Genomic DNA, 56,137 nt, shown 5'->3' on the forward strand with positions numbered 1-56,137 from the left:
CGCACGGCGAGCCGGAAATCTGCCGCACCAATCGCGCACGGCCCTGCAGCGGGCATTGCTGGGTACGGTTCTTGATCGACTCACAGCGCACCGGACCACTGCCGCCGCCATCGTCGTAGCGGCGGTCATACTGCTGCGCCTGCGCGGTGGCGCCCAGCACCAGCATCGACGGCAACAGCGCCCACAGCCACTTCTGCCTTCCGTGCCTCATCCCGTTGCTCCTCATGCCTGCCTCGAACCTGTGTGGTGGTGGCGCACAGGATGTGGCAAAGCAACCGAACGCGACATAGGCCGAAAGTCGCTGATTTCATGCCCTATTTAGGTTCCCGACGGGCACCTGACTGAGGTGCTGGCCTGCAGGTCACAAGCGCTCCGAAGTGGATCGCCGCACACCATCGACTCAGCCGTAATGCGCTGCATCGACGTAGGCACCGGGCGACTCCACCCGCACCGCGCTGGCGTCACCGGTCCGGGCATGGTGTTCGCGCGCGCGCGTGTCGGCGTAATCGAAGGCCACCGCGCCGCTCGCAAAGGCGATCGGCTCCGGGCGGGTGGGATCGATGACGCGCCAACGGCGGTCCTGGCATTGCACCTTGATCATCATGCTGTTCGCTCCTGCGGGGAACCGGTCCCTCGGCCAGCACGATACGACCCGCGTTGACGCAGCGATATCGGATTAGTCTGAAATTGGCCTGCAACTGACCGTCCATTGAGGCAATTCCTGATGGCGCCAAGCGATCAGCCGCAGCGCCGGTCTTAGCCGCGCCGTCCCCGCTGCCCACTGCCAGCCTCACCCGTTCTTGCCGCCCGGCCCGGGTAGGCTGGCCCCACTTTCAGCGGAGTACTGGCGATGACCCGATGGATTCCTGCGACGATACTGATCAGCGCGCTGGCCGCCTGCAGCAGCCCGGTGGCGACCCCCGGCCCGATGCCGGGGAGTGATCGCGACGTGCATGGCTGCATCGGCTCGGCCGGCTACAGCTGGTGCGCCCGTACCCAGCAGTGCGAGCGTCCGTGGGAACTGGCGGCCGCACAGAAATTCGACAACACCGGCGCCGCTTACGATGCCTGGTGCAAGGTGCCGCCCGCCGCACCGGCACCGGCGGCTACCTCCCCGCGCTGACCGGCTCAGTTGTCCTTGTTCTTGCCGCCAAAATCCAACGGCTTGCTGTCCTTGTCACGCCCTTCGCTGTTCCAGACTTCTACTTTGTCCTTGTCACGCCCTTCGCTGTTCCAGACTTCTACTTTGTCCTGGCAACGGCTCTCGCGCCTGGCCGCTTCCGGCGGCAGGTCCTTGACCCAGGCCGGCTCCTCGCAGCGCGCATGGGTGGCGCGGTCGTCGTAGGTGGCGCAGCCGGAAAGCGGCAACAGGACCAGCCCGGACAGGGCGAGAACCGGCAATAGACGACGGATGTTCATGAGCACCTGCAGGGCTGAGGGGGACTGCAGCGTTGTCCCATGACCGCCGGCCGGCTTCACCTGCCAGAGGTCATGGTCAAAGGTCAATCGCGGTCCACCGGCACCATCACCACGAACCGCGCCCCGCCCCCCACTGCGCTTTCCGCGGCGATGCTGCCGCCGTGGCGCAGCATGATCTCGCGCGCCAGATATAGGCCCAGGCCACTACCGCTGCCACTGGGCCGCAGCCGATGGAACGGTTCAAAAATCGCCTGTCGTTCCTGTTCCGGTACGCCCGAGCCCTCGTCGGTGACGGCCAGTAGCCCGTCCGGCTGCAACGCCACCGCGATCGTGCCGCGGTCACCGCCGTGGGCGATCGCGTTCTGCAGCAGACTGGCCACCACCCGGTGCAGTGCATGCGGATCGCCTCGCACCCATACCGGCGCCTCCGGTGCATCGACGGAAAATTCATAGCCCGCATCCAGCACCAGCGGCGCCACGTCGGCGGCCACCTCGCGGGTGAGTGCGGCCAGGTCGATGCGCTGCGACTGGCTGCGGTGGTGATCCAGCCGCTGCAGGTCCAGCAGCTGCTCGGCGATGTTGCCGAGCCGGCTCAGGTCACGCCGCAGTCGCGAGCGCGTCGGCCCGGCCGGCAGGTCGTCGATGCGGGTGGCCAGGATCGCGATCGGCATGCGCAGTTCGTGCGCCGCACCGACCAGGAAGCGGTCCTGTGCATCGTAGCTCTCACCGATGCGGCGGACCGCCGCGTTGAAGGCATCCACCAGCGGGAATATCTCCTGCGGCACCGCATGGGTATCCAGGCCGCCGCCGCGCTCGTTGATCTGGATCGCCGCGGCCTGCGCGGCCACGCGCTTCACCCCGCGCAACGAACGATGGATCGCCCATGGCGCCACCACCAGGGTGATCACGATCAGCGGCAGCGTGATCCAACCACCGAGGTAGCCCATGATCACCAGTATCTGCCGCCACAGTCCACGCGAGGGAATCCCGCCCACCATCACGTGGACGCGCCCCTCGGGCAGGTCGCTGACCCACACCCGCAGCGCCAGCTCCACGCCACGGGTCCGGGTGCGCACATCGGTCGATTCGATGTGCTGCAGTTGGGTTACCAGTGGCCGGTAGGTCTCCGGCACCGTCCCGTGGCTGACCCGGTGGCCCTGTTCGTCGACCGCCACGAACCAGAACGTGGCCGGCCGGTCCGGCGCGGCGGCATCGATCGCCGCCCAGTCCACCGTGAGGCCGTCGACATCGATGCTGATCGCCTTGGCGATCGACTCGCTGGTTCGCCAGTCGATGTAGGCCGCGCCACGGTCGCCGTACATGAGCACCATGCCGATCAGGCCAACGGCGACCATGGTGATCTGGATCAGCGAGATCTTCCACACCAGGCTGAACGACAGCGACCCCGGTTTGAGGAACCTCATGCGACCTCCTTCAACAGGTAGCCGATCCCACGCATGACATGGATTTCCACCCGCGCATCGGCTTCGGCCAGCGCCTTGCGCAGTTTGGACACATGCGCATCCAGCGCATTGGACTGGATCGCATCGTCGAATCCATACACCGCCTCCAGCAACGCGGTGCGGGCCACGGTGCGTCCCTGGCGCACCGCCAGCGCCTCCAGCACCAGCAGCTGGCGCCGCGGCAAGGCCAGCAGTAGCCCTTCCACGCTGGCTTGACGGGCGACGAAATCGAACTGCAGCCGGCCCAGTTGCAGCACCGGCAGCGCGATCTGCGAGGGCCGCCGCGAAATCGCGCGGATCCGCGCCAGCAGTTCTTCCACCGCGAACGGCTTGGTCAGGTAGTCGTCGGCGCCCACGTCCAATCCCACCACCCGATCGGCCACCGAGTCACGCGCGGTGAGCATGATCACCGGCAGGTTGGGCACCAGGCTGCGCGCGGTGCGTACGAAATCGGCACCGTCGCCATCGGGCAACTGCCGGTCCAGCAGCAGGATCTGGTGGACGCCGGCTTTGAGCGCCTCGGCCGCCTGGCCCATGCTCGCCACCATGTCCACCACCATGCCATGCCGGCCCAGGCTGGCCTGGATGGCACTGGCCAGTTCCGGATCATCTTCGAGCAACAGCAGGCGCATGGGCGTGGGCACGGGGGCGACGGCTGCCGATGGTACCGCGCGGCCCGACGCAACGTTCCGACAATGTAGGCCGGGCACGATGCGTTACTGGCTTTTCTTGTGTGGTAGGTAAATGCGCGTCCGTTCCAGTTCCAGCCCCCTCTTTTTTGCCCCGCAGCGCCTGCGGGCGACCCCGGCCGCATTCGGCCTGGCCATCGCCGCGCTGCTTGCCACCGGCAACGCACTGGCCGCCGACAGCGCTGAAAGCGCCGCGACCAAGCCGCGCAGCAGCCTCGGGCTGGCCGTGGTTGCGCTCAAATCGCCCTATGCCGGCTACGACACCGACACGCTCGGCGCGCCGATCATCAGCTATGAGGGCAAGTCGTTCTACTTCCGTGGCGGCAACGTCGGCTACAAGCTGATCAATACCGGCAGCACCGAACTGTCGGTCATGGCATCGCCCTACATGATGCGGTTCAAGCACAACGACAGCGATGACCTGCGCCTGCGCCAGCTGTCCAACCGCAACTTCTCGGCGATGGCCGGCGTGGCCGTGCGCCACAACGCGCCGTGGGGCCTGCTGCAGGCCAACGTGCAGGCCGAAGTGAGCGGGCACGGCAACGGCATCGCCGCCGATGCCAAGTACGCCTACCCGCTGCCGACCGGCCGGGTCACCCTGGTGCCCGGGGTGGGCGTGAGCTATGCCAGCAGCGCGCTCAACGACTATTACTTTGGCGTCAGCGACAGCGAAGCCGGCCGCAGCGGCCTGGCCGGCTACCGCGCCGGCAGTGGCGTGGCGCCCTACATCGACCTGGCGGTAGTGATGCCGCTCGGCCCACGCTGGACCGCCGCCGCCTCGCTGCGCCGCACCCTGCTGTCCGACGCGGTCAAGGACAGCCCGATGACCGTCGGAGACCACATGGACTCCGCTGCCTTGTCCCTCAGCTACGGATTCTAAGCATGCGCCAGGGAATCGTACGGCGTGTCGCGACGTTGGCCCTGAAGATCGAGCCGGACCGACATCTCGTACTGGAATGGATTCTGCACACCCCGCTGGCCGCCTTGGGCGGCCAGACCCCCTTCGAGCTGGCCTGCAATGGCGAAGGGGAGCAGGTGATCGCGTTGTTGAACACGCTCCTGGCGCAGCACGGCGACCCGCCATCGCAGCTGCCCCGGGCCAGCGCCCTGCATTGAGAGCCCGCATGAGCCGACCCTTTCCACTGACCAGCATGGCCGAACAGGCCGATGATCCACGCGCAGACACCCTGGCCGACTTCGATCACGCCGTGCAGGTATTGATCGCACAGGACCCGATGGGCCATGGCCGCTTTTTCGCGTGCCTACGTCACCGCCCTCTTCCAGGCCTGCCTGGCACCGCATGACCCCGCCGACGGTGCAGCGCGCGGCCGTCCCGATCCCGAGATCGCGCAAGCGCTCAAAACCTGGATCCAGGCACAGCTGCTCCTGCATCCCGGCGAAGGCAAGGACCCCTGCCTGACCGCCGCCCGCCGCGCCGCGCACGGCTTCTGGCTGCAGTCGCTGGCCGACCCGATCGACACCGATGGCCGACCGCGCGCCAACCGCCTTCTCGACGGCCTGCTGGCCCTGACCCGGCCCGCATCGTAACGGGACGGGACGGGACGGCGCAGGCGCTTCACCGCACGGGTTCCTCACGGCACGTTGCCGCGCCCTCCACGAAGCTGCTCATCGTTTCCGTGGAGACTGCGATGCGTCTGCCTGCCACCCTTGTCCTGCTGCTGTCTGCCGCGCCCGCCCTCGCCGAGGAGGCCAGCGGCGAGGTGCCTGCTTTTGATCGCCCCGGTATCGGCTTCTCAGCGTCCACGCTGCCGCGTGGCAGCGTCGCGCTGGAGCTGGGCCTGCCCAGCCTGGAACGCGACCGCGATGGCGATGGCACGCTCGCCACCCAGTACAGCACCGACCTCAACCTGCGCATCGGGCTGGGCCGCTACGTCGAGCTGCAGGCCTTCAGCACGCCCTGGAACCGCCTGCGCATCACTCCCCGCGACGGCAGCCCGCGCCGCACGCAGCAGGGCGCAGGCGACAGCGGCCTGGCGCTGAAGGTGGCATTGCCGATTGCCTCGGACAAGCACGCCGTGGCACTGCTGGCCAGCAGCAGCTTCGACACCGGTTCAAGCGACTTCAGCGCGGGCGGCACCCAGTACGCGCTGGGCGCCAGCTACGAGTACAGCTTCAACGACCGCTGGAGCGGCGCGCTGTACGCCAACGCCACCGGCGGTGCAGGCGCCAACGCGTTCGAGTGGTCACCCAGTGTCAGCGTGGCCCTGACCGACACCGTTGCCGCCTTCATCGAAGCCGGCTTCACCCGCACCGATGGCGAGCCATCGACCGCGATTGCCGGCGCAGGCCTTACCTGGATGGCGGCACGCACCGTGCAGCTGGATGCGTCATTCGATATCGGCCTGGATGACGACAGCCCTGACCTGCAGGCCGGGCTGGGCGTGTCGTTCTTCTTCCAGTAGCGGCGGCAGCACGGCGTGCGCCGCGCGCCTCCAGTAGGTTGACGTGCCTGCAACGCGACGGGCCCGTGCATCGCTGCACAGGCCCGTGGGTGGCGCGGCGAACAGGTCGCTGCGCTCAGGTCACTTTCTTGGCAACGGTCATGCCCAGCAGGAACAACACCACCGCGATGATGATGCCGGCCCAGAACAGGAACTTCGCCACGCCGATCGCCGCGCCGCCGATGCCGGCAAAGCCGAGCGCACCGGCAATCAGGCCGATGACCGCGAAAATGATGGCCCACTTGATCATGTTTATCCTTTCCCCTACCGGGTTGATTGACAGGGCTTCAAGCTAGCGACGTGCGCGTGCTGCACTCGTGAACGCCCTGCGGGAACCGCGTGAAACCCCACGTCCTGATCATGCCCACCCCGCTGCGGGGTGGACACGCACCTCATTGTTGGCGATGCCCAGGCGACACGCGCCCGCGCATCTGTTGAGATGGATGCCCTCCACGCACCACGCCTACATGCCCGCTCCGTCCACGCCGGCCTCTTCGCCGGCGACATCGCATCCCCTGCTGCAGGCGGCCATCGACCTGGTCCTGCTTTGCCTTGCAGCCTTCGCTGCCGGCGGCTTGATCACCGCGCGCATCGTCAGCGATCAGCTGGGGTGGACCTGGCCGTGGATTGCCTACGACTACGAGCGTGGCGACATGCTGGTGCATGCATTGTTGGCCGGTATCGCGGTGATGCCGGTCTGGTGGCTGCTGCGCAGGTTGAGCGCGGTGCGCCACGCGTCGGGACGGCAGGACCTGCTGTTCGCCGTCGCGGCCCTCGTCGCGATCCGGCTGGGGCCGCCGGATCCCCAGGTATTCGGCAACACCTGGACCGCGGCCGAGGTCACCGGCGCGCTGTTCCTGCGGCAATGGCCCATCGTGCTCCCGCTGGCGCTGCTGGCCGTGCTGCTGCGCCGCCTGGGGCGCTGGACCTTGCCGCAGTAGGCCTGTTGCCCGTCCTTGGCTTGATGTTCGCAAGAGCAGTATCGCCTTGGGCGATCGCCGCGCGATCGCCCAAGGCGGCCAAATCGACTGTCCCACAAAGGTTTCCAGGGCAAGTCGGCGACCTACGGTCCGCTCTTGATCTCCCTGAGCGCATTTAATTTGTGACGATTGCCTCAAATTCACACGTCCGTCACAATCAGGACGTCCCTCCAGCCAGCCCACGCCCATGCGCGCGCTTCTCACCAAGCAACATCCGTCCCTGCTGAAGGTCTATTTCGTCGCCTGCTACGTGGTGCTGATCGAAGAAGTAGTGCGCGCGCTCGGCTAGGACGGCCGGCAACGCGCAGCACTACCCCGCGTCATCCCTCACGACGGGAACGCATGTTCCGCTGCGGGGAAGACACCGGCCTCGACATCGGCGGCAAACGCGCGCGCGGCGCCGTGCAGCAGCCCGTGCATGTCTGCGTACTGCTTGACGAAGCGCGGCAACGGCCCCGTGCGCAAACCCGCCATGTCCTGCCAGACCAGCACCTGTGCATCGCAGTCGCTGCCCGCACCGATACCCACGGTAGGCACCGACACCGCTGCGGTGATCTGCGCGGCGACATCGGCCGGCACCATTTCAATCAACACCGCGAAGGCACCGGCCGCTTCCAGCGCACGGGCCGCCTCGACCAGGCGTGCGCCACCCTCGCCCCGCCCCTGCACGCGGTAGCCCCCCAGCTGATGCTCCGATTGCGGGGTGAATCCGATATGCGCCATCACCGGTATGCCGGAACTGACCAGCTTGCGCACCTGCGGCACCATTTCGATACCGCCTTCCAGTTTCACCGCATGCGCGCCACCTTCCTTCATGAAACGCACCGCGGTGTGGAAGCACTGCTCCGGTGACCCCTGGTAGGAACCAAACGGCAGGTCGGCGATCACCAAGGGACGTCGCGTGCAGCGGCTCACCGCGCGCACCAGCGGCATCAGCTCATCCACGGTCACCGGCAGCAGGCTGTCGTTGCCGAACACGTTGTTGGACGCCGAATCGCCGATCAGCAGCACCGGAATGCCGGCATCTTCAAAGATCGCGGCGGTATACATGTCGTAGGCGGTCAGCATCGCCCATTTTTCGCCGCGTTCCTTCATCTGCTGCAGGTGCGGGATGCGGACTCGCCTGGCCTGCGCAAGCGCGCTGGTCGGGTTGGCGTAAGGAGGCGGTTGTTCGTACATGGGAAAAACTCTTGGGGTGGGTAAGCACTGAAGCGCGGCAGCATTGTCGGATCCAATCGCGCGCAGCGGACCTTACGAAGTACCGCGGTGCAAGGCAATGGACAGGGACGTATCCCACACCCGGCCAGCGATGAATGATTCACACGTGCAGGCCGATATCCAGAATCGCCCGGAGCCGGTCGCATACCCCTCCGATATACTCGGTGATGGGACACTTCCCGGCAGGTTGGCTGCATACCCGCGATGCTCTCCAGAACCAATTTCCGCCCTTCGCTGGACCTGGCCTGCGCCCTCACCGGCATGTCGGTTGCACTGATCAGCGAGGTCAGCCAATCCCGCTGGTGGGCGATCCAGGCCATCGACCGTGCCGGTCTGGGCATCACCACCGGCCTGGAACTGGATATCAACCTCACCTTCTGCCGCGATGTGCGTACCACCCGCGCGCCGGTGTGGTTCGGCGACTGCGAACAGCACCTTGCCTTCAAGAACAGCCCGATCCCGCCACGCTACGGTTTCCGCAGCTACATTTCGGTGCCGCTGGTGCTGGCCGACGGCGCGGTGTACGGAACCCTGTGCACGCTGGACCCGGCACCGCGCGATGTGACACTGGACATGGTGCAGTCGGTGGAGACGCTGGCGCGCCTGGTGGCCGCGCAGATCGACGCCGCGCGGGTCCACACCCAGGATCTCGATGCCAGCGCCGCTGCGCGGAAAAGCAACGATGCCACGCAGGGACAACTGGCCGACTCCGAACAGGCGCTGGTCGACCTGCGGCTGGTGGGCAAGCAGCGCGAAGAATTCATTGCCGTGCTCGCCCACGACCTGCGAAACCCGCTGCAGGCCATCGCTGTATCGGCCGACCTGTTGTCATTGGGCTCGCTGACCGCAGTACAGAAAAATCTGGTCGGGCACGTGGAAAGCAGCGTGGCGCGCATCGCCGAGCTGATTGATGTGACCCTGGACTTCGCGCGCGGGCGGCTCGGGTCCGGCATCGCACTGCGCCTGGAACCGTGGGCTGACCTGGGCAGCACCCTGGCGGCGGCCTGCCGCGAGGCGGTGGCGCCCTATCCCGGTCGCCCGTTGGAGATCGAACGTCACGCTGCCGCAGGTGTATCGCTGCGACGGCGCCCGGCTCTGCCAGTTGGTGGGCAACCTGGTGATCAACGCGGCCATCCACGGCACGCCGGACAAAGCGATCCAGGTCACCGGTCACGCGACCGCCGACGGCATTGAATTGTCGGTATCCAACGAAGGAATCATCCCGCCCGAGTCGATGACCGGCTTGTTCGAGCCGTTCGTCCGCGCGCCCGAGCGGCACCTCGACTCCGGGCTGGGTCTGGGGCTGTACATCGCCTCGCAGATTGCCAAGGCCCACGGCGGCACGCTGGTGGCGAGCAGTGATGCGCGGCGCGGGACGGTGTTCACGCTGCGTCTTTGAATCATGCGGCCACGACGGCGTACACATCGTGTGCGTTACCTGGCCCACATCAGTGACGCCGGAAAATGAAAAAGGGCCTGCGCATCGCTGCACAAGCCCTTGATCGATTTACCAACAATGGTCGGGACGGCCGGATTTGAACCGACGACCCTCTGCCCCCCAGGCAGATGCGCTACCAGGCTGCGCTACGCCCCGATGTTGCTGGCAATGTCCCCGCCTCTCAGCGGGCCGACGAGTATAACGGTTTTATACGCACAATGGTTCAGCGACGGAGCAATTGCAGCACTTCTTCCAGTTCCATCCGCGTCTGCTTGATGATCTGGTTGCTCAACGCCGACTCATCGCGTGCACCGGCACCTTCCAGGCGCAGGCGCGCGCCGCCGATGGTGTAGCCCTGCTCATACAGTAGGCCGCGGATCTGCCGCACCATCAGCACGTCGTGGCGCTGGTAGTAACGGCGATTGCCGCGGCGCTTGGCCGGTTCCAGGCTGGGAAACTCGGTTTCCCAATAGCGCAGCACGTGCGGCTTGACGTCGCACAGTTCGCTGACCTCACCGATGGTGAAGTAGCGCTTGGCCGGTATCGGCGGAAGTTCGCGGTTACTGCCCGGATCCAGCATATGCCTCCACCCTTTCCTTGAGCTTCTGGCCCGGACGGAAGGTGACCACCGTACGGGCGGAAATCGGAATTTCCTCGCCGGTCTTGGGATTGCGGCCCGGGCGCTGGTTCTTGCGCCGCAGGTCGAAATTGCCAAAGCCCGACAGCTTCACCTGACGTCCCTGTTCCAATGCCTCTCGCAACACATCGAAGAACGCGTCGACAAATTCCTTGGCTTCGCGCTTGTTCAGACCAACTTCGTCGAACAGCTTTTCGGCCATCTCAGCCTTGGTCAATGCCATCGCCTGCTATCCCCCATGCTTCCCGCTCAACCGCGGATCCGAGCGTGGTGTTCACGCTCCATGGCAGAGACCGCCTCGGCCACTACCGTATCCACGTCGCGGTCCGTCAGAGTGCGCGACTTGTCCTGCAAAATCAAGCCCATAGCGAGACTCTTGAAGCCCGGCTCGACCCCCTGGCCCACATACCGGTCGAACAGGGTGACCTGGCGCAGCAGCGGGCCGACCGCGCGCCGCAGGGTCGCCTCCAGGTCGGCCCAGGCAGCGGCCTGCGGGACCAGGAAGGCCAGATCGCGGCGCACCGACGGGAAACGCGACAGCTCGTGGGCACGCGGCAACGGGCGGGCCGCCAGCGGGGCGAGGTCCAGCTCGAAGGCGAACACGTCCACATCGATGTCCATGGCCTTGGCCAGGCGCGGGTGGATCTGGCCGATCCAGCCCACGCCGACGCCGTCGCGCAGCACCTCGGCCGAGCGCACCGGATGCCCGTGCGGACGCTGCGACGGCTGGAACTCCAGCACCGCGCCAGCGGCGGCGGCCAGCGACTCCAGGTCGCCCTTGAGATCGTGGAAATCGACCTTGCGGGTGGCCAGGCCCCACTGCTGCGGGTCGGCATCCCCACACACGGCGGCGGCCACGCGCTGGGTTTCCAGCGGCGCGGGTTGGCCATCACCGGCCTGCGGATGGAACACCCGGCCCAGTTCAAACAGGCGCACCCGGCCCAGCTGGCGCGCGGCATTGCGGCCCAACGTAGCCACCAGCCCCGGCAGCAGCGACGGGCGCATCACCGCCAGTTCGGCCGACAGCGGGTTGGCCAGCGCCACCACGTCCTCGTGCAGCTGCCACTGGCCCAGCAGGCCGGCATCGACGAAGGCGTAGTTGATGGTTTCCTGCAGGTCGCGGGCGACCAGCTGGCGGCGCACGCTGAGGTCGTCCAGGCGGGTTTCGCTGGGCATGGCGATGCGCGAGGCACCGCCCGGCAGCGTGGTCGGAATCCGCTCGTAACCGTGGATACGGGCCAGTTCTTCGATCAGGTCTTCTTCGATGGCGATGTCGAAGCGGCGGCTCGGCGCGGTCACCTGCCAGCCCTCGGCGGTGGCGGCCACGTCCATGCCCAGCGCGCGCAGGATGCGCTCGACGTCGGCATCGGCAATCTGCACGCCGAGCACGCGGCGGATGCGCGCGCGGCGCAGCGTGATGGTGGCCGTCGCCGGCAGGTCGGTCTCGCGCACGGCCTCGGTGACCGGCGCGGGGGTGCCGCCGGCCAGGTCCAGCACCAGCCGGGTGGCATACTCGATCGCGGTGCGCGGCAATGCCGGGTCGACGCCGCGCTCGAAGCGGTGGCCGGCATCGGTATGCAGGCCCAGCTTGCGCCCGCGCCCCATGATCGCGGCGGGCGCGAAGTGCGCCGCTTCCAGGAACACCGCCGTGGTGGCGTCGGTGACGCGGCTGTCGAACCCGCCCATCAGGCCGGCCAGGCCGACCGGACGGTCGGCGTCGGTGACCACCAGGAAGCTGTCATCCAGCGCGGCGTCGCGGCCGTCGAGCAGCTTGAGCGATTCCCCGGCGCGCGAACGACGCACACCGATGCTGCCCTGCAGGCTGCCCAGGTCGTAGGCGTGCATCGGCTGGCCCAGCTCCAGCATCACGTACTGGGTGATGTCCACCAGCAGCGACACCGGGCGCACGCCGCTGCGGCGCAGGCGCTCGGCCATCCACAACGGGGTGGCGGCACGCGGGTTGACGCCGTCGATGACGCGGCCGAGGTAACGCGGCGCCTCGGCACCGGCGGCCAGTGCGATGGTCAGCTCGCGGGTGCCTACGGCGGCAACCGGTGCGGCATTGAACGGCACCACTTCGCTGGCGCACGCGGCGGCCACGTCGAAGGCGATGCCGCGCAGGCTGAAACAATCGGCGCGGTTGGGGGTGAGCTTGATCTCGATGCTGGCATCGGGCAGCCCCAGGTACTCGACCAGCGACTGGCCGACCGGCGCGTCATCGGGCAGCTCGAACAGGCCCGACGCATCGCTGTCCAGGCCCAGTTCCCTGGCCGAGCACAGCATGCCGTTGGACTCCACGCCGCGCAGCTTGGCCGGCTTGATCTTCAGCTCGCCGATCTGCGCGCCGACCAGTGCCAGCGGTGCGACCAGGCCCGGGCGGGCATTGGGCGCGCCACAGACGATCTGCAGATGCTCGCCCTGCCCGGCATCGACCTGGCAGATCTGCAGGCGGTCGGCTTCGGGATGGCGCTGCGCCGAGACGATCCGCGCCACCACCACGTGGTCGAGCCCACCGCCCAGCGCGGTGACCTCTTCGACCTCCAGGCCGATCGCGGTCAGCACCGCACTGAGTTCATCGCGGGAAACCGCGGTCGGGACGTGGCTGCGCAGCCAGTTTTCAGAGAATTTCATCGTGTCACCCTGGAGTGGGCCGCGGCCCACCATTGCCTTCTGTCGTTGTCGTCCGCCGTGCAGCGCTGCGCGCCGGGCACCGGAGGACGGTACCGTGTCGTGATTACGCGAACTGCTTCAGGAACCGCACGTCGTTCTCGAAGAACGCGCGCAGATCGTTCACGCCATAGCGCAGCATCGCAAAGCGCTCCACGCCCAGTCCGAAGGCGAAGCCGGTGTAGCGCTCCGGGTCGATGCCCACGCTGCGCAGCACGTTCGGATGGACCATGCCGCAGCCGAGCACTTCCAGCCAGCGGGTGCTGCCATCGGGCTGCTGCCAGGCGATATCCACTTCGGCACCGGGCTCGACGAAGGGGAAGTAGCTGGGGCGGAAGCGCATCTCGAAATCGCGCTCGAAGAAGGCGCGCACGAACTCGGACAGCGTGCCCTTGAGGTCGGCGAAGGTCGAATGCTCGTCCACCAGCAGGCCTTCGACCTGATGGAACATCGGCGAATGGGTCTGGTCGCTGTCGCTGCGGTAGACCTTGCCGGCGGCGATCATGCGCAGCGGCGGTGCGTGCTCGCCCATGTAGCGCACCTGCACCCCGGAGGTATGCGTGCGCAGCAGGCGGCCATCGCCGAAATAGAAGGTGTCGTGCATGGCACGCGCCGGATGGTGCGGCGGGAAGTTCAGCGCCTCGAAGTTGTGCCAGTCGTCTTCGATTTCCGGGCCTTCGGACAACTCGTAACCGAGGCGGCCGAAGATCTCGGTGATGCGCTCCAACGTGCGGGTGACCGGGTGCAGCCCCGCGCGATCGGCGCGGCGGCCCGGCAGGGTGATGTCGATCGCTTCAGCGGCCAGGCGCGCATCCAGTGCGGCGTCTTCCAGCACGGCCTTGCGTTCGCCCAGCGCCGTGGTCAGCGCGTCGCGGGCAAGGTTGATGGCTTCGCCGGCGGCCTTGCGCGCATCGGCCGGCAGTGCGCCAAGCTGCTTGAGCTGGGCGGTGATGCTGCCACTCTTGCCGAGCAGGGCCACACGCAACGCTTCAAGCGTCTCGGGGGTCTGCGCGGCGGCCACGTCGGCCAGTGCCTGGGTGGTCAGGGATTGGATGTCACTCATGGATAGCCGGGGCCTCGCGTCGGATTGCCTTCGCGATATGCGCCGGGCCGACCCCCGTCGCCACCGCTGTCGGGTCGATGGTCCGTTGCCGGCCACCGCCACCACAAAAAAGAATGGGGAAGGACTTGCGCCCTTCCCCATGCATTTGCCTTACCCACCGCCGTTGCGCGAAACCGGCACCGGCAGGGGAATGGACTTATGCCGCCAGTGCGCCCTTGGCCTTTTCGGCCAGTGCAGCAAAGCCAGCAGCGTCGTGCACGGCGATGTCAGCCAGAACCTTACGGTCCAGGGTGATGCCGGCCTTCAGCATGCCGTTCATGAAACGGCTGTAGCTCAGACCATTGATGCGGGCAGCCGCATTGATGCGGGTGATCCACAGCGAACGGAAATTACGCTTCTTCTGCTTACGACCGATGTAGGCGTACTGCTGTGCCTTGATGACGGCCTGCTTGGCAACGCGGAACACCTTGCGGCGAGCGTTGTAGTAACCCTTTGCAAGGGTCAGAATTTTCTTGTGACGGCGACGCGCCTGTACGCCACGCTTTACTCGTGCCATGGGTCAGTCCTCAGAGGTAGGGAAGCATACGGTTCAAACGGCCTGCGTCTTCTGCACGAACATGGTTCGTCTGACGCAGATTGCGCTTCCGCTTGGTCGACTTCTTCGTGAGGATGTGGCTACGGTTGGCATGGCCAGCCTTGAACTTGCCGGAGGCGGTCTTGCGGAAACGCTTGGCCGCCGCCCGGTTGGTCTTGATCTTGGGCATTGCAATGTCCTTGATGATGTTTTGTCACTGACCAGGGCGGTGGCGATGCCACACTTTCCGTCCGTGCCCTTGCCTGCTTGTAAGCCCGGGATCCCCGATGGGAACCAGGCCGGTCCTGTTGCCGTTGAAAAGCTTGAAACCGTTCAAAACAGCAGCCCCGCAAATAAACGGGGTCGCCCATTATGCATGGGCCTTGAGACGGATGCAAGCCATTGATCGGGCAGGGTTTGCCGGGGCCCACGTAGAGCCGACCGTTGGTCGGCTGCCTGAGACCCCCACAAAAGCGCGCGCAGTGCGCGTAGCCGACCAACGGTCGGCTGTACGGCCATTCAGCCACGCATGGCGTGGCTCCAGGAACGCCTTACTTCTTCTTCGGCGCGATCATCATGACCATCTGCCGGCCTTCAAGGCGCGGACGGGACTCGATCACGATGTCCTCGCCCAGATCACCTTCGATCCGGCTGGCCATTTCGCGACCCAGTTCCTGATGGCTCATTTCACGACCACGGAAGCGGATGTTGACCTTGATCTTGTCGCCCTCTTCCAGGAAGCCGCGCATCTTGCGCAGCTTGATCTGGTAGTCGCCTTCATCGGTGACCGGGCGGAACTTCACTTCCTTGATCTCGACCTGCTTGGTCTTCTTCTTGGCCTCATTGGCCTTCTTCTGCGTTTCGAACTTGAACTTGCCGAAGTCCATGATCTTGCACACAGGCGGATCGGCCTGCGGCTGGATCTCGACGAGGTCCAGACCTTCGTCTTCGGCCATCGACAGCGCTTCGTCACGCGTCAACACGCCAATCATTTCACCGTCGCTGCCGATCACGCGTACGCGCGGCACTCGGATTTCCTGATTCTTGCGGTTCTGTTTGTTGTCAGGGGTACTGATATTGCAATCTCCCAGAGGAATCAAACCGGCCCCGTGCGGATGATCCGCAGGGCCGGGACTTTCTTACACGGACTGTTCTGCCTGCAACCGCTCGATGAAGGCCTGGACGGACATGCTGCCCAGATCTTCGCCAGAGCGCGTACGCACGGCCACGGCGCCATTTTCCTTCTCACGGTCGCCAACCACCAGCAGGTACGGGACCCGCTGCAGCGTATGCTCGCGAATCTTATATCCGATCTTCTCGTTGCGCAAATCGGCGTTTACCCGGAAGCCTTGATCTGCAAGGGTTTTCCTGACCTGGCTTACGTATTCAGCCTGGGCATCGGTGATGTTGGCCACCACCACCTGGGTCGGGGCCAGCCAGGACGGGAAGGACCCGGCGTGGTGTTCGATCAGGATGCCGATGAAGCGCTCCATCGAACCAACGATGGCCCGGTGCAGCATGACCGGGTGCTTTTTCTGGCTGTTTTCATCCACATACTCGGCGCCAAGGCGGCCGGGCATCATGAAATCGACCTGCATGGTGCCCAGCTGCCAGGTGCGGCCGATGGCGTCCTTGAGGTGGTACTCGATCTTCGGGCCGTAGAAGGCGCCCTCGCCCGGCAGCTCCTGCCACTCCACCCCGCAGCTGCCCAGCGCCGAGCGCAGCGCCGCTTCGGCCTTGTCCCAGGTGGCATCGTCGCCGAGGCGCTTTTCCGGGCGCAGCGCGATCTTGATCTGGATGTCCTCGAAACCGAACGTGGTGTACACCGCCAGCGCCTGCTGGTGGAACGCGGTCACTTCGGCTTCGATCTGCGATTCGGTGCAGAACACATGCCCGTCGTCCTGGGTGAAGCCACGCACGCGCAGGATGCCGTGCAGCGCGCCGGACGGCTCGTTGCGATGGCACGAGCCGAATTCGCCGTAGCGGATCGGCAGGTCGCGGTAGCTGTGCAGGCCCTGGTTGAACACCTGGATATGGCCCGGGCAGTTCATCGGCTTGACCGCGTAGGTGCGCTTTTCCGACTCGGTGAAGAACATGTTCTCCTGGTAGTTGTCCCAGTGGCCGGACTTCTGCCACAGGCTCACATCCAGGATCTGCGGGCAACGCACTTCGCCGTAGCCGCTGTCGCGGTAGACACGGCGCATGTGCTGCTCGACCACCTGCCACAGCGCCCAGCCCTTGGGGTGCCAGAACACCAGGCCCGGGGCCTCTTCCTGCAGGTGGAACAGTTCCTGCTGCTTGCCGATGCGGCGGTGGTCGCGCATTTCGGCTTCTTCGATGCGCTTGATGTAGGCCTCAAGCTGCTTCTTGTCGGCCCAGGCGGTGCCGTAGATGCGCTGCAGCTGCTCGTTCTTGGCGTCGCCGCGCCAGTACGCACCGGAAATGCGGGTCAGCTTGAAGGCCTTCAGGAAGCGCGTGTTGGGCACGTGCGGGCCGCGGCACATGTCCACGTATTCCTGGTGGTAATACATGCCCATCGCCTGGATGTCCGGCGACATGTCTTCAATCAGGCGCAGTTTGTAGTCCTCGCCACGTGCCTTGAAGATCTCGATGACCTCCGCACGCGGGGTGACCTGCTTGACCACGTCGTAGTCCTGGGCGATCAGTTCACCCATGCGCTTTTCGATCGCGGCCATGTCCTCGGGCGTGAACGGACGCTCGGAATGGATGTCGTAATAGAAGCCTTCGGCAATGACCGGGCCGATCACCATCTTGGCATCCGGGTACAGCTGCTTGACCGCATGGCCGACCAGATGCGCGGCAGAGTGGCGGATGATCTCCACGCCCTCCTCGTCCTTGGCGGTGATGATGCGCAGGCTGGCATCGTGGTCGATGACGTCGCTGGCATCGACCAGCACGCCGTCGACCGAACCGGCGATGGTGGCCTTGGCCAGGCCGGCGCTGATCGACTGGGCGACGTCCATGACACTGACGGGGTTTTCGAACTCACGGCGGCTGCCGTCGGGGAGCGTGATCGCGATCATGACTGGGCTTCGAGATGGTGGGCCTGGGTGCCAGGCCGGGGATGCGGAATCGGGTGCAGGGCAACAAAAAAGCGCCACGAAGGCGCCTGCGTCAGGGGCCGTCGGGAGCGTTCAGCGGTGGGCGGTGGTAGTGCTCATGTCACACGCTAGACCGGCGCTGGGCGCGGGCCACCTTGTTGCCTTGATAGGGATGGGGTGATCTTAAACCAATCGGCAGATGCCTGTCGCGCGCGTTGCCCGCGCCGCCTGAACAGGGCGCTGTGGCGAACAAAAACCGCAATGATTACCATGCGCGGATTGCCGGCCATTTGCCGCAACGCCTTTTGTCTCAAGGATCCCCCTCCATGATGTCCCCGGATCGCGCGTGGTGAGCAGCAGCACCCTGGCCCTGCTCTACTCCAGCTTCGCCGGTAGCGTATCGGCCTTCTCCGCACTGGCGTTCTATGCCGCCTCGCCGCACTGCCGCTGGCCGCGCCTGCGCCGGGCCGGGCGGCTGGGCCGACAGATCGGGCTGGTGGCGGCGACAACCTCGTTGTGGCTGTGGATGGGCCAGCTGGGCCTGGCCACAGGCCTGTGCGTGACCCTGGCCGGCTGGATGCTGACCGCACTGGTGCTGCCTTACCTGGCCGCCTGGACCCGGCCCGAGCGCGAGGCGCAGCACTGATGTGGGCGCGCGCGCTGGCCGGTCTGCTGGCCGGATTCTTCGTGGCGGCCGCCGCCAGCGGACTGGTGGCGTGGCTGCCACCGGGGCCGTGGCAGTCGGCGATCGTGCCCAGCCTGGTGGCCTTCATCCCGTTGTGGATGCTGGCGGCCCTGTGGGCATTTGCGTTCCGTACCGGATGGCACGCCTGGGCCTGGCTGGGCGCCAGCGCGCTGGCCGGTTTCGCGCTGCTGTGGCTGCTGCGCACCCTGCACTGGGTGCTGTGAGGGTGTCCCGATGAAATTCAGTTCACTCACCCTGCGCACCTTCACCACCTTGCACACCTGGCTGGGCCTGGTCGCCGGCTTCGCGTTGTTCGTGGCGTTCTATGCCGGCGCGATCACCGTGTTCCACCACGACCTGCCGCTGTGGCAGACGCCGCACGCCATGGAGCGGCCGGCACAGACGCTGGAAGACACCCAGCGCCTGCTCGACGGCGTGCTGGCCCGGCATCCGGAAGCGCGCAAGCACGTCGGCATGACCTTCCCCGGGGCGGAAACACCGCAGTCCATCGCCTACTGGCAGGATGCCAACGGCACCTGGCTGTTCGCCTGGGCCGACCAGTACGACGGCAGCCCGACCCCACCGCAGGCCGGGCTGGCCGAGCTGGTCAACGAACTGCATTACACGCTGGGCCTGCCGGTGGCGGGCATCTACCTGATGGGCGTGGTCAGCCTGCTGTACGGGCTGGCGTTGTTGTCCGGGCTGGTCATCCACCTGCCCAAGCTGCTGGGCGACCTGTTCGCGCTGCGCCCGGGCCGCAACCTGAAGCAGATGTGGCAGGACGCGCACAACGTGATCGGTGTGCTCAGCCTGCCCTTCCACCTGCTGTTCGCCGTGACCGGCGCGCTGCTGTGCCTGGTGTTCCTGCAGATGGCCGCACTCAACCCCCTGATTTACGGTGGCAAGCTGCTGGAAGCGCTGCCAGCGGCGATGGACACCGCGCCGGTCCGTGCCGCCGCCGGTGAACCGGTACGACCGGGCAGCCTGGTGATGCTGCACGCGCGCGCAATCGCCGTCGCCCACGACCTGGGCCAGGCACGGTTCGAGCCGGCCTACCTGAAACTGGCCAACGCAGGCGATGCCAATGCAGTGATCGAGATCACCGGCGACGGCGGCGTGTCATTGGGCCCACTGGGCGCGGTGGCGCTGGATGCCAACACCGGCGACGTGCTGCATACGCAGCTGCCCGGCAAGCGCGATGCCAACCATGCCACCCTGGCGGCGGCCTACGCACTGCACTTTGGCGAATACGGCAACGGCCTGGTGCCATGGCTGTACTTCGCCCTGGGGCTGGGCGGCGCATTCCTGTTCTATTCGGGCAACCTGCTGTGGATCGAGTCGCGGCGCAAGCGCCGCCAGCAGCAACAGGGGCGCGCGCAGATCAACATGGCGCGGGCCACCGTCGGGGTGTGCATCGGCTTGTGCGTGGCCGTGTCGGCCGCCTTCGTCAGCGTGCAGCTGCTGGAGTACCTGGCGCCCGCGCAGGCCGATGCCGGCATGCGCTGGACCTGTTTCCTGGTCTGGGGCGGCTGCGCCCTGTGGGCCGCGCTGCGGGCACCGTGGCAGGCCGCACGCGAGCTGCTGTGGGCCGCGGCGATCACCACCGCGCTGATCCCACTGGTGCACGGCGCGATGAGTGGGCTGTGGCTCTGGACCAGCGCCGTGCGCGGCTACTGGCCGCTGTTCTGGGTGGATGGAGTGGCACTGGCGATGGCAGTGGGATTTGCGGCGATGGCACGTGCCAGCAGCCGGCGCGCGCTGCATGGCGAGCCCAACAGCGTGTGGGCGCGCCCGCGCCGGAACGACGCTTCTGCCGCGTAAACCCGGCCAGCCCTTGTCCGCACGGGCTTTCAGAAAACTTCAGGCGTTCTTCCAGCACTTCAGCAGGCGCCGTGGCGTAGTTGGCCCCTACCCCAAGGAGCCTGACCATGCACATTCGCCTACCCCGTTGCGCCACCCTGATCCTGTCGCTGGCCGCCTGCCTGCCCCTGCCCGGACGTACCGCACCGGCGCAACTGGACCCCACCCGGCTCGCCGCGCTCGAAGCGGCGATCGCCAGCGAGGACATCAAGCAGGTCACCAGCGTGCTGCTGCTGGTCGACGGCAAGGTGGCCTACGAGCACTACTTCAACGGCGCCACCGCCGACACGCTGCATGACGTCCGCTCGGCCAGCAAAAGCGTCACCGCGCTGCTGGTCGGGGCCGCCATCGGCGATGGCCACCTGCCCGGTGTGCACGCCCGCGTATACGATTACTTCCCCGCGTTCACTGCCGCGCATCGCGTAGACCCGCGCCTGCGCGCCACCACCCTCGAAGACCTGCTGACCATGAGCAGCCTGTGGGAGTGCGACGACGAGAACGCGTTCTCGGCCGGCAATGAGGAACGCATGTACGTCACCGAGAAGTGGCTGGACTTTGCCCTGTCCTTGCCGGTCAAGGGCTTCGCGCCGTGGATGACACGCCCGCAGGACAGTCCGCACGGGCGCGCCCATGCCTACTGCACCGCCAATTCGTTCGTGCTCGGCGCGGTGCTTGAACGGGCCACGCAGATGCCGCTGGCCGACTACGCCGCCCAGGTACTGGAACGCCCGCTGGGGATCACCGCCAGCCACTGGAACCGTTCGCCGGAAGGCATCGGCATGGGCGGTGGCGGCACCCGCTACCGCAGCCGCGACCTGGCGCGACTGGGCGAACTGGTGCTGGCCGGTGGCCACTGGCAGGGCAAGGCACTGATTCCTGCGGACTACATGGCGGCCATGACCCGCGCACAGGCCAGCACCGGCGATGGCAGCGATTACGGGTACCAGTGGTGGGGGCTCAAGCTGCCGGTGCAGGGGCGCGCGAGCACGGTGTGGGCGATGTCCGGCAATGGCGGCAACTATGTGTTCGTGATCCCCGCGCAGAAGCTGGTGGCGGTCATCACCAGCCGCGCCTACAACCGCAGCTATGCCCATCCGCAATCGCGGCGCATCCTTACCGATTTCCTGCTGCCGGCCCTGCACTGAGACCATCCAGGTCGGTGGGGCGCCACGACGCAGCCAGCACCTGCGCGCGCTGCGTGCCGACGTCGGTCTCGATCCTGGCCAGCAGCGCTGGCCAGCCGGGCGCGGCGTGCAGCGCGGCGAACAACGGCGTGGCACGCAGCCAGGCGGCATCACGGAAGCCGGCATCCACCGCGCGGTGCAGGTCGGCCAGGGCGGCACTACGGTTGCCCTGCGCCTGGTGCAACAGGGCACGCTCGAGTGCATCGTCGGACCAGCCGTCCACCTGGCCGGTCTGGTCCGACAGGGCCGCCAGGCGAGCGGCGATCCACGCCGCCGGGGGCGCCGGGTCGGCATACAACCCGGCCAGGGTCTGCCCCATCGACTGCGCCGGGCGCAGTTGGCGGCCGCGCTCGAACGCCTGCGCCGCGCCTGCACGGTCGCCTGTCATCAGGTGTATTTCGCCCTGCAGCTGCAGCAACGCCGGATGCGGTGTACCGCGCGCGAGCGCCAGCGCCAACGCGGCCTGGGCCCTGTCCGGTTCGCCCCTGACCAGCAGCGTGCGCGGCCAGGCGATGTTGGCGAACACGTTGTCGGGGAAAAGCTGGAAGTTGCGCTCGTGGCGGCGCGCGGCGGCATCGGTAAAGCCGAGCAGCTCCAGTTCGCGCGCGACCTGCACATCGAGGAAGCGGATGCGCTCGGGGGCACGCAGCCCAAGGTTGGCCTGCAGCGCCTGCGCCAGGTGGCCTTGTTCCTGGTGCAGGTAGGCCAGCGAGGCACGCGTGGGTTCATCGCTGGGATCGCGCTGCAGCGCCTGCTGGTAGTCGGCGACGGCCTGCGGCATCGCCCCCAGGCAATCATGGGCGTAGCCCCGTGCGGCGAATGCGGCCGCGTCTTCCGGGGCAGTCCGGAGTACCTCGGTGGCCAGCACCAGCGCGGCTTCGGCGTCGCTGCGCGGGCCATTGAACAGGCACGCCTGCGCCGCCAGCGCACGCGCCAGCCCGCGCCTGGCCGTGCTGGAATCCGGATCGACCTGCAGCGCCTGCCGATACAGCACGATGGCACGCTGGTTGTTGCTGGCCTGGCCGATGCTGGCGTAATGGGCGGCACGTTGCAGCAGTGGCTCGGCCGGCGAACGCGGGTGGTGCGCCGGCCATGCGAGGACAACGACGACCGCCACCGCAGCAACGGCGGCGATCGCGCCCACCGCCAACCTCCTCCGCCCTTGGCGCCAGGCGGGAGGCTGACCGGCCGGTGCATCGGCGGTGAGCGGTTGCAGGGGTGCGCACAGCTGATAGCCGCGGCCGCGTACCGAGCGCAGGTAACGCGGCCGGCGGCTGTCATCGCCCAGCGCCTGCCGCAGCAGCTTCACCCGCTGGCTGATCGCGTCTTCGCCCACCACCGCTGGCGCCCACACCTGCTGCGCCAGCGTATCGAAGTCCACCACGTCGCTGCCGTGGGCCAGCAGGCAATCGAACAGCCGCCAACTGAGGCCGGCCACGGGCAGGAGCACGTCGCCGCGGCGCACCTCCTGGCGGGCGCGGTCGATGTGCAGATCCAGCAGGCGCACGAGGGTCATGCCGCACAGCATAGGGCACCGTGCGCCGGCCCACGCCACCGGCAAGCCCCATGCGTGGCTGGGCACGATGGGCGGCGCTTCCGCCACGCATGCCATCGCGTTACCGGAAGGGTGCCGCCATCGCCTGCAGCAGGCTGCCCTGCGCGTCGTCGCCGGTCAGTTCCCAGGTGAACACGCCGCGCAGCTGCGCCGCCTTGGCGAAGTCCGCGCGCATCCCGATCGAGGTGGGGTCTTCGTAGCTGATGAAAACGCGCTCGGTCGGGTTGTACAGCCACGGCGCCTGCGCGACCGGATGCCAATGCCGCTGCCAGCCGGGCTTGCCCAGGAACTCGCTGGCGATACGCCGCCAGTCGCCGGCATCGAAGGGTTCGCTGTACGGCTGGTGCAGCCCGTCGGCGACATCGGTAGTGACCCGGAACCCGCGCCCGTAGAACGGCACGCCCAGCACCAGCTTGTCGGCCGGCACCCCGTGCTGCTGGTAGTAGCGCACCGCGCCCTCAACGTTGTTCCAGCGGCGCTGCGCCGGATCCAGCGGATCGGCCGGCACCTCGCGCAACGGCGCGTTGAAGGTGGCTACGCTGGAGAAGCCGGTGCCCATGTCGTAGCTCATCAGGTTGATGAAATCGAGGATTTCCGCCAGCGCCTTGAGCTCGTAGCTGCGCGCCGGGTCATAGGCGCCATCGGTCTGCACGCGCCCGGCAGGCAGCGCGGCGGTGAGCTGAAAGTGCTGCTTGCCGGCACTGCCGACTTCATCGAGCTGGCGACGGAACTCCCGTGCCAGCAGGGTCATGTTGCGGCGATCCTGCGGACGGTCGGTGATCTCGACAGGGCCGCCATACACCGGGAATTCCCAGTCGATGTCCACGCCATCGAAGCTGCCGCGATACTGGTCGAAGAACAACGACACGCAGGAGGCGACGAAGCGCTTGCGGCTGTCGGCGCTGAGCGCGGTATCGGAGAATCCACCGGCGTTCCAGCCGCCGATCGAGATCATCGTGTGCAACGCCGGGTGTTTTTGCTTGAGTGCCGCCAATGCGCTGAAGTGCGCGTCGGCCTGCGCATCCACCACGCAGCGGCCGTCTTCGATGCGCGCGAACGCATAGAACAGATGGGTGAGGGTCTCTGCCGGGATGCTCGCCACCGGATAACGCTCGGCCGAACCACCGGGGTAGTACGCGCCGATCACGGTCGGTGCAGGGCTCGCCGCCGATGCCGCCGATGCAGTGAAACCGGCAATCAGTGCCACAAGTACAGCGGTGGTCGTGCGCAACATGGTCTTTCCCCGTTTGGCGTCGGAGGCCACGTTAGCAGACCGGTTGCACTGCGCTGCGTGCCGGTGGAGCAAGTCCGGTAAATCTGTCCGATGGACATCCAGACACCGCGTGCACGGGTCAGCAACGGCTGCGCGGCAGTCCTGCGTGATGTCCGCACGCACCTCTCGTGGCCAACAGCGTGGCGCGACGTTGAATTCCCCGGCGCCGCACAAGAACAAAAAAAACGCGCCGAAGCGCGTTTTTTTCTTTGCAAGGCAGTGAGGACCCAAGGTCCTCATCTACCGCGTCATTGGCTTTGGGCCAATTACTCGGCGGCAGTCACGCCTTCGCCTTCTTCGACGGCCTTCATCGACAGGCGGATACGGCCCTGCTTGTCCACTTCCAGCACCTTGACCTTGACCACATCGCCTTCCTTCAGCTTGTCGCCGACCTTCTCCACGCGCTCGCTGGAAATCTGCGAGACGTGGACCAGGCCGTCCTTGCCCGGCAGGATGGTGACGAACGCGCCGAAGTCCATGATCTTGGCGACCTTGCCTTCGTAGATGCGGCCCGGCTCGACGTCCGAGGTGATCTGCTCGATGCGGGCCTTGGCGGCCTGTGCAGCGATGGCATTGACCGAGGCGATGACGATGGTGCCGTCATCCTGGATGTCGATCTGGGTGCCGGTTTCCTTGGTGATGGCCTGGATGGTGGAACCACCCTTGCCGATCACTTCGCGGATCTTGTCCGGGTGGATCTTGATGGTCAGCAGGCGCGGCGCGTAGTCCGACAGCTCCTGGCGCGGGGCGGTCAGGCCGTGGGCCATTTCACCCAGGATGTGCAGACGGCCAGCCTTGGCTTGCTGCAGTGCCTGCTTCATGATTTCTTCGGTGATGCCTTCGATCTTGATATCCATCTGCAGGGCGGAGATGCCCTCAGCGGTACCGGCGACCTTGAAGTCCATGTCGCCCAGGTGATCTTCGTCACCCAGGATGTCCGACAGAACCACGAAGCGCTCGCCTTCCTTGACCAGACCCATGGCGATACCCGCCACCGGCGACTTGACCGGCACGCCGGCGTCCATCAGGGCCAGCGAGGAACCGCAGACCGAGGCCATCGACGAGGAGCCGTTCGACTCGGTGATTTCCGAGACCACGCGGATCGTGTACGGGAACGATTCCAGCGACGGCATCACTGCCAGCACGCCGCGCTTGGCGAGACGGCCGTGGCCGATTTCGCGACGCTTCGGGCCCATCATGCGGCCGGTTTCACCCACCGAGTAGGGGGGGAAGTTGTAATGGAACAGGAAGTTGTCCTTGTACTCACCGGACACCGCGTCGATGACCTGACCGTCGCGGGCGGTGCCCAGGGTGATCGCAACGATCGCCTGGGTTTCACCACGGGTGAACAGCGCCGAGCCGTGGGTACGCGGCAGGATGCCGGTCTTCACGGTGACCGGGCGGACGGTGTCCAGCGCACGGCCGTCGATGCGGACCTTGGTGTCCAGCACCGAGTTGCGCATGGTGCTGTATTCCAGCTCGCCAAATTCCTTGGACAGTTCGGCCGAGGCCCAACCTTCCGAGGCCACGCGGCCAGCCAGCGACTCGCTCACGTCCTTCTTGATCGCCGAGATGGCATCACGACGCTGCAGCTTGTCGTGCACCTGGAAGGCTTCGCCCAGGCGCGGGCCGATGGCTTCCTGCAGGGCGCTGATCAGGGCGTCGTTCTTGGCCGGGGCCACCCAGGTCGACGGCTTGGTGCCGGCTTCCACGGTCAGCTCGTTGATCGCGTTGATGACCTTCTGCATTTCGCGGTGACCGAAGGTCACAGCGCCCAGCATCACTTCTTCGGACAGCAGCGCCGCTTCGGATTCCACCATCAGCACGGCGTTGGAGGTACCGGCAACCACCAGTTCCAGCTCCGAATCCTTCAGCTCGGTCACGGTCGGGTTGAGGATGTACTCACCGTTCTTGTAGCCGACCTTGGCAGCGGCGATCGGGCCCTTGAACGGGGTGCCGGCCAGCGACAGCGCCGCCGAGGCGCCGATCAGCGCGGCGATGTCGCCGTCGATGTCCGGGTTCAGCGACATCACCGTGGCGATGATCTGCACTTCGTTCTTGTAGTCTTCCGGGAACAGCGGGCGGATCGGGCGATCGATCAGGCGCGAAATCAGCGTCTCTTTTTCGGTCGCGCGGCCTTCGCGCTTGAAGAAGCCACCCGGGATGCGGCCACCGGCGTAGAAGCGCTCCTGGTAGTCGCAGGTCAGCGGGAAGAAATCCTGACCCTCACGCGCACTCTTGGCAGCCACGGCGGAGACCAGCAGCACGGTGTCGTCGAACTTGACGATGACGGCGCCACCGGCCTGACGGGCGATTTCGCCGGTTTCAAGCGTGACGGTGTGCTTGCCGTACTGGAAGGTTTTGGTGATTTTTGCCACGGGGGATTCCTTGGGAGGATGCTGTCTTCAATGGACCGCGGGCGACCCTTGCCGCCGACGGGTGACCGGTTGTCCGGTCCAGGCGTTTGGTGCGGTACTGCCAAAACAAAACCGCGGCGCATTCCTGCGCCGCGGTCGGGATTTCTGCTTAGCGACGCAGGCCAAGCTTTTCGATCAGGCTCTTGTAGCGCACCACGTCTTTCTTCTTCAGATAGTCGAGGAGGCTGCGGCGGCGGTTGACCATCTGCAGCAGGCCGCGGCGGCTGTGGTGATCCTTCTTGTGGGCCTTGAAGTGGCCGGTCAGCAGCTCGATGCGGGCGGTCAGCAGGGCGACCTGGACTTCCGGGGAGCCGGTATCGGCCGAGCTGCGCTTGTTGTCTTCAATGACTTTCTGGGTGTCGATCGACATTTCTATTTTCTCTTGGATGCGTGGCCCGCAGAAACGTCCCATTGACGTACCGCGTGACTCGCCGTGAACGAAAGGGTAAAACCGCGCCAGACGATATGCCTGAAAACGCCGCGAAATTGTAACGGGCGCGGGCCTCCGGAACAAGGACCGGGAGGGCCGCCGGTCAGAGGTTGAAGCGCCGCTGGGGGGCCAGCATGCCGTCGGCGGCAACCTGGCCGAGGCCCTGAATGGCCTCCTCCGGTCCGTAAACGGTCACCAGGCCCTGCGGCCAGCCCGGATCGCGCAGCCGCTGCCCCAGGCAGAAGCGACGGGTCTGTTCAGCATCCAGGGTCACCCGCGCATAGTGCGCCAGGCCGGCTTCCAGCGGCAGCAGCAGCGCGTCCATGGCCGCTTCATCCCCTTGCTCCTGCAGGGCCCGCAGGGTGTCCAGGGTCACCATCGGGGCCGTGCGGAAGGGGTCCACCCAGAGGCGGCGCAGCCCGGAAATGTGCGCCCCACAGCCCAGGGTCTCGCCGAGATCACGGGCCAGGCTGCGGATATAAGTGCCTGAACCGCAGGTCACGCGCAGCGACAGCCCGCGCGGGCGCTGCTCCACCACGTCCAGTGACAGCACCTCGACATCGCGCTCGGGGGCATCGATCGCATCGCCCCGGCGCGCCTTCAGGTACAGCGGCTCGCCGCCCTGCTTGAGTGCGGAGTAGATCGGCGCGCGCTGGCGGATGCGCCCGCGCAGCGGTGCCAGCGCCGCCTCCAGGTCGGCCGCGCTGATCGCCGGCACCGGCCGCTCGCGCAGCACCGTGCCGTCGGAATCGTCGGTATCGGTGGTCTGGCCCAGCACGACCTCGGCGTCGTAGGCCTTGGCCGAACCCAGCAGCAGGCCGGCAATCTTGGTGGCCTCGCCAAAGCACAACGGCAGCAGGCCGGTCGCCAGCGGGTCGAGACTGCCGGTATGGCCGCCCTTCTCGCCGCGGTACAGGCGACGGGCGATCTGCAGGGCCGCGTTGGAGCTCATGCCGGTCGGCTTGTCGAGCAGCAGGATGCCGTCCAGGCGGCGGAAAACAATTCGGGATGCCATGCATTCAGTTCATTGCGGCGCCCGCGGGCGCTGCCGGTCAAGCCGGCCTTCGGCGGTGCGGTCGTTTGCCGACCCGGGCACCACCCCACAAGACAACAGCCCTTGCGGGCTGTCGGTCCATCACACTTTTTTGCCGTCTTCGTCAGCGGCGTCTTCGTCGTCGGCGTCCGCATCCCGGCTCTTCTCCGCCGCGAGCGTGTCGGGCAGATCGCGCAGGATGTTGTCGATACGCTCGCCCCGGTCCACCGAATCATCGTAGTGGAAGTGCAGCTCGGGCACGTGACGCAGCTTCATCGCCCGCGCCAGCTCCATGCGCAGGCCCCACGCCAGTTCCTTCAGGCCCTTCATGGCCTCTTCCGAACGTTCGGGCATCAGCGCGGTGACGAAAATCTTGGCATGCGCCATGTCACGGGTGATTTCCACGTCGGAGACGCTGATCGAAGGCAGGCCGTGTTCACGCACTGCGTTGTGCACGAGCGTTCCCAGTTCACGGCGGATCTGGGCGGAAACACGGTCGGTTCGATGGAAGGTTTTTGGCACGAGGGACGGGCTCTCTATTGCGGATTACAGCAAGGCACGACCAACGGTCGTGCCCTACCGGGAATTTATCGGGGGACGACCAACGGTCGTGCCCCTCGTCATGGTAGGGCCCGACCGTTGGTCGGGCCGTTCCGGGCATTACAGGGTGCGCGGCACTTCGATACGCTCGAAGCACTCGATCTGGTCACCCGGCTTGACGTCGTTGTAAGCCTTCACGCCGATACCGCATTCGGTACCGTTGCGGACTTCCTCGACGTTTTCCTTGAAGCGACGCAGCGATTCCAGCTCGCCTTCGAAGACCACGACACTGTCGCGCAGGACGCGGATCGGCTTGCTGCGCTTGACCGTACCTTCGATGATCATGCAGCCGGCGACCGCACCGAACTTGGAGCTGCGGAACACGTCGCGGACCTGGGCGATACCGATGATCTCTTCGCGGATTTCCACGCCGAGCAGACCGGAAGCCACCTGCTTCACCTGGTCGATCACGTCATAGATGATCGAGAAGTAACGCAGGTCCACGCCGTTGGCTTCGATGATGCGGCGCGCCGAGGCGTCGGCACGCACGTTGAAGCCGATCACGGTGGCCTTGGAGGCAACCGCCGAGTTGGCGTCCGACTCGGTGATGCCGCCCACGCCGGAGTGGATCACGTTGATGCGGATGTCTTCGTTGGACAGACCGACCAGCGACTGGCTCAGTGCCTGCACCGAACCCTGCACGTCGGCCTTGATCACCAGGTTCAACACCTGCTGGCCATCGCCCTTGCCCAGGGTCGCCATGATGTCTTCCATGCGGCTGCCGGCAGACTGTACCAGGCGCGATTCGCGGCGCTTGGTTTCACGCTGCTGCGCGACTTCCTTGGCCAGGCGCTCGTCATCGACCACGACGAAATCATCGCCGGCTTCGGGCACGCCGGACAGACCCAGCACCTGCACCGGGATCGACGGACCAGCCTGTTCAGGCTGCGCGCCGGTTTCGTCGAACAGGGCACGCACGCGGCCGTACTGGATACCGCAGACCAGGTAGTCGCCCTTCTTCAGCGAACCCTGCTGCACCAGCACGGTGGCGATCGGGCCACGGCCCTTGTCCAGCGAGGACTCGATGACCACGCCGTTGGCGCGGCCGTCGGCCACGGCCTTCAGTTCCAGCAGTTCGGACTGGACCGAAATCGCATCCAGCAGGTCATCGATGCCCAACCCGGCCTTGGCCGAAATCTCGACCATCTGGGTGTCACCGCCGAAGTCTTCGGAGACGACCTGCTCGCTGAGCAGTTCGTTCTTGACGCGCATCGGGTCGGCGCCGGCCTTGTCGATCTTGTTGATCGCCACGATCAGCGGCACACCGGCGGTGCGGGCGTGCTGGATGGCTTCCTTGGTCTGCGGCATGACACCGTCGTCGGCGGCCACCACCAGCACCACGATGTCGGTCAGCTTGGCACCGCGGGCACGCATGGACGTAAACGCCGCGTGGCCCGGGGTATCCAGGAAGCTGATCACGCCCTTCGGCGTTTCAACGTGGTACGCACCGATGTGCTGGGTGATGCCACCGGCTTCGCCGGTCGCGACCTTGGTGCGGCGGATGTAATCCAGCAGCGAGGTCTTGCCGTGGTCGACGTGGCCCATGATGGTGACCACCGGCGGACGTGCCACCGGCTCGCCCTGGTTGCCACCGGCCAGTGCCAGCAGCGCGTCTTCGGCGTCGTTGGCATTGGCACGGATCACGTTGTGGCCGAGTTCTTCGGTCACCAGCGCGGCGGTGTCATGGTCGATGGTCTGGGTGATGGTAGCCATCACGCCCATCTTGAACAGCGCCTTGACCACATCGCCGCCCTTCAGGGCCAGCTTCTGGGCCAGATCGGCGACGGTGACGGTGTCGCCAATGGTCACATCACGCACGACCGGTGCGGTCGGACGTTCGAAACCATGGGCACCACCACCACTGCGCGACTGGTTGCTGTCGCGACGACCCCCGTGCTGCACGCGCCCGGTCGGACGACCGCGCGAGTTGCTGTTGTTGCCACGGCGGGCACGATCGGCGGCCGACAGATGCATCTGACCGGCGAAGCGATTGCCACCCTCGTCGTCGCGCTTGGCGCCGGGACGGTTGTTGGTGTTGTTTGCGTTGCGGTCGTCTGCACGCGCAGCCGGGCGCGCCGGCGACGGCGCGGACGGACGTGCGGCACGTGCGGGCGCGTCGGCAGCCGGCTTGGCCGCAGCCGCAGCCCGGACCGGCGGCGCATTCTTGGCCGCTTCAGCAGCCGCTTCGGCCGCCTTGCGCTCGGTTTCGGCACGTTCCTTGGCGTCTACTTCTTCCTGACGCTTGCGGGCGATTTCCTCATCGCGCGCACGGTCCTTCTCGGCCAGCGCACGCTGCTCGTCCAGATTGCGCTGGCGCGATTCATCGAGCTTGCGCAGGATGTCGGCGCGCTCCTCATCCGCAGTCATCGGCTTGCCACTGGCGTCCTTCATGTAGGTGCGCTTCTGGCGCACCTCCACGTTGACGGTGGTCTTGTTGCGGCCGGCACTGACCGTCACTTCCTGCAACTTGCGACGGTTGAGGGTGATCTTCTTGGCGGCGTCGTCGGCGCTCTCGACGGGCTGCTCGGTCTTGCCGTGCGAACGACGAAGGAAGCCCAGGAGCTTGACCTTCTCGGTGCTGGTCACGACCTGGTCGGGACCGCTGAACTTCATGCCGGCTTCGGCAAGTTGTACGAGCAGTTTATCGACCGGGGTGTTGACCAGTTCGGCAAGCTTGCGGATGGTGGTTTGCTGCGACATTCGGATCCTATGATCTGGTTGGCGCTCCCTCGAAACGTGCGAAGGCAGCGCGGAGTCTAAGCCCTGAGCGGGTCAGGGCACTGTTCATCGCTGGCTCATTCGCCGCGCTCCAGGCGGGCGATCTCCTCGGCTCGGGCGGCCAGGATCAGGGCGGCGGCGCGCTCCTGGTCCAGGTCCTCGATACCGAACTCGAGGATCTCGTCGGCGGCCAGGTCCGACAGGTCCTCACTGGTACGCACGCCATGACCGGCCAGGGCGTAGGCAGTTGCCTCGTCCATGCCTTCCAGGGCGAGCAGGTCTTCGGACGGCGAGCCATCCTCCAGACCTTCTTCCACCGCCAGCGCTTCGTTGAGCAGCGCATCGCGGGCACGGGCACGCAGCTCTTCGACGATGTCTTCGTCGAAGCCTTCCACGGCCAGCAGTTCGCCGACCGGGACGTAGGCGATTTCTTCCACAGTGTTGAAGCCTTCGGTCACCAGGATGGCGGCGATTTCTTCATCCACTTCCAGCTTGTCCATGAACAGCTGACGGGCAACGCCCTGCTCTGCCTCGGACTTGGCGGTCACCTGGTCCTGGGTCATCACATTGAGCTGCCAGCCGGTCAGGCGGCTGGCAAGGCGCACGTTCTGGCCGCCCTTGCCAATCGCCTGGGCCAGGCGCTCTTCAGCCACGGCCAGGTCCATCGAGTGCTTTTCTTCATCGACGATGATCGACTGCACTTCGGCCGGCGCCATCGCGTTGATGACGAAGTTGGCCGGGTTCTCGTTCCACAGCACGATGTCCACGCGCTCGCCATTGAGCTCGTTGGACACAGCCTGCACGCGCGAACCGCGCATGCCGATGCAGGCACCGATCGGATCGGTACGCGAATCGTGGGCGAGCACGGCGATCTTGGCGCGGTCGCCCGGATCACGTGCGCAGGCCTTGATCTCGACCAGGCCCTGGCCGACTTCCGGCACTTCGAGCTTGAACAGTTCGATCATGAATTCCGGGGCGGCGCGGCTGATGAACAGCTGCGGGCCACGCGGTTCGGAACGGACTTCGGCCAGGTAACCGCGGACGCGGTCGCCGGCGCGCAGTACATCACGCGGAATGCCCTTGTCCTTCGGGATGAAGGCTTCGGCGTTGCCGCCGAGGTCCACGTAGATGTTGCCGCGCTCGGCGCGCTTGACCACACCGGTGACCAGTTCGCCGACGCGATCCTTCCACGCATCGACGACCTGCTGACGCTCGGCCTCGCGCACGCGCTGGACGATCACCTGCTTGGCGGCCTGGGCGGCGATACGGCCGAAGTCCGGGTTGTCGATCTGTTCTTCGATGTAGTCGCCCACTTCCACGCCGTCGGCTTCGTCGATGGCGTCCATCAGACGCACCTGGCGATCGGGCGATTCCATGACCACGTCATCGGCCACCACTTCCCAGCGGCGGAAGGTTTCGTAGGTGCCGTCCTTGTGGTCGATCGACACACGGGCCAGCACTTCTTCATCGGGGTAGCGTTTCTTCGCAGCCGACGCCAGTGCGGCCTCGATGGCATCGAAGATCACTTCACGCGGAACGCCCTTTTCATTGGCGACCGCATCCACTACCAGCAAAAGTTCCTTGCTCATTGGCTCACTCCGCGCGCGGCTTTTTGGCCGTCGGCTCGTTGGATGGTTTCTTGTTCGCCTTGCCACCCTGCTTGGGTGCCGGGCCAGTCGGTTTGGTCGGAGCCAGGCCGAGGGCGGCCCAGTCCGGCATGATGCGTGCCTTGTCGATATTCTCGACATCGGCGGTGAACGGGGCATTGTCGACCTTGAAGGTAACGGTGCCCTGCTCGTTGTCTACGGCAAGAATCTCGCCCTGCAGGCGGCGACGGCCATCCTGCGGGAGCTTGAGGGTGACCTTGGCCGACTCGCCAATGGCACGCTCGAATTGTTCTGCGGTGAACAGCGGACGATCGACACCGGGGGAAGAAACTTCCAGGGTGTAATTGGCGCTGATCGGGTCTTCGACGTCCATCTGCGCGGACACTTCGCGGCTGACGCGTTCGCAGTCGTCGATGTTGACGACACGTTCGGGCTGTTCGGCCAGCGGCACGTCGATATACAGGCGCAGGGTCGCTCCGCCCGGGGCGGTGAGATATTCCACGCCCAGCAGCTCCAGACCCAGCGACTGAACGGTGGGGGCGAGCAGATTCGCGATTTCGGTTGCCTTGTCGCTCACAGTCGGCCTTGAATTCGTTGAAAGAGATACGGGTTGGCCAGTCACGCTGGCCGGGCTCTACTGAACATGTTCCGGAAACAACAAAGGGCCCGCTGGGCCCCTTGTCCGGTACAACTCCGGTCATGCTGGATTCCGGTAGCAGAAACACACGCGGCGTGTATTCCTGCGAGCCCAGCCTTCCGGGGGTGGCGGCGACCTGGTTACAGGGTGCCGTTCCTGGAAGCCGGTAGCGAGCCCCATTCACATCCGTTGGAAGGATACGCATGGACAGCCCGCTAAGCCGCTGATGATAGCCGTTGCACCGCGCTGGTGCAATGGTTGAAGAGCCAAACTGAACAGCCGGAGCCAAAGCAAAGGCTGCCGTGTCGCCTGGGTCGCGGGCACTGGCACGGGCGGGTTGGCCGGACACGCCGTAAACCCATCCCTGGGGGCTCGTGGGCGCCATCCATGGCGCCCAACGGTCCGGCCAACCCACCCGTACCGGCACCTGCAGAGTCCACAGGCCAGTCACCGCAACCAAGAGCGGAGCCGGCGCCGCGCGCGGGATGAAGAGCGAACCAACCACCCCACCCCACCCACTAACCACTCACAACCACGAGGTTGCAGAGCACCAACAGCGAAGAATGAAAGCAGTGACTGCCGTTGATATCCGTTGCGCACCGACCTTCTACGGAGGCGCTGGCATGGGTAAGTTTGCGGGGCCCTGAGGCGCATGGATGCGCCGACGGAGCTTACAGGGGTGAACGCGCATTGCTCGCGAGGCACCGCCTCGCATGCGCGTGAACGCACAGCCGCCAGCGGCTGGGCCGGGCCGCGGAGCGGGACTTGCAGCGTGCCCCGCGGACTTACCCATGCCAGCGCCCTCCCAGATGCCAGCGCACCGAACTTGAACTTGAAGTCGCCGTTGCCGGCGCCGTTGCTCTACAAGCTCTTGACTTAAAGCCTTTTAAAAAAACCAACCCCCACCAACGAAAAAAGCGACCCCGTCTCCGGAATCGCTTTTTCGCGTACTACATCTGCAGTGCAGATTTTCTGTGGTAGCGGGGGCAGGATTTGAACCTGCGACCTTCGGGTTATGAGCCCGACGAGCTGCCAGACTGCTCCACCCCGCAACAGAAGCGGAATTGTAAGGGAGTTTTACGCCCCATGCAACCCCTTTGAAACATTTTGACCCCGCTGATATCCAGACCTCAGCCAGAGCCAGAGCCAGCCGACCAACGGTCGGCTCTACGAAAAAGGCGACCCCGTTGCCGGAGCCGCCTGATTCGCCCACTGCCTCCGGCTTGCACCGGAGCTATATGGTAGCGGGGGCAGGATTTGAACCTGCGACCTTCGGGTTATGAGCCCGACGAGCTGCCAGACTGCTCCACCCCGCAACAGAAGCGGATGAATTGGCGTACCGACCAACGGTGGGTACCTACACAACGATCTTCTGGCAAAACCGCCGCATCAACAACTCAGGAAACGAATATTACACGAATTGCGCAGTTTTGTATCGTTTTTTACGCAAGATGTGCAAAAGCCTGCTGGCACCACACCATGATCGGGTTCCAGGCCAGGCCCAGCGCCAGCAGCGCCAAGGCATTCACGCCCAGCACCACGCCCAGCACGCGATCGTTGTTGGCCGGCAACGGCTCGCCCACCGGCTCATCGAAGTACATCACCTTGATGACGCGCAGGTAATAGAAGCAACCGACCACCGCGCACAGCACGCCCACGATCGCCAACCACAGCATGTCGCCCTGCACCGCCGCGTTGAGCACGGCCAGCTTGGTCCAGAAGCCCAGGAACGGCGGGATACCCGCCATCGACGCCATGATGCACAGCACCAGGCCGGCCATCCACGGGTTGCGCGCGTTCAAGCCCTTGAAGTCTTCGATCTTCTCGGCTTCAAAGCCATTGCGCGACAGCGCGATGATCGCGCCGAAGCCGGCGGTCGACATGATCGCGTAGCTCAGCGCATAGAACAGTGCCGCCGCGTAGCCCTTCTCGCCGCCGCCGGCGATGCCCAGCAGCAGGAAGCCGATATGCGACACCGTCGAATAGGCCAGCATGCGCTTCAGGTTGGTCTGCGTGATCGCCATCAGGTTGCCGACCACCAGCGACAACGCCGCCAGGCCACCAATCAGGTACTTCCACTCCGGCGACAGCGGGCCCACGCCCACTTCCAGCAGGCGGTAGGCCATGCCGAATGCCGCCAGCTTCGGTGCCGAGCTGATGAACAGCGCGATCGGCGCGGGCGCGCCCTGGTAGACGTCCGGCAGCCACATGTGGAACGGCGCCGCGCCCAGCTTGAAGGCCACGCCGGCAATCATGAACACCGCGCCGGTCAGCAGCAGGGTCTTCTCTTCGGAGTGCGGAATCGCCGCATGGATCGCATCCAGGTGCAGCGAGCCGGTGGCGCCGTAGATCAGCGACATGCCGTACAGCAGCAGGCCCGAGGCCAGCGAACCGAGCACGATGTACTTCATCGCCGCTTCGGAGGCCAGGCCGTTGTCGCGGTTGCTGGCCACCAGCGCGTAGGAACACAGCGCCAGCAGTTCCAGGCCCAGGTAGACCATCAGCAGGCTGCCGGCCGAGACCAGGATCATCATGCCGGCGGTGCCGAACAGGATCAGCACCGGGATCTCGCCCTGGTACAGCTTGCGCTCGCGCAGGTAGCTCCAGCCGTAGATCAGGGTCAGCCCGCTGCACAGCACGATCACGGTCTTCATCACGTCGGCGGCGGTGTCACGGACGAACATCCCGTGGAACACCTCCCCCTGCCCGCCCACACCGGTGGCGAGCATGAACAGCACGGCGGCCAGGGCGGCAACCGAGAGCACGTGGGTCCAGATCTTGTTCTTCTCACTGATGAAAAGATCAAGCATCAACAGGGCGAACGCACTGCCGATCAGCACCAGCTCGGGAGCGAGCGGCGGCAGGTCGGCGGCGGTCAGTGGCAACAGCGGCGAGGTGGTCATCATCAAATCCTGGAATCAATACTCACGACGGGCCGATTACAGCAGCTTGCTGGATGCGATCTGCATCACCAGCTTCGCGATCGAGGGCTCCATCAGGTCGGTCAGCGGCTTGGGGTACAGGCCCAGGGCGAGCGTGCCCACGGCAAATACACCCAGTACCAGCCACTCGCGACCGTTGATGTCCTTCAGTTCGGCGACATGGGCATTGGCCACCTCACCGAAGAACACGCGCTTGTACAGCCACAGCGTATAGGCCGCAGTGATCACCAGGGTGCTCGCCGCGCCCAGCGCCAGCGCCGGATGACGCTGGAAGCTGGCCATGATGATCATGAACTCACCGACGAAACCACTGGTACCCGGCAGGCCGGCGTTGGCCATGAAGAACAGCATGGCAAAGGTGGCAAACCACGGCATCACGTTGACCACGCCGCCGTAATCGGCGATCCGACGGCTGTGCATGCGGTCGTACAGCACGCCGACGCAGGAGAACATCGCGCCGGACACGAAACCATGCGAGATCATCTGCACCATCGCCCCCTGCAGGCCCAGGCGGGCTGCGTCCGGGGTCATGGCGTCACGCACCAGGAACATGGCGATGAAGGTGCCCAGGGTGACAAAGCCCATGTGCGCGATCGACGAATAGGCGATCAGCTTCTTCATGTCGTCCTGGACCAGCGCGACCAGGCCGACGTAGATCACTGCGATCAGCGACAGCGCGATCACCAGCCAAGCCCATTCGTGCGAGGCGTCCGGGACGATCGGCAGGTTGAAGCGCAGGAAGCCGTAGCCACCGATCTTCAGCGCGATGGCGGCCAGGATCACCGAACCGGCGGTCGGCGCTTCCACGTGCGCATCCGGCAGCCAGGTATGGACCGGGAACATCGGCACCTTGACCGCGAAGGCGATCAGGAACGCGAAGAATATCCAGGTCTGTTCCTTGCCCGACAGCTGCAGCGCATACAGGTCGGCCAGCTGGAAGCTGCCGCCCTTCATGTACAGGTAGATCAGCGCCACCAGCATCAGCACCGAGCCGAGGAAGGTGTACAGGAAGAACTTCAGCGCGGCGTAGATGCGGCGCGGGCCGCCCCAGACACCGATGATCAGGAACATCGGGATCAGCATCGCTTCGAAGAACACGTAGAACAGCATCGCGTCGGTGGCAGCGAAGATACCGACGGTGACGCCTTCCAGGACCAGGAACGCCGCGACGTATTGGTTGACGCGCTTGTCGATCGCGCTCCAGGCGCCGATCAGGGCCAATACCGAGACCAGCGTGGTCAGCAGGATCAGCGCGATCGCGATGCCGTCGACACCGAGGTTGTAGCCGATGTCGAAGGAAGGGATCCAGGCGCGGGTCTCGACGAACTGCAGTGCGTCGTTCCCCACGTCGTAGTCGCTGAGCAGCGACAGGCTGGCCACGAAGGTCAGCACCGCGACGCCCAGCGACGCCCAGCGGGCGGTTTGGGCATCACGGATGGCAAGGATCAAGGCACCGCCGAGGATCGGCAGCCAGATGAGAACACTAAGTAGGGGCCAGTTCGACACGTCTTCTTATTCCGTACAGGTCATCAACGCAGGTAATGCATCAGGACGCCCAGGAGGGCAATCAGGCCGATGATCATCGCGAAGGCGTAGTGATAGAGGAAACCGGATTGGGTGCGACGCAGCAGGTTGGCCGCCAGATCGATCAGGCGAGCCGAACCGTTGACCACCACACCATCGACGATGTTCGTGTCGATCGCGCGCGAAACCTTGCCCAGCTTGATGCCGCCACCGGCGAAACCACCGATCCACAGCTTGTCGAAGCCATACTTGTTCTCCAGCACCGATACCAGCGGCGCGAAGGTCTTGCGGGCCTTGCCCGCCAGCTCCGGCTTCCACAGGTAGAACAGCACCGCCAGCAGGAAGCCCGCCACGGTCAGGAAGAAGGCCGGGGCCATCATGCCATGCAGGGCGAACGCGATCGGACCGTGGAACTCTTCGGCCAGCGCGCCGATGGTGTCGCGCGCCGGGTCGTAGAAGTCGACGACGCCGGTGAAGAACGAATGCACCTGGCCCGGGATCGCCGCCTCGGCGTGGTGCCCGGCCCAGTCGGTGCCGTACAACATCGGACCGATGCCGAAGAAGCCGATCACCACCGAGGGGATCGCCAGCAGGATCAACGGCAGCGTCACCACCCACGGGGTTTCGTGCGGCTCATGCGGGCCATGGCCGTGGTCGTCATGCTGCCCGCCGTCATCGTGCGTGGTGCCGTGGTGCGCATCGGCAGCGTGCGCGCCGGCAACCGGAGCGTCGGCGTGGTGATCGTCGTGGCCGTGGCCATGCCCGTCATCGTGCGCGTCGCGGAAACGTTCCTTGCCATGGAAGGTCAGGAACAGCAGGCGGAAGCTGTAGAAGCTGGTCACGATCACCCCGCCCAGCACCGCCCAGTAACCGTAGGTGGCCACCCAGCTGTTGGACACGTGTGCATGGTGCTGCGCCGCTTCGATGATGGTGTCCTTGGAGTAGAAGCCGGAGAAGAACGGCGTTCCCACCAGGGCCAGCGTACCGATCCACATGGTGACGAAGGTGATCGGCATGTATTTGCGCAGGCCGCCCATCTTGCGCATGTCCTGCTCATGGTGCATCGCGATGATGACCGAGCCGGCCCCCAGGAACAGCAGCGCCTTGAAGAAGGCGTGGGTCATCAGGTGGAACACGGCGGCCGAATAGGCCGACACCCCCAGCGCCACGGTCATGTAACCCAGCTGGGACAGCGTGGAGTACGCGACGACACGCTTGATGTCGTTCTGCACGATGCCGATCAGGCCGGTGAAGAACGCGGTGGTGGCACCGATGAACAGCACGAAGTTCAGCGCGGTCTGCGACAGCTCGAACAGCGGCGACATGCGGGTGACCATGAAGATGCCCGCGGTGACCATGGTCGCGGCGTGGATCAGTGCCGAGATCGGGGTCGGGCCTTCCATCGAGTCCGGCAGCCACACGTGCAGCGGGACCTGGGCGGACTTGCCCATGGCGCCGATGAACAGGCAGATGCAGATGATGGTGGCCATCGACCAGATCACCGGCTCGCTCAGCACGTTGAAGGAGCTGCCGAACAGGCTGATCGAACCGGACCAGACCTGCAGCTGCGCTTCGGGGTGGGCCAGGATCGGCGCGTTGGCGAACACGGTGCCGTAGTCGAGGCTGCCGAACACCCACATCACCCCGGCGATGCCGAGGATGAAGCCGAAGTCGCCGACGCGGTTGACCAGGAACGCCTTCATGTTGGCGAAGATCGCGGTCGGGCGCTTGAACCAGAAACCGATCAGCAGGTAGGACACCAGGCCCACCGCTTCCCAGCCGAAGAACAGCTGCAGGAAGTTGTTGCTCATCACCAGGGTGAGCATGGAGAAGGTAAACAGCGAGATGTAGCTGAAGAACCGCTGGTAGCCCGGGTCATCCTGCATGTAGCCGATGGTGTACACGTGCACCAGGAACGACACGAAGGTGACCACGACCATCATCATCGCGGTCAGCTTGTCGATCATGAAGCCGACGTGCGCCGAGTAGCGGCCGACTTCGAAGAACGTATAGATGTTCTCGTTGTACGGCTGGGCACCGCCCCACAGCAGCATGTACAGCACATAGCTGGACAGCACGCAGCTGACGGCGACGCCGAGGATGGTGACCGTCTGCGCACCGATGCGCCCGACCTGGCGACCGAACAGGCCGGCGATGATGCTGCCGAACAGCGGTGCGAGCACCACTGCGATCAACAGACTCTTGGAGAGAGTAATTTCCATCTACGGATCAGCCCTTCAGCGAATCGACTTCGCCGACATTGATGGTGCGGCGATTACGGAACAGGGTTACCAGGATCGCGAGGCCGATCGCGGCCTCGGCCGCGGCCACGGTCAGGATGAAGAAGACGAACAGCTGTCCGGCCGTGTCACCCAGTTCACGCGAAAACCCGACGAAATTGATATTGACCGACAGCAGCATCAACTCGACCGACATCAGCAGCACGATGATGTTCTTGCGGTTGAGGAAGATGCCGGCAAGGCTGATGCAGAACAGCAGCGCGCCCAGTGCCAACAGATGGCCGAGGGTGATCATGGCGTTGCCTCCTCGTCGCTGGACGGCTTCTTGGTAAGGGTGTGCACCAGCGGCTTTTCCACGTCCATCTTGACCACGCGCAGGCGGTCGTGCGCCTTGACCCGGACCTGCTCGGACGGGTTCTGGGTCTTCAGGCCGGTACGCCGGCGCAGGGTCAGCATGACCGCGGCAACCACGGCCACGGTCAGGATGACGGCGGCGAACTCGAACGGCAGCAGGTATTCGGTGAACAGGCTACGTGCCAGCCAGGTGATGTTGGAGCTGTCGGCGGCCAGTGCGGCGGCGTTGTCGACCGGGAACGGATTGACCGCCCTGCCCTTCACCCCGATCAGCACCAGCATCTGCACCAGCATGGTGACGGCCACCACCAGCCCGATCGGCAGGTAACGTACCCAGCCCTCGCGCAGGTTGGAGGCATCGATGTCCAGCATCATCACCACGAACAGGAACAGCACCATGACCGCGCCGACGTAGACCAGCACCAGGGCCACGCCGAGGAACTCGGCCCCGACCAGGATCCAGATGCAGGCCACGGAGAAGAAGGTCAGGATCAGGTTCAACACGGCATAGACCGGATTGCGCACACTGATCACCGCGGCGGCGGAAATGCCCGCCACGATGGCGAAGACCCAGAAACTGATATTTACCCAATCCATCATGCGACCTCAGCGGAAAGCGGCGTCGGCGGCGCGGCGCTCGGCGATTTCGGCTTCAAGCCGATCACCGAGGGCCAGCAGCTGCGGCTTGGTAACGATGTTCTCGCCACGATTCTCGAAGTGGTACTCGAGGATGTGGGTTTCGACAATCGAGTCCACCGGGCAGCTTTCTTCACAGAAGCCGCAGAAGATGCACTTGAACAGATCGATGTCGTAGCGGGTGGTCCGGCGGCTGCCGTCCTCGCGCTTGGCCGAGTCGATGGTGATCGCCAGCGCCGGGCACACCGCTTCGCACAATTTGCATGCGATGCAGCGTTCCTCGCCATTGGGATAGCGGCGAAGCGCGTGCAGGCCGCGGAAACGCGGCGACTGCGGGAACTTCTCCATCGGGTACATCAAGGTGTACTTCGGCTTGAACGCGTACTTCAGGGTCAGCCACAGACCGCCCAGCAGCTCAAGCAGGAGCAGGCTTTTGAAGTAATGGGTAATTCGATTCATCACTTAGACGCCCTTCTGGATCACGCCGTAGAACACCATCACCGCCGTCAGCGCAATCCAGAGGATGGTGAGGGGGATGAAGACCTTCCAGCCCAGACGCATGATCTGGTCATAACGGAAGCGCGGGAAGCTGGCACGGAACCAGATGTAGGCGCTGGCGAAGAAGAACACCTTCATCAGCAGCCACGGCCAACCGCCCTTCCAGATCCAGTCGATCCACGGCGAGATGTCCGCCGTGATCCAACCCTGGATCGGGCTCAGCCAGCCGCCGAGGAAGAAGATCGCGATCAGGAAGCTGATCAGGATCATGTTGGCGTACTCGGCCAGGAAGAACAGCGCGAATGCACCGCCGGAGTATTCGACCATGTGGCCGGCGACGATTTCCGATTCGCCTTCCACCACGTCGAACGGCGCGCGGTTGGTTTCGGCAACGCCGGACACCCAGTACACGATGAACAGCGGGAACAGCGGAATCAGGAACCAGTCGAAGAAGCCCGAGTTGCCGGCCTGGGCCAGCACGATGTTGCTCAGGTTGAGGCTGCCCGAGGCGATCATCACGCCGACCAGGGCAAAGCCCATGGCGATTTCGTAGCTGATCATCTGCGCCGAGGCGCGCATCGCACCGAGGAAGGCGTACTTCGAGTTGGATGCCCAGCCGGCCAGGATGATGCCGTACACGCCCAGCGAGGTCATCGCCAGCAGGTACAGCAGGCCGGCATTGGCGTTGGAGAGCACGATCCTGGCGTCGAAGGGCACCACCGACCAGGCCGCGAAGGCCGGGCCCAGGGTGATCAGCGGCGCCAGGATGAACATCGCCTTGTGCGAGCTCGCCGGCTGGATGATCTCCTTGAACAGCAGCTTGAAGACGTCGGCGAAGGCCTGGAAGATGCCCATGCCCACGTACATGGGACCGTGGCGGACATGCATCCAGCCGATCAGCTTGCGCTCCCAGACCACGTAGAAGGCCACCGAGATGATCACCGGCATGGCGATCACCAGGATCTTCAGGATGATCCACAACAGCGCACCGATCTCGCCCAGCGACAGCAGCCACTGGTGCAGCGGGTCGACCGCGTTCAACAGCAATTCGTTCATGCGGCCACCACCGTTACACGAGCGGCACCCAGCGGCGCGGTTGCGCCGTGGCCCGATTCAATCCAGACCGCACCCGCGGCGACGCGGGCGTCGACCACCACCGGCAGGGTGGCGCGACCGGCATCGGTGCCGACCTTGGCCATCTGGCCTTCGACCAGCTGCAGGCGGGCGGCGTCATCGGCGTTGAGTACGATGCGCGGCGCGTTGTTGAGCGGATGCGACTGCAGCGCGGCGGCGCGGCGGACCACGGCGTCGGTGCGGTAGATCGCCGCGGTCGAGGCCACTTCCAGGCCCTCGCCGGTCACTGGCGTTGCCGCCGAAGCGGATACGGCCACGGTCACCGGGACCAGGCTGGCGCGCAGGCCGGCCAGGTCGGTGAACTCGAAACCGGCTAGCGACAGCTCGCCGCCGAGTGCACGCAGGACGCGCCAGCCTTCACGCGCCTCGCCCGGCAGCTTGCCGCCGGCACGCGCCGACTGCTCGCGACCATCGAGGTTGGTCAGGGTGGCGTCGATTTCCGGCAGCGCACCGATCGGCAGGATCACATCGGCCAGGTCGCGGGTGGAGGCACAGGCGTACTGGCTGAAAGCCACCACCTGGGCACCGGCCAGCGCCTTGCGGGCCGCGTCGGCATCAGCGAAGTCCAGGCCCGGCTCGATGCCGTACAGGACGTAAGCCTTGCGCGGCTGGGCCAGCATGGCAGCGGCATCCTTGCCGGCCGGCAGCACGCCAGCGCGGGACAGGCCCACGGCATTGGCGCCCTGCGGGATGCGGCACAGCTTGGCACCGGTGGCGGCGGCGAAATCACGCGCAGCGGCACGGATCGCGGCAGCCTGCGGGTGGTTTTCGGCGATGGCACCGACGATCAGCACCGCGTTGCCGGTTACCGCAGCGCGCAGCTCGGCATTGCCCAGCGCTTCGACGAACCGGGACGGCGCGACGATCTGCTTGCCGGCCAGCGAGAAGGCGAAGTCGAAATCGACCGGGTTGATCGCGTGGATCTTCGCGTTGCGCGTGGTCTGCGCCTTGCGCAGGCGGGCATGCAGCAACGGCAGCTCGTGGCGGATGTTGCTGCCGAGCACGACGATGCTGTCAGCCGCTTCGATCTCGGCCAGCGACAGCCCGAAGGTTTCGGCGGTGGCGGCATCGGAGAAGTCGCGGTTGTGGATGCGGTGGTCGATGTTGCTACTGCCCAGGCCGGCGGCGAGACGGGCCAGCAGTGCGCCCTCCTCGTTGGAGGCCGACGGGTGCACCAGCACGCCGAGGTCGTCGCCCGGGTGGGCGGCGACGATGTCCTTGGCCGCGGCCAGGCCTTCGGCCCAGCTCACTTCCTTCCACTCGCCATTGACCTTGCGCAGCGGCTTGACCGCACGGTCTTCGCTGTACAGGCCCTGGTGCGAGTAACGGTCACGGTCGGACAGCCAGCATTCGTTGACCAGTTCGTTGTCGCGCGGCACCGTGCGCAGCACTTCGCCGCGACGCACATGCAGGAACAGGTTCGAGCCCATCGCGTCGTGGTAACCCAACGATTCGCGCGCGGTCAGTTCCCACGGACGGGCGCGGAACTGGAACACCTTGTTGGTCAGCGCGCCGACCGGGCACACGTCCACCACGTTGCCGGACAGCTCGGTGGTCAGCGGCTTGCCGTCGTAGGTGCCGATCTGCAGGTTTTCACCGCGATACATGCCGCCCAGTTCGTAGGTACCGGCCACGTCGGCGGTGAAGCGCACGCACCGGGTGCACTGGATGCAACGGGTCATCTCGGTGGCCACCAGCGGCCCCATGTCCTCGTCGACGACCACGCGCTTGCGCTCGTTGAAACGGCTGACCGAACGGCCATAGCCCAGCGAGACGTCCTGCAGTTCGCACTCGCCGCCCTGATCGCAGATCGGGCAATCCAGCGGGTGGTTGATCAGCAGGAATTCCATCACCGAGCGCTGGAACTTCAGCGCCTTTTCACTGCGAGTGGCGACCTTCATGCCGTCCATCACCGGGGTGGCACAGGCTGGCGCTGGCTTCGGCGACTTTTCCACGTCGACCAGGCACATGCGGCAGTTGGCCGCGATCGGCAGCTTCTCGTGGTAGCAGAAGCGCGGGATCGGAATGCCGGCCTTGTCGGCGGCCTGGATGATCATCGAGCCCTTGGGCACGACCAGGGACTGGCCGTCGATCTCGACGGTCACATGCCCTTCCGGCACGATCGCCGGGGTCACGCCGGGGTTGTTGGGTTGCGCGCTCATGCAGCGGCTGCCTCCACCTTCTTGCCGTCAACCATCGAATGACCGTTGACGATGTAGTACTCGAATTCGTCCCAGAACTGGCGCAGGAAACCCTGGATGGGCCATGCCGCCGCTTCACCGAACGCGCAGATGGTGTGGCCTTCGATCTGGCCGGCCACTGCCTTCAATTGATGCAGGTCTTCCATCGTGGCCTTGCCGGCGACGATGCGCTCCAGCACACGGTGCATCCAGCCGGTGCCTTCACGGCACGGGGTGCACTGACCGCAGGATTCCTTGTGGAAGAACTGCGAGATACGGCAGGCGAACTTGACGCAGCACACGCTGTCATCGAGCACCACGATGGCGCCAGACCCCAGCCCGGTGCCCAGGGCACGCAGGGTGTCGTAGTCCATCTGCAGGCCCTTGAGCTCTTCAGCCTTCAGCACCGGCATCGACACCCCGCCCGGGACAGCGCCCTTGAGGGTGCGGCCCGGCTTGAGGCCACCGGCCATTTCCAGCAGCGCGTCGAAGGTGGTACCCAGCGGCACCTCGAAGTTGCCGCCCTGCTGAACACAGCCGGACACCGAGAAGATCTTCGGACCGCCGTTCTTGGTCAGCGACAGACCGGCAAACCACTCCGGCCCGTTGCGGATGATCGCCGGCACCGAGGCATAAGTCTCGGTGTTGTTGATCGTCGACGGCTTGCCGTACAGGCCGAAGTTGGCCGGGAACGGCGGCTTGTAACGCGGCTGGCCCTTCTTGCCTTCCAGCGATTCCATCAATGCGGTTTCTTCGCCGCAGATGTAGGCGCCGGCGCCCAGGGCACCGTAGATGTCGATGTCGACACCGCTGCCCATGATGTCCTTGCCCAGCCAGCCGTTGGCATACGCATCGGCCAGGGCCTGTTCGAAGTTCTCGAAGGGCTCGTGGTGGAATTCGCCACGCAGGTAGTTGTAGCCCACGGTCGAGCCGGTGGCGTAGCAGGCGATCGCCATGCCTTCCACCACCGAATGCGGGTTGTAACGCAGGATGTCACGGTCCTTGCAGGTTCCCGGCTCGGATTCATCCGAGTTGCACAGGATGTACTTCTGCATGCTGCCCTTGGGCATGAAGGACCACTTCAGGCCGGTCGGGAAACCCGCGCCGCCACGGCCGCGCAGGTTGGACTGCTTGACCATCTCGATGACCTGTTCGGGCGAGATCTTCTCTTCGATGATCTTGCGCAGGGCGGCATAGCCACCGGTCTTGAGATAGCTTTCGTACGACCACGGAGTGTCGTAATGCAGGGTGGTGTAGACCACCTGGTGCGGCAGGGGTGCAGGACCGACCGGACCGCTGGGTGCGTGATGATGTGCCATGTCTTACTCCAACCCGTCCAGCAGCTCGTCGACTTTCTCGACGGTCAGGCGCTCGTGGTAATGGCCATTGATGACCATCATCGGCGCACCGGCGCACCCGGCCAGGCATTCTTCTTCGCGCTTGAGGTAGACGCGGCCGTCGGCGGTGGACTGTCCGGTCTTGCAGCCGAGTTTCTTCTCGGCATGCGCAACCAGGTCCTCGGCGCCGTTCAACCAGCAACTGATGTTGGTGCAGAAGGCGACGTTGTGGCGGCCGACCTTCTCCAGTTCGAACATCGAGTAGAAGCTGGCGACCTCGTAGGCCCATACCGGCGGCAGGTCCAGGTACTTGGCGACGCCGGCGATCAACTCGTCGGTCAGCCAGCCAGCATTCTGTTCCTGCGCGGCGTGCAGGCCCTGCAGCACGGCCGAACGCTTGCGATCGGGCGGGAACTTGGCCAGCCAGTGATCGATGTGCGCACGGGTCTTGTCATTCAAGACCACCATCGGGTCGACGTCGCGCGCCGCCTCGAAATTACCTGTCGCCTTCATCGGCCGACCTCAGCGAATACGAAATCGTTAAAAACCAGAACCTGCAGCGCCGGCAGCAGCCGGCAGGTGTCAGGCATCGTGCATGCGGATGCGATCACCGGTCGACCTCACCGAACACCAGGTCGTAGGTGCCGATCATGGCCACCACGTCGGCGAGCATGTGCCCGCGCACGACCGAGTCGATCGAGGACAGATGGGCAAAGCCCGGCGCGCGCAGGTGCACGCGGAACGGCTTGTTGGCACCATCGGACATCAGGTAGCAGCCGAACTCGCCCTTGGGCGCTTCGACCGCGGCGTAGGTTTCGCCGACGGGAACGCAATAGCCTTCACTGAACAGCTTGAAGTGATGGATCAGCGCTTCCATGTCGTCCTTCATGTCCTCGCGGCTGGGCGGGGCGACCTTGAAGTTCTTGACCATGACCAGGCCGGGGTTGGCGCGCAGCCAGGTGATGCACTGCTTGATGATGCGGTTGGATTCGCGCATCTCGGCAACACGGACCAGGTAACGGTCGTAGCAGTCGCCTTCCTTGCCCAGCGGAATGTCGAAATCGACGGCATCGTACTTGGCATACGGCTGCTTCTTGCGCAGGTCCCAGGCAACGCCCGAGCCGCGCAGCATCACTCCGGTCATGCCCCAGGCGTGGGCGTGCTCGGGACTGATCACGCCGATGCCGACGGTACGCTGCTTCCAGATGCGGTTGTCGGTGAGCAGGGTTTCGTACTCGTCGACGCGACCCGGGAATTCGTTGGTGAAATTCTCAAGGAAATCCAGCAGCGACCCTTCGCGCGAGGCGTTGAGGTTCTTCAGCGCCTTGCCCTTGTGCCAGCGCGATTCCTGGTACTTCGGCATGCGGTCCGGCAGGTCGCGGTAGACGCCGCCCGGACGGTAGTACGCCGCGTGCATGCGTGCGCCGGAGACCGCTTCATAGCAGTCCATCAGCTCTTCGCGCTCACGGAAGGCGTACAGCATGACCGCCATCGCGCCCAGATCGAGCGCGTTGGAGCCCAGCCACATCAGGTGATTCAGGATGCGGGTGATTTCGTCGAACATGGTGCGGATGTACTGGGCACGCTCGGGCGCTTCGATTCCCATCAGGGTTTCGATCGCGCGCACGTAGGCGTGCTCGTTGCACATCATCGACACGTAATCCAAGCGGTCCATGTAACCGATCGACTGGTTGAACGGCTTGGACTCGGCCAGCTTTTCGGTACCGCGGTGCAGCAGGCCCACGTGCGGGTCGGCACGCATGATGGTTTCGCCGTCCATTTCCAGGATCAGGCGCAGCACGCCGTGCGCGGCCGGATGCTGGGGACCGAAATTCATCGTGTAATTGCGGATTTCCTGGCGCAGTTCCGCCGGGTTGCTCGCAAAGGCCTGGTGGGCCTGCGGCTCACGCTTGCTCAGATCAGCACTCACTTTACTGCCTCCGTCTGCGCGCTTTCGCCGGCAGCGGTCTGGAAACGGGCATCGTCACGGATGACGCGCGGCACGCCGACACGCGGCTCCACCGAGGTCACCGGCTCGTAGATCACGCGCTTCTTCTCTTCGTCGTAGCGCACTTCGACGTTGCCGATCAGCGGGAAATCCTTGCGGAACGGATGGCCGACGAAACCGTAGTCGGTCAGGATCCGGCGCAGGTCCGGATGGCCTTCGAAGATCACGCCGAACAGGTCGAATGCTTCGCGCTCGAACCAGTTCAGGCCGGGCCAGATGTCGGTCAGCGATGCGACCACCGGCAGTCCCTCGTTCGGCGCAAAGCAACGGATGCGCAGGGTGAGGTTGTGCTGGTAGGAACGCAGCTGGGCGACCACGGCAAAACGCTGCAACGGGATCGGCTGCGGCTGGGCGCCGTCGCTGGTTTCGCGGGTGGGGAATTCACCCCAGGCGAAACGACCGACCGAGCTGCCCTCGACACCACGGCTGAAGCCCTGGGACGACACGTCGGCCGTATCCCATTCGTCGCTGCCGTAGCCGAGGTAGTCCAGGCCGCACAGGTCGACGGACTGTTCGAAACCGAATTCATCGCGAAGCGCCAGGGCCGTCGCATGCCAGTCAGCAGCGGGCACTTCCAGCGTCACTTCGCCGCGGGGTTCGACCACGAAGACCTGCGCACCAGCAAAACGTGCGGAGAGTCGGTCGATGAAGGAAGGTGCTTGCTCTGCCATGGGGGCTTGGCGTGCTCTAGTCAGGAGGGAGGTCAGCGGGCGATGGTCTGCGTACGCCAGATCTTCTTCTGCAGTTGCAGGATCCCGTACACCAGCGCTTCGGCGGTTGGCGGGCAGCCCGGGACATAGATGTCCACCGGCACCACGCGGTCACAGCCACGTACCACTGCATAGGAGTAGTGGTAGTAGCCGCCACCGTTGGCGCAGCTGCCCATGGAGATGACCCACTTGGGGTCCGGCATCTGGTCATAGACCTTGCGCAGCGCCGGGGCCATCTTGTTGACCAGGGTACCGGCCACGATCATCACGTCGGACTGACGCGGCGACGGGCGGAACACCACGCCGTAGCGGTCAAGATCCAGACGCGCGGCGCCGGCATGCATCATTTCCACCGCGCAGCAGGCCAGACCAAAGGTCATCGGCCACATCGAACCGGTACGTGCCCAGTTCAACAGGGCATCGACACTGGTGGTGACGTAGCCTTTTTCCAGCAGCGGGTTGTCGCCCTCGGGGCGCAGGATGTCGTCCACCCGCCCTTCCGGGACCGGGTTGTTCATCAGGCCGTCGAGCGTCTGAATTACTCCCATTCCAGCGCTCCCTTCTTCCAGACGTAAATGAAACCGAGGAAAAGCATGCCCACGAACAGGCCCATCGTGACCAGCGAACGTGCGCCCAGTTCCATGAAGACCTGGGTCCACGGCACGATGAAGATGATTTCCAAGTCAAATACGATGAACTGGATCGCGATCAGGTAATAGCGCACATCGAACTTCATGCGCGCATCTTCAAACGCTTCGAATCCGCATTCGTACGGCGAGAGCTTTTTCAGATCAGGACGTCGCGGACCGAGGAATCGGCCAACCAGCATCAGCGCAACGCCGATACCGGTGGCAACGATCAGAAACAGCAGAGACGGCAAATATTCGGCCAGCACAGCGATTCTCTCTTGCCTCTGCCGCGACGCCTGCAGGCGTGTTGGCATGGGGGAGTGGACGGATATCGTTATCCTGACGCTTTGCGCGCCAGGGCGAACCCGCTTACAAACAAAATGGTGCCCAAGAGGGGACTCGAACCCCTACGACCTAAGTCGCTACCACCTCAAGGTAGTGCGTCTACCAATTCCGCCACCTGGGCTTACGATCGCATTGGGTGTTTCCCAATGCGCCGCATATTGTAACCGTCTTCAGCGAGTCTGGGAGCCTTCCGAAGGCTTTTCTTCACCAGATGTCGGCGTTTCCGCCTGAGCCGGCACAGTGGCCTGCGGAACCGGCTGCTGGGCAGCGGCTTCCGGGGCCTTGGGCACGGCAGGGAGCTCACCGGCCGGGGCGGCCGGAACGGTACTGGCCGGCACCGACATCAGGCCAAGGTCCTGCTGGGTAGCCGGACGCGAGCCATGGCTGGCGTACCAGGCCATGAAGAGGCTGATGCCGAAGAACACCACGGCCAGCCACTTGGTCGACTTGGACAGGAAGTTGGATGCGCCACGCGCACCGAACACCGTGCCCGAAGCGCCGGCACCGAAACCCGACCCTGCGGCCGCGCCGGAACCGCGCTGCATCAGGATGAGCGCGATCATGGCAACCGCCACCAGCACGTAGACCACATTGAGGATCAACATCAGCATTTCGAACCCGTCCTCGGACATATCGTGCCGGCCACGGGCCGGCAACATTACTAATTAGCGCCCGGCCGCCGCATCAACGATGGCCAGGAAGTCCGCGGCTACCAACGAGGCGCCGCCCACCAGCCCACCATCGACATCGGGCTGCGCGAACAGTTCCCCAGCGTTGTCGGGCTTCACGCTGCCGCCATACAGGATCGGCAACGAATCGGCGATTCTAGCATCCAGCTTGGCCACTTCGCCACGGATGAACGCATGGACCTGCTGGGCCTGCTCCTTGGAGGCGGTGCGGCCGGTACCGATCGCCCAGACCGGCTCGTAGGCGACCACGGCATGCTGGAAGCCCGCCGGGCCCACCAGGTCAAGCACGGGGGCGAGCTGGCCGGCGATGACCTGCTCGGTCTGCCCGGCCTCACGCTGCTCGAGGGTTTCACCGACACACAGGACCGGGACGAGGCCGGCATGCAGGGCGGCAGCGAACTTGCGCGCAACCAGCTCACTGCTTTCGTTGTGGTATTGGCGACGTTCGGAGTGGCCGACCAGGCCATAGCGGGCGCCGACTTCGGCCAGCATGGCGGCGGACACCTCGCCGGTGTAGGCACCCTTCTCGTTGGAGCTGACGTCCTGGGAGCCGAAGGCGACAGGGCGGCCTTCAAAGGCTTCGACCAGTTCCCCCAGGTACGGCAAGGGCGGCAGGATCACCACGTCGACGCCATCGTGCGGGAGGCTGGCGACGAGGTCGCTGACCAGGTCGGTGGCGAATTGGCGGCTGCCGTGCAGTTTCCAGTTACCGGCGACGATCTTGCGACGCATGGCGAGGCTCCTTTTGGTATCAGCCGGCCATGATAACGGATGCAACGAAAGGACGTTGCCGCGAAAACGCTTACATTTCAAATGGATATTGTTTTTCGTGGGATGAAAGGCCGGTTGTCGGGTGATATCGGCCGGGCTGGGGCAGATGGGTTGGCGGGACACGCTGCAAGTACGTCCATGTAAGCTCGTGAGCGCCATCCATGGCGCCCAACGGTCCCGCCAACCCACCCGCCCCAGCCCCTGACAGTTGGCCGTTTCGCATGGGAGGGCGGTGGAGCGTGCCGACCAACGGTCGGCACCTACCAAGCCCTCACCCTCACCCTCCTCACCCTCACCTCCTCCCAGTACGGACCCACCCCGCAGGCCCGTAGCGTTTGTAAGGCACGCTCCGCAGTCGGATCCGGTCACGGCAATCTGTGAGGGCGGGCGCTGCCATGCCCCGCCGGGACCGTGTACGGCATGGATGCCGTACACGAGCCCCCAGGGATGGGTTCACGGCGTGTCCCGGCGGGGCATGGCAGCGCCCGCCCACCCGCCGCAAACCGAACAGCCAGGCCGTTGCCGTTGCCGTTGCCGTCAAATAGAAAAAGGCCGCCTTTCGGCGGCCTCAGCAGTGCATGCCGACCAACGGTCGGCATCTACTTCAATTTGATTTCACGCAGGCGCTCTTCCAGGAAACCGTGCGCGGTGATCGGCTCGGGGTAGCGGCTGGGGTTTTCCGGGGTGATGCAGGTCGGCAACACATCGATCAGGAAATCCGGATTGGGGTGCAGGAAGAATGGCACCGAGTAACGCGGTTGGCGCGCCTGCTCGCCCGGGGGATTGACCACCCGATGGATCGTCGACGGGTACACGTGGTTGGTCAGGCGCTGCAGCATGTCGCCGATGTTCACCACGATGGTGTCCGCGTCCGAGGTGAACGGCACCCACTTGCCCTCGTGCGACTGCACCTCCAGGCCCGCCGCGCTGGCGCCCACCAGCAGCGTGATGAAATTGATGTCGCCATGCGCGCCGGCACGCACGTTGGGGATGTTCTCGGCAGTGATCGGCGGGTAGTGGATCGGGCGCAGGATCGAATTGCCGTTATTGGTCTTGTCGGCGAAGAAATGCTCGGGCAGGCCGATGTGCAGGGCCAATGCCGACAGCACCCGCGAGCCCAGGTTGTCCAGCGCCTGGTACAGCGCGTAGCCGCGCTCACGGAAGCCTGCGACCTCGGCCGGCCACAGGTTCGGGGCCATCACGTCACGGTAGACCGAGTCGTCCGGGATCTCCCGGCCGATATGCCAGAATTCCTTCAGATCGAAGTGCTGCGAGCCCTTGGCGGTTTCCACGCCGAACTGGGTGTAGCCGCGGGCGCCACCACTGCCGGGCACGTGGTACTGGCGCTTGGTCGCCTCCGGCAACGCAAAGAACGCCTTGAACACCTCGTAGGCCGCATCGATGTCCGCCTGCGGGATGCCGTGGTTGCGGATGCCCGCGAACCCCCACTCGCGGTAGGCCGCGCCCAGCTCTGCGACGAACGCCTCGCGGTCGCTGTCGAAACGGGTGATGTCGAGGGTTGGGATCTGGCTCACAGCGGTTCCTGGCTTGTTCGATAGGGTCGAAGGCCACCTCGGTGGCCAGCCTGAACATTGTGCCAGATCCGACCAACGGCACTGCCGACACATTGATACAAACCGATACAATGCGCCGCGCCCGGCTCCAGCCCCGGGACAACCGACGCAGCCGCTGCCACGTCTTCCCTCCCCTCCTGCGCCGCCGATCCGCTACATGGACGCTTCCTTGCCCGCTCCTACCCCCTCCCCGTCCACGCGCTGGCAGCGCCTGGCCTGGCTGAGCCTGTTCACCGCCATCAATGCACTGGTGGCGATCGCGATCGCGCTGGGCAACACCCCCCTCGGCGACAACGCCGGCGGCGCGGTGGGCCTGGGCTACCTGGCCGTCGCCCTGCCCGGTCACTTCCTGGCCTTCGGCGCACTGGTGTCGCTGTTGCCCCTGCTGCTGGGCCTGGCCGCGCGCTCATCGCGCCCGCTGCTGGGCAGCGCCGTAGGGCTGCAGGGGCTGTGGCTGTGCCTGCTGCTGGTGGATGCCAAGGTGTTCGCCCTGTACCGCTTCCACCTCAATGCCATGGTGCTCAACATGGTGCTTGGCGGCGCCTTGCAGGACCAGGTGGCGCTGTCGTGGCAGACCTGGCTGCAGTCGGCGGCCGTCCTGTTCAGCGTTGCGCTGGCCGAAGTGGCGCTGGCCTGGGCCTGCTGGCGGCTGGTGCCGGCGACAGCGCGGCGACGACCGCTGCTGCTGGCATGGGCGACCGGGCTGGCGCTGATGGCCTGCGGCCAGGCCGCCACGGCCTATTACGATGCGCGCGGCGACCGCGCCGTGACCAGCCAATGGGCCTACCTGCCCTGGGCACAGCCGATCACCGCCAAACGCCACATGCATCGGCTGGGCGTGCGCAGTCTGCCCCAGGCCAGCCTGCCCGATCCGCGCCACAGCCAACTGCAGTACCCGCTGCAACCGCTGCGCTGCCAGAGCAACGTGCAGCCCAATGTACTGGTGGTGGTGATGGAATCGCTGCGCCATGACGCCCTGGAGGCGACGACCATGCCGCACCTGTCGGCACTGGCCGCCCAGTCGGAGGTGTTCACCAGCCACTACAGCAGCGGCAATGCCACCCGGTACGGATTGTTCGGCCTGCTGTACGGCCTGCCCGGTGGCTACTGGCAAAGCATGCTCAGCGAACAGCGCGGCTCGCAGCTGTTCGACGTGCTCAGGCAACAGGGCTATGCCCTGCATCTGTATGGCAGCGCGCCGCTGTACAGCCCGGAGTTCGACCGGACCGTGTTCGCCCAGGTGCGCGACCAGTTGCACACCGCGCCCTCTGCCCTGCCGGTGGCGGCTCGCGACCGCCACATCATCGAGGCATTGGGCGCGGATATCGCACGCCCGGGCAACGGTCATTGGTTCGGGTTCGCGTTCCTGGACAGCACCCACGCGCCCTTCCACCTGCCGCCGGACTATCCGCCGCTGGCCACGCCGATGGCCGACAGCATCGATTTCCTGGCACTGGACAACGACTACCTGCCGATTCCGGAGCGCAACCGCTACCGCACCGCCGTGCACTACGCCGACGCCCTGTTGGGCGACCTGCTGCAGACGCTGCGCGACAGCGGCCAGGCCGACAACACCCTCGTGCTGGTCACCGGCGACCACGCCGAGGAGTTCAACGACCTGGGCCTGAATTATTGGGGCCACAACGGCAATTTCTCCGATCACCAGGTACGCGTGCCCTTCGTGCTGCACTGGCCCGGGCGCCCTCCGGCACTGCGCACAGACACCACCAGCCATGAAGACTGGGTACCCACGTTGATGCGCCATGGCCTGGGGTGCGAGAACGCCTTGAGCGACTTCAGCACCGGCCGCGACCTGTTCGAGCCGATCCCGGCCGACCGGCCGCTGCTGCTGGAGAGCTGGTCCCAGCGCGGCATCCGCCATGGCGAACACACCTACGTCTTCGACAAGTTCGGCAACGCCACCACGCTCGATCGCCACTACCTGCCGGTGGCCGACCAGCAACCCGACCCCGCCGCCGTGCGCGCGGCATGGGCGGCACTCACTCATTTCCGTCGCCCCTGAACCGGCCGCCCGCCCCCATGGAACGTTCATCGATGAACCTGCCCCTGAAGATCCTGCACACCGAGGCCGCCAAGGGATTGGGCGGGCAGGAGATCTACATCTACCGCCACATGCTGGCGATGCGCGACCGTGGCCATGAGGTGTCGCTGCTATGCCAGCCCGGCGCCCGGCTGGGCATGATTGCGCGCGAGGCCGGTTTCACCGTGCACCTCCTGAAGATGGGCGGCCTGCTGCGGCTGCTGCGCGGGATCTGGGCGGTCAAGCGGCTGGTACGCCGGCACGGCTTCGATGTGGTCAACACCACCAGCCGCCGCGACAGCCTGATCGCCGCGGCCGGTGCACGGCTCGGCCACACCCCGCTGGTGGTGCGCTCGCGCCACCTGATGAGCCCGGTCAATTCGCTGCTGACCTATACGCGCCTGCCGCACCGCGTGCTGACCGTGAGCAGCTTCGTCAAGCAGTTGCTGGTGGCGCGCGGGATCGCCGATGCGCACATCGGCATCGTGCCGCCCATCGCGGTGCCGCCGCAGTGGGCGCAGATCGACAGCGACGATCCGTGGCAGTGCGTGCAGGAGATGCGCGCCGAGGTGCGTCGCGAACTGGGCTTCAACGCGGCGCAGATCGTGGTGGGCTGCGTGGCGGTGCTGCGCGAACCCAAGGGCCACGTCGACCTGCTGCACGCGATCGCACCGCTGTGCCGCCAACACCCGAACCTGCAGCTGGTGATCGTCGGCGACGGCCAGCCAGTGATGGACCGCCTGGTCGCGCTGCGCCGCGAACTTGGGGTGGAATCGCAGGTGCATCTGCTCGGCTACCGGCTGGGTGCGTGCCGGCTGATGGCCGGGTTCGACATCTTCGCACTGGCCTCGCAC

The 56,137-nt window shown here is 65.5% G+C and carries 55 protein-coding genes and 4 tRNA genes (2 of these 59 only partly in view); 14 read left to right on the top strand and 45 right to left on the bottom strand.

The window, feature by feature from the left end; all coding sequences use genetic code 11:
- Both AC3IR9_RS14335 and AC3IR9_RS14340 read right to left on the bottom strand, forming a co-directional pair.
- Positions 1-211: the 5' portion of a DUF3011 domain-containing protein gene (locus AC3IR9_RS14335; protein ID WP_489291459.1), read on the bottom strand. The gene continues 323 nt to the left of window position 1, outside the view; the window shows 211 of its 534 coding nt (coding positions 1-211); the start codon lies at positions 209-211; the stop codon falls past the left edge of the window.
- A 189-nt stretch (positions 212-400) separates the two neighbouring features.
- Entirely contained in the window at positions 401-604 is a 204-nt protein-coding gene (locus AC3IR9_RS14340; RefSeq protein WP_489291461.1) for a hypothetical protein, read from the bottom strand.
- 246 nt (positions 605-850) lie between these two features.
- Here AC3IR9_RS14340 and AC3IR9_RS14345 point away from each other — a divergent pair, with 246 nt between their 5' ends.
- Positions 851-1,123 carry a peptidase gene (locus AC3IR9_RS14345; protein ID WP_489291463.1) on the top strand — a complete coding sequence of 91 codons (273 nt, stop codon included), beginning with the start codon at positions 851-853 and terminating at the stop codon, positions 1,121-1,123.
- Positions 1,124-1,128: 5 nt separating this feature from the next.
- Here AC3IR9_RS14345 and AC3IR9_RS14350 read toward each other — a convergent pair whose 3' ends face one another.
- From AC3IR9_RS14350 to AC3IR9_RS14360, 3 genes are all read right to left on the bottom strand, one after another.
- The gene (locus AC3IR9_RS14350) at positions 1,129-1,419 is read right to left on the bottom strand and encodes a hypothetical protein (protein WP_489291464.1); all 291 of its coding nucleotides are present in this window, start codon (positions 1,417-1,419) and stop codon (positions 1,129-1,131) included.
- Positions 1,420-1,502: 83 nt separating this feature from the next.
- On the bottom strand, positions 1,503-2,843 hold the full coding sequence (locus AC3IR9_RS14355; RefSeq protein WP_489291465.1) for a sensor histidine kinase: 1,341 nt from the start codon (positions 2,841-2,843) through the stop codon (positions 1,503-1,505).
- Positions 2,840-3,514 carry a response regulator transcription factor gene (locus AC3IR9_RS14360; protein WP_489291466.1) on the bottom strand — a complete coding sequence of 225 codons (675 nt, stop codon included), beginning with the start codon at positions 3,512-3,514 and terminating at the stop codon, positions 2,840-2,842. Before AC3IR9_RS14360 ends, AC3IR9_RS14355 begins: the two co-directional genes overlap by 4 nt.
- 112 nt (positions 3,515-3,626) lie before the next feature.
- Between AC3IR9_RS14360 and AC3IR9_RS14365 the strand changes: the two genes are divergently transcribed.
- The 4 genes from AC3IR9_RS14365 to AC3IR9_RS14380 all read left to right on the top strand — a co-directional run bounded on the left by AC3IR9_RS14365 (position 3,627) and on the right by AC3IR9_RS14380 (position 5,994).
- Positions 3,627-4,451, top strand: a complete 825-nt coding sequence (locus AC3IR9_RS14365; protein ID WP_489291468.1) for a MipA/OmpV family protein — start codon at positions 3,627-3,629, stop codon at positions 4,449-4,451.
- A 2-nt stretch (positions 4,452-4,453) separates the two neighbouring features.
- On the top strand, positions 4,454-4,687 hold the full coding sequence (locus AC3IR9_RS14370; protein ID WP_489291469.1) for a hypothetical protein: 234 nt from the start codon (positions 4,454-4,456) through the stop codon (positions 4,685-4,687).
- A 126-nt stretch (positions 4,688-4,813) separates the two neighbouring features.
- Positions 4,814-5,119: a hypothetical protein gene (locus tag AC3IR9_RS14375; RefSeq protein WP_489291471.1), complete on the top strand. Its 306-nt coding sequence runs from the start codon at positions 4,814-4,816 to the stop codon at positions 5,117-5,119.
- Between the two features lie 101 nt (positions 5,120-5,220).
- Positions 5,221-5,994 (top strand): transporter, encoded by a 774-nt coding sequence (locus AC3IR9_RS14380; protein ID WP_489291473.1) that lies wholly within the window; start codon positions 5,221-5,223, stop codon positions 5,992-5,994.
- A gap of 115 nt (positions 5,995-6,109) precedes the next feature.
- On the opposite strand, the gene AC3IR9_RS14385 is transcribed toward AC3IR9_RS14380, so the two are convergent.
- Entirely contained in the window at positions 6,110-6,283 is a 174-nt protein-coding gene (locus AC3IR9_RS14385; protein WP_489291474.1) for a DUF1328 domain-containing protein, read from the bottom strand.
- Positions 6,284-6,476: 193 nt separating this feature from the next.
- Between AC3IR9_RS14385 and AC3IR9_RS14390 the strand changes: the two genes are divergently transcribed.
- On the top strand, positions 6,477-6,974 hold the full coding sequence (locus AC3IR9_RS14390; RefSeq protein WP_489291476.1) for a hypothetical protein: 498 nt from the start codon (positions 6,477-6,479) through the stop codon (positions 6,972-6,974).
- Between the two features lie 366 nt (positions 6,975-7,340).
- On the opposite strand, the gene panB is transcribed toward AC3IR9_RS14390, so the two are convergent.
- Positions 7,341-8,192 carry a 3-methyl-2-oxobutanoate hydroxymethyltransferase gene (gene panB / locus AC3IR9_RS14395; protein ID WP_489291477.1) on the bottom strand — a complete coding sequence of 284 codons (852 nt, stop codon included), beginning with the start codon at positions 8,190-8,192 and terminating at the stop codon, positions 7,341-7,343.
- 243 nt (positions 8,193-8,435) lie between these two features.
- Between panB and AC3IR9_RS14400 the strand changes: the two genes are divergently transcribed.
- Both AC3IR9_RS14400 and AC3IR9_RS14405 read left to right on the top strand, forming a co-directional pair.
- The gene (locus AC3IR9_RS14400) at positions 8,436-9,425 is read left to right on the top strand and encodes a sensor histidine kinase (RefSeq protein WP_489291478.1); all 990 of its coding nucleotides are present in this window, start codon (positions 8,436-8,438) and stop codon (positions 9,423-9,425) included.
- The gene (locus AC3IR9_RS14405; protein ID WP_489291480.1) at positions 9,349-9,630 is read left to right on the top strand and encodes a sensor histidine kinase; all 282 of its coding nucleotides are present in this window, start codon (positions 9,349-9,351) and stop codon (positions 9,628-9,630) included. The genes AC3IR9_RS14400 and AC3IR9_RS14405 overlap by 77 nt, the downstream gene beginning before the upstream one ends.
- Positions 9,631-9,748: 118 nt before the next feature.
- Here the strand turns inward: AC3IR9_RS14405 and AC3IR9_RS14410 are convergent.
- The 9 genes from AC3IR9_RS14410 to thrS form a co-directional block, all read right to left on the bottom strand.
- Positions 9,749-9,825, bottom strand: a tRNA-Pro gene (locus AC3IR9_RS14410).
- A 67-nt stretch (positions 9,826-9,892) separates the two neighbouring features.
- The gene (locus tag AC3IR9_RS14415; protein ID WP_068853353.1) at positions 9,893-10,249 is read right to left on the bottom strand and encodes a MerR family transcriptional regulator; all 357 of its coding nucleotides are present in this window, start codon (positions 10,247-10,249) and stop codon (positions 9,893-9,895) included.
- Positions 10,230-10,529: an integration host factor subunit alpha gene (locus tag AC3IR9_RS14420; RefSeq protein WP_005410432.1), complete on the bottom strand. Its 300-nt coding sequence runs from the start codon at positions 10,527-10,529 to the stop codon at positions 10,230-10,232. Before AC3IR9_RS14420 ends, AC3IR9_RS14415 begins: the two co-directional genes overlap by 20 nt.
- Positions 10,530-10,555: 26 nt before the next feature.
- Positions 10,556-12,937 (bottom strand): phenylalanine--tRNA ligase subunit beta, encoded by a 2,382-nt coding sequence (gene pheT / locus AC3IR9_RS14425; protein ID WP_489291482.1) that lies wholly within the window; start codon positions 12,935-12,937, stop codon positions 10,556-10,558.
- Between the two features lie 103 nt (positions 12,938-13,040).
- The gene (gene pheS / locus AC3IR9_RS14430; RefSeq protein ID WP_489291484.1) at positions 13,041-14,036 is read right to left on the bottom strand and encodes a phenylalanine--tRNA ligase subunit alpha; all 996 of its coding nucleotides are present in this window, start codon (positions 14,034-14,036) and stop codon (positions 13,041-13,043) included.
- Positions 14,037-14,232: 196 nt separating this feature from the next.
- Positions 14,233-14,592 (bottom strand): 50S ribosomal protein L20, encoded by a 360-nt coding sequence (gene rplT, locus AC3IR9_RS14435; protein ID WP_011037598.1) that lies wholly within the window; start codon positions 14,590-14,592, stop codon positions 14,233-14,235.
- A gap of 10 nt (positions 14,593-14,602) precedes the next feature.
- Positions 14,603-14,800, bottom strand: coding sequence for a 50S ribosomal protein L35 (gene rpmI, locus AC3IR9_RS14440; protein ID WP_017355265.1), 198 nt, complete (start codon positions 14,798-14,800; stop codon positions 14,603-14,605).
- A 361-nt stretch (positions 14,801-15,161) separates the two neighbouring features.
- Positions 15,162-15,701, bottom strand: a complete 540-nt coding sequence (gene infC / locus AC3IR9_RS14445) for a translation initiation factor IF-3 (protein ID WP_489295840.1) — start codon at positions 15,699-15,701, stop codon at positions 15,162-15,164.
- A gap of 48 nt (positions 15,702-15,749) precedes the next feature.
- Positions 15,750-17,654 (bottom strand): threonine--tRNA ligase, encoded by a 1,905-nt coding sequence (thrS, locus tag AC3IR9_RS14450; RefSeq protein ID WP_489291486.1) that lies wholly within the window; start codon positions 17,652-17,654, stop codon positions 15,750-15,752.
- A gap of 367 nt (positions 17,655-18,021) precedes the next feature.
- Between thrS and AC3IR9_RS14455 the strand changes: the two genes are divergently transcribed.
- From AC3IR9_RS14455 to AC3IR9_RS14470, 4 genes are all read left to right on the top strand, one after another.
- Positions 18,022-18,318 (top strand): hypothetical protein, encoded by a 297-nt coding sequence (locus AC3IR9_RS14455; protein WP_489291488.1) that lies wholly within the window; start codon positions 18,022-18,024, stop codon positions 18,316-18,318.
- A complete protein-coding gene (locus AC3IR9_RS14460; protein WP_489291490.1) occupies positions 18,318-18,581 on the top strand; it encodes a hypothetical protein in 264 nt (87 codons plus the stop codon). Before AC3IR9_RS14455 ends, AC3IR9_RS14460 begins: the two co-directional genes overlap by 1 nt.
- A gap of 10 nt (positions 18,582-18,591) precedes the next feature.
- On the top strand, positions 18,592-20,178 hold the full coding sequence (locus AC3IR9_RS14465; RefSeq protein ID WP_489291491.1) for a PepSY-associated TM helix domain-containing protein: 1,587 nt from the start codon (positions 18,592-18,594) through the stop codon (positions 20,176-20,178).
- Between the two features lie 107 nt (positions 20,179-20,285).
- Complete coding sequence (locus AC3IR9_RS14470) at positions 20,286-21,362, top strand: serine hydrolase domain-containing protein (RefSeq protein WP_489291494.1); 1,077 nt, start codon at positions 20,286-20,288, stop codon at positions 21,360-21,362.
- Here the strand turns inward: AC3IR9_RS14470 and AC3IR9_RS14475 are convergent.
- The 29 genes from AC3IR9_RS14475 to AC3IR9_RS14615 all read right to left on the bottom strand — a co-directional run bounded on the left by AC3IR9_RS14475 (position 21,331) and on the right by AC3IR9_RS14615 (position 53,203).
- Positions 21,331-22,917 carry a winged helix-turn-helix domain-containing protein gene (locus AC3IR9_RS14475; protein WP_489291496.1) on the bottom strand — a complete coding sequence of 529 codons (1,587 nt, stop codon included), beginning with the start codon at positions 22,915-22,917 and terminating at the stop codon, positions 21,331-21,333. The genes AC3IR9_RS14470 and AC3IR9_RS14475 overlap by 32 nt on opposite strands.
- A gap of 100 nt (positions 22,918-23,017) precedes the next feature.
- The gene (locus AC3IR9_RS14480; protein WP_489291498.1) at positions 23,018-24,190 is read right to left on the bottom strand and encodes a glycoside hydrolase family 18 protein; all 1,173 of its coding nucleotides are present in this window, start codon (positions 24,188-24,190) and stop codon (positions 23,018-23,020) included.
- A gap of 305 nt (positions 24,191-24,495) precedes the next feature.
- Positions 24,496-26,607, bottom strand: coding sequence for a polyribonucleotide nucleotidyltransferase (gene pnp, locus AC3IR9_RS14485; protein ID WP_489291500.1), 2,112 nt, complete (start codon positions 26,605-26,607; stop codon positions 24,496-24,498).
- A 148-nt stretch (positions 26,608-26,755) separates the two neighbouring features.
- Positions 26,756-27,016: a 30S ribosomal protein S15 gene (gene rpsO, locus AC3IR9_RS14490; RefSeq protein WP_489291502.1), complete on the bottom strand. Its 261-nt coding sequence runs from the start codon at positions 27,014-27,016 to the stop codon at positions 26,756-26,758.
- 163 nt (positions 27,017-27,179) lie between these two features.
- Entirely contained in the window at positions 27,180-28,091 is a 912-nt protein-coding gene (gene truB, locus AC3IR9_RS14495) for a tRNA pseudouridine(55) synthase TruB (protein WP_489291504.1), read from the bottom strand.
- A gap of 120 nt (positions 28,092-28,211) precedes the next feature.
- Positions 28,212-28,631, bottom strand: coding sequence for a 30S ribosome-binding factor RbfA (rbfA, locus tag AC3IR9_RS14500; protein WP_489291505.1), 420 nt, complete (start codon positions 28,629-28,631; stop codon positions 28,212-28,214).
- Positions 28,632-28,769: 138 nt separating this feature from the next.
- A complete protein-coding gene (gene infB, locus AC3IR9_RS14505; RefSeq protein ID WP_489291507.1) occupies positions 28,770-31,409 on the bottom strand; it encodes a translation initiation factor IF-2 in 2,640 nt (879 codons plus the stop codon).
- A gap of 95 nt (positions 31,410-31,504) precedes the next feature.
- The gene (nusA, locus tag AC3IR9_RS14510; RefSeq protein WP_489291509.1) at positions 31,505-33,016 is read right to left on the bottom strand and encodes a transcription termination factor NusA; all 1,512 of its coding nucleotides are present in this window, start codon (positions 33,014-33,016) and stop codon (positions 31,505-31,507) included.
- A gap of 4 nt (positions 33,017-33,020) precedes the next feature.
- The gene (gene rimP / locus AC3IR9_RS14515) at positions 33,021-33,611 is read right to left on the bottom strand and encodes a ribosome maturation factor RimP (protein WP_489291510.1); all 591 of its coding nucleotides are present in this window, start codon (positions 33,609-33,611) and stop codon (positions 33,021-33,023) included.
- 1,035 nt (positions 33,612-34,646) lie between these two features.
- Positions 34,647-34,723 (bottom strand) — tRNA-Met (locus tag AC3IR9_RS14520).
- A gap of 187 nt (positions 34,724-34,910) precedes the next feature.
- Positions 34,911-34,987: transfer RNA gene (locus AC3IR9_RS14525), tRNA-Met, on the bottom strand.
- A gap of 126 nt (positions 34,988-35,113) precedes the next feature.
- Positions 35,114-36,574 (bottom strand): NADH-quinone oxidoreductase subunit NuoN, encoded by a 1,461-nt coding sequence (gene nuoN, locus AC3IR9_RS14530; RefSeq protein ID WP_489291512.1) that lies wholly within the window; start codon positions 36,572-36,574, stop codon positions 35,114-35,116.
- A 36-nt stretch (positions 36,575-36,610) separates the two neighbouring features.
- Positions 36,611-38,119, bottom strand: coding sequence for an NADH-quinone oxidoreductase subunit M (locus tag AC3IR9_RS14535; protein ID WP_489291514.1), 1,509 nt, complete (start codon positions 38,117-38,119; stop codon positions 36,611-36,613).
- Between the two features lie 23 nt (positions 38,120-38,142).
- Positions 38,143-40,359: an NADH-quinone oxidoreductase subunit L gene (nuoL, locus tag AC3IR9_RS14540; protein WP_489291516.1), complete on the bottom strand. Its 2,217-nt coding sequence runs from the start codon at positions 40,357-40,359 to the stop codon at positions 38,143-38,145.
- 7 nt (positions 40,360-40,366) lie between these two features.
- A complete protein-coding gene (nuoK, locus tag AC3IR9_RS14545; protein WP_489291518.1) occupies positions 40,367-40,672 on the bottom strand; it encodes an NADH-quinone oxidoreductase subunit NuoK in 306 nt (101 codons plus the stop codon).
- The gene (locus AC3IR9_RS14550) at positions 40,669-41,331 is read right to left on the bottom strand and encodes an NADH-quinone oxidoreductase subunit J (RefSeq protein WP_489291520.1); all 663 of its coding nucleotides are present in this window, start codon (positions 41,329-41,331) and stop codon (positions 40,669-40,671) included. The genes nuoK and AC3IR9_RS14550 overlap by 4 nt, the downstream gene beginning before the upstream one ends.
- Positions 41,332-41,337: 6 nt before the next feature.
- Entirely contained in the window at positions 41,338-41,826 is a 489-nt protein-coding gene (gene nuoI, locus AC3IR9_RS14555; protein WP_489291522.1) for an NADH-quinone oxidoreductase subunit NuoI, read from the bottom strand.
- A 3-nt stretch (positions 41,827-41,829) separates the two neighbouring features.
- Positions 41,830-42,921, bottom strand: coding sequence for an NADH-quinone oxidoreductase subunit NuoH (nuoH, locus tag AC3IR9_RS14560; RefSeq protein WP_489291523.1), 1,092 nt, complete (start codon positions 42,919-42,921; stop codon positions 41,830-41,832).
- A complete protein-coding gene (gene nuoG, locus AC3IR9_RS14565) occupies positions 42,918-45,161 on the bottom strand; it encodes an NADH-quinone oxidoreductase subunit NuoG (RefSeq protein ID WP_489291525.1) in 2,244 nt (747 codons plus the stop codon). The genes nuoH and nuoG overlap by 4 nt, the downstream gene beginning before the upstream one ends.
- Positions 45,158-46,498, bottom strand: a complete 1,341-nt coding sequence (nuoF, locus tag AC3IR9_RS14570) for an NADH-quinone oxidoreductase subunit NuoF (RefSeq protein ID WP_489291527.1) — start codon at positions 46,496-46,498, stop codon at positions 45,158-45,160. Before nuoF ends, nuoG begins: the two co-directional genes overlap by 4 nt.
- 3 nt (positions 46,499-46,501) lie before the next feature.
- Positions 46,502-47,029: an NADH-quinone oxidoreductase subunit NuoE gene (nuoE, locus tag AC3IR9_RS14575; RefSeq protein ID WP_038687236.1), complete on the bottom strand. Its 528-nt coding sequence runs from the start codon at positions 47,027-47,029 to the stop codon at positions 46,502-46,504.
- Between the two features lie 94 nt (positions 47,030-47,123).
- On the bottom strand, positions 47,124-48,353 hold the full coding sequence (locus tag AC3IR9_RS14580; protein ID WP_489295842.1) for an NADH-quinone oxidoreductase subunit D: 1,230 nt from the start codon (positions 48,351-48,353) through the stop codon (positions 47,124-47,126).
- Between the two features lie 89 nt (positions 48,354-48,442).
- Positions 48,443-49,195, bottom strand: coding sequence for an NADH-quinone oxidoreductase subunit C (locus tag AC3IR9_RS14585; protein ID WP_489291530.1), 753 nt, complete (start codon positions 49,193-49,195; stop codon positions 48,443-48,445).
- A gap of 32 nt (positions 49,196-49,227) precedes the next feature.
- Entirely contained in the window at positions 49,228-49,782 is a 555-nt protein-coding gene (locus AC3IR9_RS14590) for a NuoB/complex I 20 kDa subunit family protein (RefSeq protein ID WP_019182677.1), read from the bottom strand.
- A complete protein-coding gene (locus tag AC3IR9_RS14595) occupies positions 49,773-50,129 on the bottom strand; it encodes an NADH-quinone oxidoreductase subunit A (RefSeq protein WP_026069699.1) in 357 nt (118 codons plus the stop codon). The genes AC3IR9_RS14590 and AC3IR9_RS14595 overlap by 10 nt, the downstream gene beginning before the upstream one ends.
- Before the next feature lie 115 nt (positions 50,130-50,244).
- A tRNA-Leu gene (locus tag AC3IR9_RS14600) sits at positions 50,245-50,329 on the bottom strand.
- A 49-nt stretch (positions 50,330-50,378) separates the two neighbouring features.
- Complete coding sequence (gene secG / locus AC3IR9_RS14605; RefSeq protein ID WP_489291532.1) at positions 50,379-50,819, bottom strand: preprotein translocase subunit SecG; 441 nt, start codon at positions 50,817-50,819, stop codon at positions 50,379-50,381.
- 54 nt (positions 50,820-50,873) lie between these two features.
- Positions 50,874-51,629, bottom strand: a complete 756-nt coding sequence (tpiA, locus tag AC3IR9_RS14610; RefSeq protein ID WP_489291534.1) for a triose-phosphate isomerase — start codon at positions 51,627-51,629, stop codon at positions 50,874-50,876.
- Positions 51,630-52,267: 638 nt separating this feature from the next.
- Positions 52,268-53,203 carry an isopenicillin N synthase family dioxygenase gene (locus AC3IR9_RS14615; RefSeq protein WP_489291536.1) on the bottom strand — a complete coding sequence of 312 codons (936 nt, stop codon included), beginning with the start codon at positions 53,201-53,203 and terminating at the stop codon, positions 52,268-52,270.
- 196 nt (positions 53,204-53,399) lie between these two features.
- Between AC3IR9_RS14615 and AC3IR9_RS14620 the strand changes: the two genes are divergently transcribed.
- Both AC3IR9_RS14620 and AC3IR9_RS14625 read left to right on the top strand, forming a co-directional pair.
- Positions 53,400-55,265 carry a DUF3413 domain-containing protein gene (locus AC3IR9_RS14620; protein ID WP_489291538.1) on the top strand — a complete coding sequence of 622 codons (1,866 nt, stop codon included), beginning with the start codon at positions 53,400-53,402 and terminating at the stop codon, positions 55,263-55,265.
- A 32-nt stretch (positions 55,266-55,297) separates the two neighbouring features.
- Positions 55,298-56,137, top strand: partial view of a glycosyltransferase family 4 protein gene (locus AC3IR9_RS14625; RefSeq protein ID WP_489291540.1) — the 5' portion only. It continues 312 nt past the right edge of the window; 840 of the gene's 1,152 nt are visible here — the first part of the coding sequence; its start codon is at positions 55,298-55,300; its stop codon lies beyond the right edge, outside the window.

The organism is Stenotrophomonas sp. GL_101 (assembly GCF_057835675.1).

What these genes read in the sequence shown, in the direction of transcription:
- AC3IR9_RS14340 (WP_489291461.1), bottom strand. Translation starts at nt 604, where the DNA reads ATGATGATCAAGGTGCAATGCCAGGACCGCCGTTGGCGCGTCATCGAT.
- AC3IR9_RS14345 (WP_489291463.1), top strand. Translation starts at nt 851, where the DNA reads ATGACCCGATGGATTCCTGCGACGATACTGATCAGCGCGCTGGCCGCC.
- AC3IR9_RS14350 (WP_489291464.1), bottom strand. Translation starts at nt 1,419, where the DNA reads ATGAACATCCGTCGTCTATTGCCGGTTCTCGCCCTGTCCGGGCTGGTC.
- AC3IR9_RS14355 (WP_489291465.1), bottom strand. Translation starts at nt 2,843, where the DNA reads ATGAGGTTCCTCAAACCGGGGTCGCTGTCGTTCAGCCTGGTGTGGAAG.
- AC3IR9_RS14360 (WP_489291466.1), bottom strand. Translation starts at nt 3,514, where the DNA reads ATGCGCCTGCTGTTGCTCGAAGATGATCCGGAACTGGCCAGTGCCATC.
- AC3IR9_RS14365 (WP_489291468.1), top strand. Translation starts at nt 3,627, where the DNA reads ATGCGCGTCCGTTCCAGTTCCAGCCCCCTCTTTTTTGCCCCGCAGCGC.
- AC3IR9_RS14370 (WP_489291469.1), top strand. Translation starts at nt 4,454, where the DNA reads ATGCGCCAGGGAATCGTACGGCGTGTCGCGACGTTGGCCCTGAAGATC.
- AC3IR9_RS14375 (WP_489291471.1), top strand. Translation starts at nt 4,814, where the DNA reads ATGGCCGCTTTTTCGCGTGCCTACGTCACCGCCCTCTTCCAGGCCTGC.
- AC3IR9_RS14380 (WP_489291473.1), top strand. Translation starts at nt 5,221, where the DNA reads ATGCGTCTGCCTGCCACCCTTGTCCTGCTGCTGTCTGCCGCGCCCGCC.
- AC3IR9_RS14385 (WP_489291474.1), bottom strand. Translation starts at nt 6,283, where the DNA reads ATGATCAAGTGGGCCATCATTTTCGCGGTCATCGGCCTGATTGCCGGT.
- AC3IR9_RS14390 (WP_489291476.1), top strand. Translation starts at nt 6,477, where the DNA reads ATGCCCTCCACGCACCACGCCTACATGCCCGCTCCGTCCACGCCGGCC.
- panB (WP_489291477.1), bottom strand. Translation starts at nt 8,192, where the DNA reads ATGTACGAACAACCGCCTCCTTACGCCAACCCGACCAGCGCGCTTGCG.
- AC3IR9_RS14400 (WP_489291478.1), top strand. Translation starts at nt 8,436, where the DNA reads ATGCTCTCCAGAACCAATTTCCGCCCTTCGCTGGACCTGGCCTGCGCC.
- AC3IR9_RS14415 (WP_068853353.1), bottom strand. Translation starts at nt 10,249, where the DNA reads ATGCTGGATCCGGGCAGTAACCGCGAACTTCCGCCGATACCGGCCAAG.
- AC3IR9_RS14420 (WP_005410432.1), bottom strand. Translation starts at nt 10,529, where the DNA reads ATGGCATTGACCAAGGCTGAGATGGCCGAAAAGCTGTTCGACGAAGTT.
- pheT (WP_489291482.1), bottom strand. Translation starts at nt 12,937, where the DNA reads ATGAAATTCTCTGAAAACTGGCTGCGCAGCCACGTCCCGACCGCGGTT.
- pheS (WP_489291484.1), bottom strand. Translation starts at nt 14,036, where the DNA reads ATGAGTGACATCCAATCCCTGACCACCCAGGCACTGGCCGACGTGGCC.
- rplT (WP_011037598.1), bottom strand. Translation starts at nt 14,592, where the DNA reads ATGGCACGAGTAAAGCGTGGCGTACAGGCGCGTCGCCGTCACAAGAAA.
- rpmI (WP_017355265.1), bottom strand. Translation starts at nt 14,800, where the DNA reads ATGCCCAAGATCAAGACCAACCGGGCGGCGGCCAAGCGTTTCCGCAAG.
- thrS (WP_489291486.1), bottom strand. Translation starts at nt 17,654, where the DNA reads ATGATCGCGATCACGCTCCCCGACGGCAGCCGCCGTGAGTTCGAAAAC.
- AC3IR9_RS14460 (WP_489291490.1), top strand. Translation starts at nt 18,318, where the DNA reads ATGTGGGCGCGCGCGCTGGCCGGTCTGCTGGCCGGATTCTTCGTGGCG.
- AC3IR9_RS14465 (WP_489291491.1), top strand. Translation starts at nt 18,592, where the DNA reads ATGAAATTCAGTTCACTCACCCTGCGCACCTTCACCACCTTGCACACC.
- AC3IR9_RS14470 (WP_489291494.1), top strand. Translation starts at nt 20,286, where the DNA reads ATGCACATTCGCCTACCCCGTTGCGCCACCCTGATCCTGTCGCTGGCC.
- AC3IR9_RS14475 (WP_489291496.1), bottom strand. Translation starts at nt 22,917, where the DNA reads ATGACCCTCGTGCGCCTGCTGGATCTGCACATCGACCGCGCCCGCCAG.
- AC3IR9_RS14480 (WP_489291498.1), bottom strand. Translation starts at nt 24,190, where the DNA reads ATGTTGCGCACGACCACCGCTGTACTTGTGGCACTGATTGCCGGTTTC.
- rpsO (WP_489291502.1), bottom strand. Translation starts at nt 27,016, where the DNA reads ATGTCGATCGACACCCAGAAAGTCATTGAAGACAACAAGCGCAGCTCG.
- truB (WP_489291504.1), bottom strand. Translation starts at nt 28,091, where the DNA reads ATGGCATCCCGAATTGTTTTCCGCCGCCTGGACGGCATCCTGCTGCTC.
- infB (WP_489291507.1), bottom strand. Translation starts at nt 31,409, where the DNA reads ATGTCGCAGCAAACCACCATCCGCAAGCTTGCCGAACTGGTCAACACC.
- nusA (WP_489291509.1), bottom strand. Translation starts at nt 33,016, where the DNA reads ATGAGCAAGGAACTTTTGCTGGTAGTGGATGCGGTCGCCAATGAAAAG.
- nuoN (WP_489291512.1), bottom strand. Translation starts at nt 36,574, where the DNA reads ATGACCACCTCGCCGCTGTTGCCACTGACCGCCGCCGACCTGCCGCCG.
- nuoL (WP_489291516.1), bottom strand. Translation starts at nt 40,359, where the DNA reads ATGGAAATTACTCTCTCCAAGAGTCTGTTGATCGCAGTGGTGCTCGCA.
- nuoK (WP_489291518.1), bottom strand. Translation starts at nt 40,672, where the DNA reads ATGATCACCCTCGGCCATCTGTTGGCACTGGGCGCGCTGCTGTTCTGC.
- AC3IR9_RS14550 (WP_489291520.1), bottom strand. Translation starts at nt 41,331, where the DNA reads ATGATGGATTGGGTAAATATCAGTTTCTGGGTCTTCGCCATCGTGGCG.
- nuoI (WP_489291522.1), bottom strand. Translation starts at nt 41,826, where the DNA reads ATGAATCGAATTACCCATTACTTCAAAAGCCTGCTCCTGCTTGAGCTG.
- nuoH (WP_489291523.1), bottom strand. Translation starts at nt 42,921, where the DNA reads ATGAACGAATTGCTGTTGAACGCGGTCGACCCGCTGCACCAGTGGCTG.
- nuoG (WP_489291525.1), bottom strand. Translation starts at nt 45,161, where the DNA reads ATGAGCGCGCAACCCAACAACCCCGGCGTGACCCCGGCGATCGTGCCG.
- nuoF (WP_489291527.1), bottom strand. Translation starts at nt 46,498, where the DNA reads ATGGCACATCATCACGCACCCAGCGGTCCGGTCGGTCCTGCACCCCTG.
- nuoE (WP_038687236.1), bottom strand. Translation starts at nt 47,029, where the DNA reads ATGAAGGCGACAGGTAATTTCGAGGCGGCGCGCGACGTCGACCCGATG.
- AC3IR9_RS14580 (WP_489295842.1), bottom strand. Translation starts at nt 48,353, where the DNA reads ATGAATTTCGGTCCCCAGCATCCGGCCGCGCACGGCGTGCTGCGCCTG.
- AC3IR9_RS14585 (WP_489291530.1), bottom strand. Translation starts at nt 49,195, where the DNA reads ATGGCAGAGCAAGCACCTTCCTTCATCGACCGACTCTCCGCACGTTTT.
- AC3IR9_RS14590 (WP_019182677.1), bottom strand. Translation starts at nt 49,782, where the DNA reads ATGGGAGTAATTCAGACGCTCGACGGCCTGATGAACAACCCGGTCCCG.
- secG (WP_489291532.1), bottom strand. Translation starts at nt 50,819, where the DNA reads ATGCTGATGTTGATCCTCAATGTGGTCTACGTGCTGGTGGCGGTTGCC.
- tpiA (WP_489291534.1), bottom strand. Translation starts at nt 51,629, where the DNA reads ATGCGTCGCAAGATCGTCGCCGGTAACTGGAAACTGCACGGCAGCCGC.
- AC3IR9_RS14620 (WP_489291538.1), top strand. Translation starts at nt 53,400, where the DNA reads ATGGACGCTTCCTTGCCCGCTCCTACCCCCTCCCCGTCCACGCGCTGG.